The sequence below is a fragment of the Flavobacterium erciyesense genome (genome assembly GCF_018069925.1).
GTDB classification, from domain to species: Bacteria; Bacteroidota; Bacteroidia; order Flavobacteriales; family Flavobacteriaceae; genus Flavobacterium; species Flavobacterium erciyesense.
Genome location: NZ_JAGPXB010000018.1, coordinates 1 through 57,671 on the forward strand (window position 1 = coordinate 1; position 57,671 = coordinate 57,671).

A 57,671-nucleotide genomic window follows, 5' to 3' on the forward strand; every position below is an offset into this window, starting at 1 on the left:
TTAAAACCGGTTCCACGTCCGTCAACACAAGCTACAATATAACCTTGCTGTGACAACATCATGAACCAATAATCATCTGTGCCATTCCAATCATTGTTTACTTGTTGTGAACCTGGACCAGAGTACTGGTACATAAATACTGGATATTTTTTTGCAGGGTCAAAATCTTTTGGCTTAATCATCCACGCATTCAGCTCATTACCTTTAGCTGTTTTTAAAACAAAAAATTCTTTAGTTGGTAAGTTGTAAGCTTCTAGACGTTTTGAAAGTCCTTCGTTACTTTGAATTACTTGAATTTCTTTACCCACTTTTGACTCGTTCAAAGTGTATTTTGTTGGTACGGTTGCACTTGAAAAAGTACTGATGAAGTATTGAAAGTTCGGGCTAAAAGTAGCTCTTGTAGTACCTGTTGCTTGTGATAAACGCACTTTATTTTTCCCATCTAAACCTATGCGGTACACATCTCTGTTAATAGAACCATTCTCTACCGATTGGTAGAAAATAGTTTTTGTTTTTTCATCAAGACCATAGTAGCTGGTTACTTCCCACTTGCCTTTAGTCACTTGATTTTTTAACTTTCCGTTTTTATCGTACCAGTAAATATGATTGAAACCGTCTTTTTCTGAGGTCCAAATAAAACTGTTGTCTTTTAAGAAAGTTAAATTATCAGTTACATCAACATACGCCTTGTCTTTTTCGTTTAAAGCTACTTTTACGGCACCTGTATTTCCGTCAATAAAAAGTAAATCTAAATTATCTTGATGACGGTTTAAAACTTGTGCTGATAATACATTGGCATCTGTTGACCATTTTAAACGAGCAATATAAAAATCATTGTAATTTTTTAAGTCGATATCTTTTTTAGCTTTTGTGGCAACATCATACACGTGCAAAGATACAGTTGCATTTTTCTCTCCAGCTTTTGGATATTTGAAAGTTTGCATGAATGGATACAACTCTTTACCAAACATTGACATTGAAAATTCAGGAACTGCGCTTTCATCAAAACGAATAAACGCTACTTTTTTACTATCGGCGCTCCAATCAAAAGCTCTTACAAAAGCAAATTCTTCTTCGTAAACCCAGTCGGTAATACCATTGATAATACTATTTTTTACACCATCAGTAGTTATTGCTGTACTTGTCGCAGTCGCAACATCGTAAACAAATAAATTATTGTCACGAGCGTACGCTATTTTTTTTCCGTCAGGCGAAAAAGTAGGCTCTTGTAACTGAAAACCAAACAAAGTAGTTAACTTTTTAGTAGTTGTGTCATATAAATAATAATCTGCTGTGAATGAATGACGAAAAATTGCATTGCTATTACAAGCCAAAAGAATCAATTTTTCACTTGCGTCAAAAGTATAACTGTCAATACCATTTGCTAATTCTTTGTACCCTTTTGTATCAATAAGTGTAGATACTTTTTTGAGTGTTGCAAAATCATATAGATCAATTTGCATGCTTCGGCTAGCCCTATCTGCATTCAAAACGGTGTATTGATTGGTATTTTTTAGGGACTGCAATTCGTCCATTCCTTGCGTTCGAAAAGTTCCATTGTAAATTTCATCGATGGTAATTTTTTGCTGTGCAACAAGGTTCAAACACACGAACAAAAACAACACCATAATTTTTTTAGAATACATAATATATATTTAAAGATAAAAACCGTCAATTTTAGTGAAAAAATTACAAATATGAGCCATTTTATATGTTAAATGTAAAAAACAATCTCAAAAATAAAGCACGATTAGGATTCATTTAGATGCTTTTTAAAACAGTCAAAAATGTATCTTTGTGGACATCATATTATAATCAATTGAGAATGAACAAGGCCATAAGTGGATTTTCGAAATTATCCAAAGAAGAAAAAATAAAATGGATTGCCGACACCTATTTTTCAACACCAAACGAGGCCATCGCCTTGTTGAAAAATTACTGGAACACAGACGAAAAAGTACAACAACTGCATGATGAATTTATAGAAAACACCATTACCAATTTTTATATTCCGCTTGGTGTAGCACCAAATTTCCTCATAAACGATAAATACACCACTATTCCAATGGCTATTGAAGAAAGTTCAGTAGTAGCAGCAGCCTCAAAAGCGGCCAAATTTTGGGCAACTCGAGGCGGTTTTAAAACCACTATTATTGATACTGAAAAAATTGGCCAAGTTCACTTTTTGTACCAAGGCGAAGTATCTAAACTCAATTTGTTTTTCGCTCAAATCAAAGAACAATTTTATATTGCCACAGCTTCAATCACCGCCAACATGCAAAAACGTGGTGGTGGAATAACCGCTATTGAACTAAGAGACAAAACCGACTTGCTACCAAACTATTTTCAATTGCATGCCACCTTTGATACTAAAGACAGCATGGGCGCCAATTTTATTAATTCGTGTCTTGAACAATTTGCAAAAACTTTAAAATTAGAAGCCAAGAATTACAGCCTTTTTAATGAAACTGAGAGTGAAATTGAGGTTGTAATGAGCATCTTATCAAATTATGTACCCAATTGTTTGGTTCGTGCCGAAGTATCATGCCCGATTGAAGATTTGATGGATAAAGAAATACCGAATGCACAAGAATTCGCTACTAAGTTTGTACAAGCCGTGCAAATTGCGGAGGTTGAACCTTACCGCGCAGTTACGCACAACAAAGGAATTATGAACGGTATTGATGCCGTGGTCCTTGCAACAGGAAACGATTTTCGCGCTGTAGAAGCAGGTGTACACGCCTATGCTTCACGCAAAGGTCAATATAGTAGTTTATCGCACGCAAAAATAGAGAACGGTATATTCACTTTTTGGCTTGATGTACCTTTGGCATTAGGTACTGTGGGCGGACTTACCTCTTTGCATCCTGTGGTAAAATTATCACTAGAAATGCTCGAAAAACCATCAGCTCCTGAACTGATGCAAATTGTGGCCGTGGCAGGTTTAGCACAAAATTTTGCTGCCTTGCGCTCTTTAACCACAACAGGAATTCAAGAAGGACACATGAAAATGCATTTGAATAATATCTTGAATCAGCTAGAAGCCACGAAAGAAGAGCGTATTGTTATTCAAAAACATTTTGAAAACAACACCATATCACATAACGCCGTAGTAGCTTTCACCGAAAGTTTACGCCAATAAGCACACTATTCTGCAAGTAAAAAAAGCGGTAATATTAAGCACATGAAAAAGACATTTTATAGCAATGGCAAACTATTGATTACAGGAGAATACCTTGTTCTTGATGGCGCTCAAGCTTTTGCACTACCCACCAAACAAGGACAAAATTTAATCATCGAAGAAGGTAAAAAAGACCAAATTCAATGGAAAAGCTTTGACTTTGATGGAACGATTTGGTTTGAAGACACAGTATTATTTGAAGAAATAATATCTGGTAAAACATCCGATACTTCATCTGTAAAAAGCACATTGATTGAGATATTGCATGAAGGCTATAAAATGAATCCCAATTTTTTAAATACGGAGGAAGGATACAAAGTGAGTACTGAACTTACTTTTCCGAGAAACTGGGGCTTAGGCACTTCTTCCACCTTAATTAACAACATTGCGCAGTGGCTGCAAATTGATGCCTTCACACTCTTAAAAAACAGCTTTGGTGGCAGCGGTTATGATATTGGTTGCGCTCAAAACAATTGTCCAATTGTATTTGAAATAAAAGCAAGACAACCAACAGTGAAGCACATTGAATTTGATCCTGAATTCACCAAAGACCTTTATTTTGTATACCTGAATAAAAAGCAGAATAGCAAAACCGCTATTGAGGCCTATCAAAAAAACAAAAAAACGAACTTAGCAGAAATAATAACTGCCACAAACAATTTGACAAAAGCAGCTTATCAAGCCAAAACGCTAGCTGACTTTGAAACTGTTTTAAGAGAACACGAAAACAATTTGAGTGCCATATTAGAAACTCCAACCGTGCAAGCACAATTGTTTCCCGACTTTGAAGGAACAATAAAAAGTTTGGGCGCTTGGGGTGGCGATTTTGTTTTAGCGGCCTCTACAACAAACCCGACAGCTTATTTTAATGCCAAAGGATTTGATACAGTAATTCCCTTTGAAGAAATGATTTTAGACCAGCAATAGGCTACGCTGCGTTATTGTGTCTGATAAAAATATCCTTTGAAATAAGAAACATCAATACAAACTAACTTAAACAAAAAACCCGATACTCAAAACAGTATCGGGTTTTTTATATTCTGAAAGATTGAACTAGTAATTAAAGTCTAATCTGTTATCTTCAATTTTAGCATTAGCTTTTAAAGCAGGTACTACTCTGTTTGCATCTGCAGCACTTTGTGCTTTTAACTTTGTTACGTAAGCAGCATAGTTTTTAAGAGCTGGTGCTTTTACAGTACTCGTGTTTTTAACAACGTAAACACCAGTATTCGCTTCAATAGGAGCAGATACTTTATTTGCAGTTAGAGCAAATGCATTACCTACTACTTTTGGTTCTGGCCCTACGTTTGGTAACATCGCATTTTCCATTGTAATACCTGTAGCTTGTTGTACCGTTCCACCAACTGCTTTTGCGATAGCTTCAAGTGACGAACCTGTCATTTTAGCTTTGATTAACTCGGCTTTCTTTTTGTTTTTCAAGATTGTCTCAACGTATGGTCTAGCTACTGAAACAGCTATCAAACCAGAGTTGTCAATATTTTTCAATTTAGCAATTACGTGACCAACATTTGGAACTTCAAAACGTTTTACATCACCAACTTTTACTCCTTTTTCAAAAGCCCATCTTACGATAGATCTTTGGTTTCCTAACGGTCCAAAGTTTTCATCCATTGCTTTTACACTTGCAGCAGGTGCAACTGTAAGGCCTAATCCTTTAGCTACTTTAGCTAAATCTTGTCCTGCAGCATCCATTTCTAATTTAGTAGCTTGTGTGAAAACTTTATCAGATGTAGCTTCAGATGGCTCAATTTTTTGAGCTACTGTTGCCAAACGAATTCCGTCTTGCTTGTCAGTTACTTTGATGATATGAAAACCAAACTGCGTTTCTACCAAACCTATTTTTCCAATTGGATTTGCGAAAACAAAATCATTGAATGGTTTTACCATTTGGCCAGGACCAAAAGTTCCTAAATCACCACCTTGTTGTGCTGAAGAATCATCTGAGTTAGTAAAAGCCAACATCATGAAACTTTCAGGATTTGCTTGTACTTGAGCCAACAGCGCTTCTGCTTTTTCTTTTGCATCCTCTTTAGTTCTTTTTTCTTTTTGGCTAGGAGTTTGAGAACCTTCGTAACCAATTAAAATATGACTTGCTTTTGCATTTACTCCTGCTTTCATCCCTAAAGATTTAGAAATGCAATAGTATTTACCAAAAGTATAAGGTCCATAAACCGCACCTGGAGCAAGGTTGAATAATTTATCAGCATCTACTGCAGGTAAATCTTTTTTAGCAATATAAGTTGAGTCGTAAGGAACATCAGAATTTGCGTTTACAAAATCAACTACATTTTTAGTATTTCTGAACCCTGCAACAGTATCATTTTTACCAGTAGTTTGGTTGTACACTACGCTTCCTGATAACAACGCATTAATTCTAGATTTAACTTCTGCCTCATCAGCTGCAGATGGTTTGTCTTCAATTAATACATAATCTACTTCGCGAGACTCATCCGCTTTGTATTTCTTCTTGTTTTTCGCCATGAAATCTTGAATTTCAGCGTCGGTGATTTTTACATCACTATCTTTAATGGTAGAGTATAAACCTGCAACATATGCAAAGTTTACTTTATTTGACTCCATTTCGTATTTCAACTTTGCTTCGCTTTCAGTTGTATACACAGCAGCTTTAATCATTGTGTTGTACATTTGAAACTTAGCATTCAAATCAGCATCTTTTTCTCTATCTTTTAAAAATTGAGCTTGTTCTGGATTTGACTTGAAATATTGTTTGAATTTAGTAACATCGAAAGCTCCTGCTGCGTTCAAAAACAAAGGGTTTCCACCGATGTTTTGATCTGACTTTAAAACCTCTAACAAATGTTTTTCACCTACTCTTAAACCTAACTTTTCGAACTCAGAAGTCAATAAAGCAATAGATACTTCTTGCTCCCACACTTGGTTAGCTGCTTGAGTAGACGTAATACCTTGGCCGCTTTTTTCTACATTGCTTACTTTTACTCTAAAATCTTCGAATGAAATATCTTTTCCATCAATGCTTCCTACATCTTTTGATGTACTACTGAAACCACCACTATTGAATATATCACCTATGATAAATGCTAATAAACAAAACCCGATAACAAGTATCAAGAGAAGTGAACGTTGTCTAATTTTTTGTAAAACTGCCATTTTATTGTTGTTAATTTTTATATTCAGTTTGCGAAAATACAATTATCTAATTAATAATTATACTAGTAGCGTTTTATTTTACAAGAATTTTTGTTTTCCTAATAAAAATCAGTCTTGGGCATTCATTTTAACGATTTCTATTTTCTTATTTGATGCTGCAACAATGGTAAATTGAAACTTATCGATGGCAATAGCAGTGTTTTTCAAGGGTATTTCCTTTACAAAATCGACTAGATATCCGCCAAGGGTTTCGTAAGCGTCCGACTCAGGAATTTGCAATTTATACGTTTGATTCAAATAACTTACTTCTAATCTTGCCGAGAAGACATATTCTCCTTTTCCTAAATCTTGCTCTATTAGCAGTTCGTCGAGATCGTGTTCGTCTTCAATTTCACCAAAAAGCTCTTCTACAATATCCTCAATAGTAAGTACTCCTGCTGTTCCGCCGTATTCGTCAAGTACAACTGCCATACTTTTACGTTTTTTTGTCAATAAGCTCAGCACATCTTTAATCAACATCGTTTCAGGAACAAACTCCGCTTTAATCATTACCGATTCAACCGACTCTGGTTTTTTAAACATTTCAAAAGAATGTACGTAACCTAAGCAATTATCCAGAGAATCATCAAAAACCATGATTTTAGAATAGCCAGTTTTGATAAAAGTATCCAATAATTTAAACACATCATCTGTAATCTCCACCGCAACAATTTCTGTTCTTGGCGTCATGACTTCTCTTGCTTTGACCCCCGAGAACTCTAAAGCATTTTGAAAAATTACTATTTCAGTGTCAATTTCAGCAGCCTCATCAATCGAATTCATTTGCTCAGTTATATAGTCTCCTAATTCTATTTTGGTAAAAAGCAAAGGACCGCCATCGTGCGTATTTCTAAAAACCAACTTAGAAATAGCATCAGAAAAATAAATTAAAAGAAAAGCTATTGGCGAAAATAACAAGTAGAAAGCATAGGCAGGAACAGCAAAAAACTTGATCAATGCGTTGGCGTATATCTGAAAAAAGACCTTCGGCAACCAACCAGCGGTGCAACCGTAAACCAAAACAGCTAAAACAATTTGAAGCCCAAAAAGAACTACTGCTGGCAAATTAAATTGTTGCTCTTCACAATACAATCGAATTGCATGACTAAACTTAACACCAAAAATAACAATTGCAATGGCATTACCTGTTAGCATTGTTACGAGAAAACGAGATGGTTTTTCGGTAAGTTTATTTAGTATGGCAGAGAAGAAATTATCTTGCTTTTTTTCAATTTCAAGATAAATTTTGTTTGAGGAAACAAAAGCAGCTTCCATACCGGTAAAAAAAGCGCTTAGTATTAAACACGATATGATAATACCAAACTCCACTTATTTAGACTTTTTTATTTCTGTCCTCGAATTTACGAGCAAATTTTCTGCGAAAGAAAAACATGAACACTGCAAGAGCTGCAATCATAAAACTGAGCCATGGCGAGCCTAAAGAAGGATCATTTACTTTAGTAATACCATCATAAATTAAATAGGCAGCAAAAAAAAGATATACGTATTGAGTAAATTGTAAATATTTCATGATAGTTGGTTTTATTCGTTAGACTCTAATTCGCCAGTGATTTTTTGAGAGTTGATCACTTTAAAATCCTTACTGAAATCAATTCCTTGTCCGTTAGAAACGCCTTTAGGATCTGATAATTTAAATTTGCGTTCGGTAAAAAACCATTCGTTTTTCTGATCATAATACAACTGCTCTGTTTCAAGCATTTGTCCTAGCTCGGTATAAATTTTTACTTTACCTTGTAAATCAATGATGTTGGTTCGTTTATACGAAACCGCATAATCTGCCTTGATAAAGGTTTTCTTTTGATTTTTATCAAACAAAGTTACATCAATGCCTTTTGGGAATTCGGTAAAAGGAAAATCAACACTAGAATAATCTAACATTTTTTTACTTAGCAAAACAGCCGTTATTCGGCCCGAGTCAGTGTATTTTAAATCTACCGCATCGGCATCGCTATTAGGAACAAATTCTGAAAAGTTGATTTTTTGAACTTCTTTAAAATTGCTTTCACAACTAAAAATAACGAGCATAGCAGCACTCATCAACACCCATTTGCTACTATTTTTTAAAAATAAGTTCATAAGATATGCTGCACCATTGGGCACAGTAGTTTATTAGTCGAATTTACGTCTTTGGAACCAACGGTCGTTTAATGAAAAACCAATGCTAACATTAGCATAATTTTCTTGTACCAAGTTTGATTTGGTTGTACCACGCTGACCAAACTCTAAGCCAATATTAATATTAGAAAGCGTTCCGCTTAAAGGCATTCCTACCCCTAATGTTAAAGCAGCATCATTCACCGCTTGAGAATTGATTACCAAACCTGTATTTTCGTATCTAAAACCACCTCTGTACACAATACGTTTTGCGTAACTTGAAAACGAATTATAATTAGGAATATAGTAACCACCCACAGTATATTTCGAAGCTTTTTCGTAAGATACATTGGCAAGTGCATTGTAACTGTTAGCTAACGATCCCGCATCTTGCATAGTATATCCAACTCCAAAAAGCCATTTTCTAGCTTGACCAATACCAACTTGTGCAACGTACTTGCTTGGTATTTTTAGTTTTCGTTCTGAAACCTGTTCATCTAAAACATCAACAATCGCTATGTCAAAGTTAGAATTGTATAAGGCAGTTGCAATGTTTCGTGTATTTTGAGCTGTTAATGTGCTCTCTAAACTGTATGTTACACTACTAAAAAGAGACAATTTTTTATTTAACTTACGTTGATACATAAGCCCTGCATTAAAATTAACCCCTGACAAATCTGCGGTATTCAACTCTCGAGTCCCAATAGCAACATCATTTACGTACTCAAAATTATTGGATTCAATTTTCCCGAAATTATAGTTCACATCAGCACCAATGCTAAATGTTGGCGTAATTTTGTATGCTAAACCAAAAAAAACTTTATTCATTCCTCCTTTTCCATCAAAGCGACGGCTATTTACAGCTGGATCTGATGACTCCGAATTAATTTTATAACCCACAGAAGAGTACGGAATCAAACCAAAACCTACACCAAATTTACCCAAAGGCAAACCTACAGCTAAATAATCTAGTGCCGTTCTTCGGGCGCTTGCTGAGTTGCTATCCGACTTAAGTTTGGTTGTATATTGTGTACCACCTAATGCAAAAGTGGTTAATTTTAAGTGTGCATAACTTGCTGGATTTTGCAAATTCATATGAATACTGTCCTGCTCGACAGCAATTTCTCCCATAGAACGAAATTCTAAAGTTCCTCTAAATCGCACATCCCCTATTCCGTAAAACGAGTATGGAGAAGAAGTTCCCTCTTGAGCCAATGAAACTAGAGACACTAGCAGACAGAAACTAACTAAAATTTTTTTGATCATTTTTTGATTTTATAATGAAATTGTTGGTTCAGACTTTCCAGCAGGAAATATGAATTGGCAAATATGGTATTTTTTAATCGTTTAGCCAAAAAATCTGTATCGCCACCCGTTAAAATTATTATAAAATTGGAATACCGTTTTTTATATGCATCAATTGTACCATCAATTTCGGCAATCATACCATTAACCACACCCGAGTGAATGGCTTCCTGCGTTGACCCACCAATTAAATCTTTAGGCTCTTGGGTGGGCAACAAAGGCAACTTGGCTGTATAGTGATGTAAAGATTCGTAACGTAAACGCAGTCCGGGAGCAATTGCGCCTCCTAAATAACAATCAGCTGCATCAATAAAATCATAAGTAATGCAAGTACCCGCATCAATAACCAATCTATTTTGTGCAGGGTGCATCAACACTGCTCCTGTTGCTAAAACCATTCTGTCTAAGCCAAGAGTCTGAGGAGTTTCATAATTGTTTTGAAAAGGAAAACCGTCTTCGCGAGAAATATAGTGTACGTTTATTCGATCTTGAAAGGTCAAAAAAAACTCTTTTTCGAGATCTGCAACCGAAGAAACCACCAAATTTTGAAGTTTTTTGAATCTATTTAAAATTTTTTCAAAATTTATTTTTGCATCATTTTTCGAAAAGACAAAAAACTCTAAAATCGTAGCTTCCTCAAAAACAGCCGCTTTGATTCTCGAATTCCCCACATCAACCACTAGTATCATTTTGTGAAATTTAGAAAGCCAAAGGTACGAATAGATTTTTTTTAAAAAATGTTTTGGAGAAACTAAAAAAGCTTCTATATTTGCACCCGCAACAGCGAGGTACCTTAGCTCAGATGGTAGAGCAATGGACTGAAAATCCATGTGTCCCTGGTTCGATCCCTGGAGGTACCACAAAACCCGAATAGAAATATTCGGGTTTTTTGTTTTTAATACTTTTTTGAAAAACACTTTTGTAGAAACTTTCCTTTTCAAAGCATTCAATTTTTTATCGAAAAACGAAATATTAAATTGCAATTGCAATGAAATACACATTCAACAAGGATTAATCACTAATTGATCCCGAATACTTACTAATCCCCATTTTTTACTCATAACACAAGAAAAAACCAATAAAAATACAGTCTGTGTAAATTTTTAGAATAATTTTTAGATAATTCTAATTTACAATCGTGCTAATTTGCTATATTTATGCAAATTTTATATACATGGAATTACTAGCCTGTCCAAAATGTCAAGGAAATCAGATAACAAAGAGTGGAATTGTAAATCAAAAGCAACGCTATTTATGTAAAAAATGCGCTTATTTTTTTACCGTTAACAAGCTAGGTAAGAAAATTGACGATTATTATGTTACCAAGGCGCTTCAACTTTATTTAGAAGGATTAAGCTATAGAGAGATCGAGCGAATCATAGGTGTGTCACACGTTACCATAAGTAATTGGGTAAAATCCTTCAATATCAAAAAACCTTCACACGCTAATTATCACCCTACTTACAAAATTTTAAGCCACTTAGAACTAATTGAATACCTAAAAAACAAGGAGTTATTATCAGGCGCAGGAATGATTATTACTGAATTAGGAGATAAGTTCATGCTCATAAAATGGGAGCGTTTTAAAGATTAACTATACTACTTTACACGTATATATATTAAAATTTTTTTTAATGAGAAAAAATTAGAATTTGGTACTCAGTTAACAAACCATTTACTAACCAACCTTCTCATTATGAAAAAAATATTTTTTTCAGCCGCAGTACTCTTACTATCGCTAAAAGGTTTTTCTCAAGGCTCAACAGAATACGGAGGCGGTCTGAAATTCAATCTGAACGAAGACGGTTCTAAATTCATGCGAGTAATTGCTTGGAACCAAATTTGGATGCGCTCCTCTGAGATGAATCCGGGAACCATGATCAATGGCGAACCAACCTCAACTGCTACCGATATAGGAAATCGAAGACTTCGTTTTTTGGCTTACGCCCAAATCTCAAAACGCTACATGATTTTAACTCATTTTGGTATTAACAACCAAACTTTTACCAATGGTGGAGCAGCAGGTAGTTCTGGAACTGGAGCTTACGGCGCTGGTAAAAAACCAGGTCTGTTTTTTCATGATGCCTGGAATGAATACGCAGTTGTACTTCCTGAAAAAGATAAAAAATTCAGTATGTCATTAGGTGCTGGACTTCATTATTATATGGGCCTTTCTAGAATGACGATGGGATCTACACTGAACTTCCTTACCATCGATGCTCCTATTTTCAACTGGCCTTTGATTGAAAACTCAGATCAATTTGCACGACAAGTAGGTCTATTTGCCAAAGGTAAGTACGGAAAACTAGAGTACCGCTTAAGTTACAACAAACCTTATGCAACAAACCTTGCTCCTGTAAATACCACTAATGCTGCAAATGCGGTTGCGGTAGACAATAGCGGCATAACCAAATGGTCTAAAGCAGGATACTTAGAGTATCAATTTTTAGATCAAGAAGCTAATGTATTACCATTTAAAGTAGGAAGTTATTTGGGCACTAAAAAAGTATTTAATTTGGGTGCTGGTTTTTATACCGCTCCTGATGCTACAAGAACTTCTGTAAATAACAACATCAACAAGCACGACATTACGCTATTATCTGCGGATGCGTTTATGGATTTACCAGTTGGGAAAAAAGAAAAGAAAATGGCGGTTACTGCCTACAGCGTTTTATACGACTATGATTTTGGACCAAATTACCTTCGTAACGTAGGAATCATGAACATTGGAAGTGTTGATCCTAATTTTACAGGAAATAGAGCTATTGCTGGAGCTGGAACCGCGCAACCAACAATTGGATCTGGTACCATTTGGTACACACAAGCTGGTTTTTTATTACCAAACAAAGAGGTGAAACCTAAAGTAAGAATTCAACCTTTTGGGGCAGTTACCTATAAAGATTTTGACGCGTTGGCACAGTCAAGCACACAATTTGACATTGGATCTAACTTTTTCTTAGACGGACACCACGCCAAAATTACAGCTCAATATTCTACTAGACCTGTATATACTTCACTTACCAATCGATCAGGATCTTTAGGTGACTTTGTAGTACAACTTCAAATTTATTTATAAAACATCTTTAATACACATCATATGAGTACAAAATCAACAAAAGGAATCTGGAAAGTCATTTCTGCTTCTTCAATGGGAACCATGATCGAATGGTACGACTTTTACATTTTTGGGAGTTTAGCTGTAGTATTATCTACAAAATTCTTTCCATCGGATAATCCAACTGCAGCTTTCTTATCCACTTTAGCCACTTTTGCTGCTGGTTTTGTGGTGCGTCCTTTCGGAGCATTATTCTTCGGTAGATTAGGAGATTTAATCGGAAGGAAATATACCTTCATGGTCACGCTAATGTTAATGGGTGGCGCTACTTTTGTCATTGGTTGTATTCCGAGTTATGAAACTATTGGTTATGCCGCACCAATTTTAGTACTAATATTACGTTTATTACAAGGTTTAGCCTTGGGTGGTGAATATGGTGGAGCTGCAACTTATGTAGCAGAACATGCACCTGCTGGCGAAAAAGGCTATTGGACCTCTTGGATTCAAACCACTGCAACTGTAGGTTTATTCATTTCGTTAATGGTGATTTTAATTACAAAAAGTGCACTTTCGAAAGAAGCATTTGATGATTGGGGTTGGAGAGTACCATTTTGGGTTTCTATTTTAATGGTTTTCGTATCGTACTTGATTCGTAAAAACATGGACGAATCACCTGTTTTTGCTAAAACAAAAGCGGAAGGAAAAACATCAACAAACCCACTAAAAGAAAGCTTTGGCAATCGTTACAATTTGAAATTTGTTCTTCTTGCTTTATTTGGAGCCACTATGGGACAAGGGGTTGTTTGGTACACCGGTCAGTTTTATGCCATGAACTTCTTGAAAACAGTACAATTTATTGATTCTTCTCAAGTAGATATGTTGCTAGGAATTGCCTTAATTTTAGGAACTCCATTCTTCGTGTTCTTTGGTTGGTTGAGTGATAAAGTAGGTCGAAAATACATTATGATGGGAGGAATGTTAATTGCTCTTTTAGCTTACAGACCGATTTACAAGCAAATGTATACCACAACAGACTTAACTTTAAAAACAGAAGTTGTTGCTAATACAAAAGTAGTTCCATCTATTAAAGAAGTAGATGCTACTAAAATGGATTCTATTTATACGACTACCAAAACGTTCACAGATGGCACAGCGGTAGAAGAAATTAAAACCAAACACTTCGAGGCTGGAAAACTAATGGTAGACGATAAAGGGAAAGATAAAATCGAAACCAAAATCACCAAAACAATTAATGAAAGTGATAAATGGATGTTAGTTTTTCTAGTTTTCATTCAAGTTATCTTTGTTACGATGGTTTATGGACCGATTGCAGCTTTCCTTGTTGAAATGTTCCCAGTAAAAATTCGATACACTTCAATGTCATTGCCTTACCATGTTGGAAATGGTATTTTCGGTGGACTACTACCAGCCATTTCTACTTATTTTGTAACTTCCGCTAAAGATGGTGGTAATCCTGAATTTTATTTAGAAGGCTTATGGTATCCAATAGGCATTGCAGCAGTTTGTTTCGTAATTGGAATGATCTATATCGACAGAAAAAACAATACACTTCACGACTAAAATAGAGAACTATGAATTCAATTAAAAAAATATTAGGTTTCGTTTGGATATTATTAGCGTTGGCTACAGCATATTATTGTGTTGATATCTTTGGAGGAAAACTATCATCGGGTAAGCAAGACGATTTAGTTTTTGGAATTATCATCTTCTTTATTTTATTGCCTCTTATCGTTGCCGGATTAGTTACATTTGGGTATTACTCGATTATGGGTGATTATGACGATCAAAAAAATTAAATAAATTTTTTGCAAAAACTTGCAATCTCTACATCTTCATGTGGAGATTGCTTGTTTTATACTTTGAACGGTCAAGTTACCTTAGCAACACGGCAAATAAACCTTTCAAAACCAAAGCTATAACACCAAGTAAAAATGAAAAAAAGACACGAACAAAAATTGGTTATCCTTTCTATGCTGATATTAGCGGCATTGAATATTCCTTTGTTGTTATTGTTTGATAGCTCCAAAGCCTTATTTGGATTTCCTATTATCTACATTTACATTTTTTCGGTGTGGCTATTTTCTATTGCTATTTCATTTTTAATTATCAAAAGGTATTATGAATAGCATTGAACTTTTACTGATACTAGCGCTCTATTTGTCAATTCTTTTTTTTATTGCCTATTGGTCTGAAAAAAGGAACCATTCTAAATGGACCAATAATCCTTACGTTTACTCTTTTTCATTAGCTGTTTATTGTACCGCATGGACCTACTATGGCAGCATTGGCGTAGCAGCCGAATCAGGATTAGGTTATTTACCCATTTATGTAGGACCGATACTCGTGATTCCAACTTGGATTATTATCCTAAAAAAAATTATCCGCATATCCAGAGTCAATAAAATATCGAGTATTGCCGATTTTATCTCGTTGCGGTATGGCAACAGCCGCTTTTTAGGCGCGTTAGTAACTCTAATTTGTATCGTGGGCATTTTGCCTTACATCTCTTTACAGCTAAAATCTATTTCGGATACTTTTCATATTGTTACCCAAACCGATGCAACTGACAATATTTTTACAGACACCACGACCTACGTGTGCCTTGCCTTAGCCTTATTTGCTTCGTATTATGGAACAAAATATGTAGATGCATCTGAAAAAAGACGTGGTATGATTACTGCCGTTGCGATGGAATCAATTTTGAAACTCGTTTTTTTCTTAATCGTTGGTTTGTATGTAACTTATTTCGTGTTTGATGGCTTTGACGATATTTATACCAAAGCCGCAGTACTCAAAGACTTTGATAAAAAGAATACCATCGGCGGTATTACCAATGGTATCAATTGGTTTTTTCTGTGTACTTTATCCATGTTTGCTATCTTTTTATTACCGCGTCAATTTCACAGTGCGATTGTTGAAAACAACAAAGAAAGTCATGTTCGCACGGCCGTGTGGCTCTTTCCGCTGTACTTGTTACTTTTTAACATTTTTGTATTCCCGATAGCTTGGGGAGGCAACATACTTTTTGAAGGACAAGGCCTGAACTCTGACACGTATTCATTGTTAATTCCGCAATTTTTTGACAATACCACTTTAACCGTTATGGTTTTTTTAGGAGGTTTCTCAGCTGCAATATCCATGATTATTGTTTCGTCAATTGCCTTAGCTACGATGTTAAGTAACAATTTGTTAATTCCGTACGGTTTTATCGGTTCACTAGAAAATGCTTCGCAGCAAAAAAACAACAAACGCATCGTAAACAGCCGAAAAATAGGCATCTTTATGCTGATCATTTTGGCGTATGCCATTTATCGCATCTTCATTCTAGATTATTCATTGGTTTCCATCGGTCTTGTTGCTTTCGTAGTGATTGCGCAACTGGCACCTTCCTTTTTTGGAGCTATTTTCTGGAAAAGAGGATCTAAAAATGGTGCTGTAACAGGAATTGTATTAGGCTTTCTGACTTGTTTTTACACCTTACTTATTCCTTACGCAATTGGAATTACAAAATCGACTAGTCTTTTTATTCAAGCAGGTCCGTGGGGAATCACGCTTTTAAAACCATTTCAACTTTTTGGATTGGATTATTTAGACCCGATTCCGCATGCTTTTTTCTGGAGCTTACTAGTTAATATTTTGAGTTACGCCGCAGTTTCTGTAAGTTTTAAAGGCAATTACCGAGAACGCAATTATGCAGAAATGTTTGTAGATATTGACAAATACATTACCAATCACGAAAATGCATTTGTTTGGAAAGGAACCGCATACATCAGCGATATTCAAAAAGTGTTACAACGATTCCTTGGCGAAGACCGAACCAAACGTGCCTTAACCATTTTTAACTTAAAGTACAATATCGATAAAGATGTAACCACTGCCGATGCCCGTTTTATCAAATTTGCCGAAAATTTACTTACCGGACACATCGGGACAGCGTCTGCCAAAATACTAATTTCGAGTGTGGTGAAAGAAGATAAAATCAGTTTACCCGAAGTTTTACGCATCCTCGAAGAGTCAAAAGAAAACATCATTATCAATAAAAAACTAACTGACACATCCAATGAACTGAAAATCATTTCAGAACAACTTAAAACAGCCAATCAAGAACTCGTCAACAAAGACATTCAAAAAGATGAATTTTTAGACACCGTAACACACGAATTGCGTACGCCAATTACTGCCATTCGGGCTGCAAGCGAAATTTTGCATGACGATGACGAACTTCCAGAAGAATTACGCAAGCAATTTTTGCAAAATATCATCTCGGAGTCGGATAGATTAAACCGCTTAATTGATAAAATATTAGATTTAGAAAAGTTTGAAACGGGCAAGCAAAAAATCTATTTGTCAAAAAACAACTTATCAAAAACCATTTCAAAAACCATTAACTCAGTCAATCAATTACTTAAAAACAAAAACATTGCGATAGAATTTAATGCCGCTAACTCAGAGATTAAAGCTTTTTACGATGAAGAACGCATTGTGCAAGTGGTACATAATTTATTATCGAATGCCATTAAATTTTGTGCTACCACCAATGGTAAAATAACCATTTCGATAGAAGAAAAAGAGGAACATGTTGAAGTAAAAATGAACAACAATGGCAAATCGATTGCTGCTGAAGATGCCGATGCAATATTTGACAAATTTTATCAATCCCGAAATCAAAATATTAAAAAACCAATTGGTAGTGGATTAGGATTAGCTATTTGCAAACAAATTATCGAACACCATAAAGGAACTATTTGGGCCGAAAAGGAGCAGCAAGAAGGAGCGACTTTCGTTTTCACCCTGCCCAATTACCACACCACCGAAAAAAATTAAAAGATGAAAAAGATTTTAATTGTAGACGACGAACCCAACATTGTTATGGCCCTCGAATATACTTTCAAGAAGAATAATTTTGAAGTTTTTATTGCTCGAGATGGTCAAGAAGCATTGGATATTTTAAGCATTCAATTGCCAGATGTGATTATTTTAGATGTAATGATGCCCATGGTAGATGGTTTTGCTACGCTAGAACAAATTAAAAAAGACGAGCGACTCCAGAATTGCAAAGTCATATTCCTGTCGGCAAAAAACAAAGATAAAGATATCGAGAAAGGTCTTGCGCTTGGAGCCAATTTATATGTAGTAAAGCCTTTCTCTGTTAAAAAACTAGTAGAACAAGTTCATGAATTAATAGATTAATTACGCCTTATAAACCATGAAATACAACGAAATTTATAACCACAGCATAAGCGAACCAGAGGCATTTTGGGCTGCACAAGCCGAAAAAATTGATTGGTTCAAGAAACCACAAACTATTTTATCTCAGGACAAAAATGGTTATCCGCAATGGTATCAAGATGGCGAATTAAATATTTGCTATCTCGCATTAGACAAGCATATTGCCGATGGATTTGGTGATCAAACAGCATTCATCTATGACTCGCCAGTAACACAAACCATACAAAAATTCACTTATTCAGAAGTTCATTCAGAAGTAGCCTGTCTAGCAGGAGGATTGTTGTCTTTAGGATTAAAAAAAGGAGACACAGCCATTATTTACATGCCCATGATTCCGCAAACGGCCTTTGCCATGCTGGCTTGTGCTCGTATTGGCGTGATACATTCTGTTGTATTTGGCGGTTTCGCACCTCATGAATTGGCTATCAGAATAGACGATTGCAAACCTAGAGCCATCATTACAGCCTCATCGGGAATTGAAATCGACCGATTAATAGCCTACAAACCATTGGTGGACGAAGCCATTGAACTCGCCAACCACCGCCCTAAAAAAGTAATTGTTTTTAATCGAAAACTTGGAGCTAGAATTCCCTTCAAAAAGTACGATGTTGATTATGACGCCTTGGTGTATGGCTCTGACGAAACACCTTGCGTGGCCTTACCTTCTAACCATCCTTTATACATTTTGTATACTTCAGGAACAACTGGTAAACCTAAAGGAATTGTTCGCGACACAGGTGGTTATGCAGTGGCATTGACTTTTTCAATGAAACACATTTACAATGTGGAGCAGGATGAAACGTTTTGGGCAGCATCTGATATGGGTTGGGCCGTAGGACACAGTTATATTTTGTACGGACCTCTCTTAAACCGCAATACGACAATCATTTTTGAAGGAAAACCAATAAAAACTCCCGATGCCAGTACTTTTTGGCGCATTATTTCAGAGCATAAAGTAGGCACCATGTTTACGGCTCCAACTGCCATTAGAGCCATCAAAAAAGAAGATCCAGATGGAATATTTATCAAACAATACGATTTAAGCTGTCTTAAAAATCAGTTTTTAGCAGGTGAACGTTGCGACCAAGCTACGATTGAATGGTACCAAAAACACATCCCAATTCCTGTGATTGATCATTGGTGGCAAACAGAATCTGGTTGGCCAATGATCGCAAATTCAATAGGCATTGAAGCACTTCCTGTTAAACCGGGCTCAGCAACAAAAGCAGTTTGTGGATATGATATTAAAATTTTTGATGAAAGCGGAAAAGAATTAGAAGCTAACGAAGAAGGCCTTGTAGTAATCAAATTGCCTTTGCCACCCGGAAATTTACTAGGAATTTGGGAAAACGAGACCCGCTTTCAAGCCAGTTATTTTAGCAAATTTGACGGTTATTATTTGTCTGGTGACGGCGGTTACAAAGATGAAGATGGTTATCTGTTTATTACTGGAAGAACTGATGACGTAATTAACGTGGCTGGTCATCGCTTATCAACCGCAGAAATGGAAGAGGTTGTTGCCTCACATAACAATGTAGCCGAATGTGCTGTAATTGGCATTCATGACGACTTAAAAGGCCAAGTACCGCTAGCATTAATTGTAGCCAAATCGGGAAGTACTATCGAGCAATTTCAGTTAGAATATGAAATTGTAAATCTGGTTCGTAAGCAAATTGGTGCTGTTGCTTCATTGCGAAGAGTAGTACTTGTAGATCGATTGCCCAAAACAAGATCTGGTAAAATTTTACGCAAAATGATGCGCAGTATTGCTGACGGTGCTGAGTTTAGTACTCCATCTACCATCGATGACGAAGCCATAATTGACGAAATAAAAAACGCATTGCAACAACATAAAATAGGAATATACAACACATAAAATACTTTACTAATCATGAGTTACTATCAAATAAACAACTTAGAAGAATACTTTAAGCATTATAAAAAATCTATTCGTGAACCCAAAAAATTCTGGGACAAAATTGCTGCCGAAAATTTTACTTGGTACCAGCAATGGGACAAAGTAGTCGACTTTAACATGGCTGAAGCCGAAATTAAATGGTTTACCGGTGCTAAAGTAAACATAACCAAAAACTGTATTGACAGGCATCTTGCAAAAAAAGGTGACAAAACAGCTATCATTTTTGAACCAAACGATCCTAATGAAGAAGCCTTGCATATTTCGTACAACGAATTGTACGAGCGCGTAAGCAAAATGGCCAACGTGCTTCGTGATCAAGGCATTGAAAAAGGAGATCGTGTGTGTATTTATTTGCCAATGATTCCGGAATTAGCCATTGCAACTTTAGCATGTGCCCGTATCGGAGCGATTCACTCTGTAGTTTTTGCAGGTTTTTCGGCCTCGGCAGTAGCAGCGCGAATTAATGACAGTGCGTGTAAAATGGTAATCACTTCAGATGGTGGTTACCGCGGTAATAAAACAATAGACTTAAAAGGCATTGTTGACGAGGCTTTGACAACTTGCCCAAGTGTTGAAAAAGTTTTGGTTGCTAAGAGAATTCACAGCGAAATTGATATGAAAGATGGACGAGACCAATGGCTCCAACCTTTATTAGATGAAGCTATTGATAATAATGTAGCTGAAATCATGGATGCCGAAGATCCCTTATTTATTTTGTACACATCTGGCTCAACGGGAAAACCAAAAGGAATGGTACACACCACTGCAGGTTATATGGTCTACTCTGCCTATACATTCAAAAATGTTTTCAACTACCAAGACAACGATATTTTTTGGTGCACCGCTGATATCGGATGGATAACAGGTCATTCTTACATTTTGTATGGGCCTTTGTTAAACGGAGCTACCACAGTTATTTTCGAAGGCGTTCCCTCCTATCCTGATTTTAGTAGATTTTGGCAAACCATCGAAAAGCATAAAGTAACGCAGTTTTACACCGCTCCAACAGCTATTAGAGCTTTGGCTAAAGAGAGTATCGAATATGTTCAAAGATACCAATTGACCTCCTTAAAAGTAATAGGATCTGTAGGTGAGCCTATCAATGAAGAGGCTTGGCATTGGTACAACAACCACGTGGGTGATAAAAAATGTCCTGTTGTTGATACGTGGTGGCAAACCGAAACTGGTGGTATTATGATTTCGCCACTTGCTTTTGTCACTCCAACCAAACCAACTTACGCCTCTTTACCATTACCGGGAATTCAACCTGTATTAATGGATCCAAAGCGAAATGAAATCGAAGGCAATCAAGTAACAGGTAGCTTGTGTATTAAATTTCCGTGGCCGGGAATTGCACGCACCATTTGGGGTGATCATCAAAGGTATAAAGAAACCTATTTTTCAACCTTTCCAGGAAAATATTTTACGGGTGATGGCGCTTTGCGTGACGAGGTTGGGTATTACAGAATCACTGGCCGCGTAGATGATGTTGTCATTGTTTCAGGACATAATTTGGGAACCGCTCCAATTGAAGATGCAATTAATGAACACCCTGCAGTTGCTGAATCAGCTATCGTTGGTTTCCCGCACGATATTAAAGGAAATGCTTTGTATGGTTTTGTGATTTTAAAGGAAACCGGAGAATATCGCGATAGAGATAACCTAAGCAAAGAGATTAACCAACACATATCCGATCATATTGGACCTATTGCTAAATTAGATAAAATTCAGTTTGTATCTGGGTTACCAAAAACCCGTTCTGGAAAAATCATGCGTCGAATTTTGCGCAAAATTGCCGAAGGAGATGATACCAATTTTGGTGACATTACCACTTTGCTAAATCCTGAAATCGTAGACGAAATCAGGCAAGGAAAACTTTAACAGAAAACAAAAAAAGGCTGCTTTACAATTAAAGCAGCCTTTTTAAATTATAGCAAATAGGTTTAGTTTTTAAGTAACTTCAACACTTTTTCTGCATTGTTTTCATTTGTAGCCTTTACGATATAAAGCCCTTGATTCAAATCGCTTACTGAAAAGGATTGTCCTACATTTCCAGTTCCTTTGAAGCTTTTAACCAATTGACCCGTAATCGAATAAACCTCTACTTTTACAATTGGTTCATTCAACGTAAAATACGAAGCTGCTGGATTAGGATACAAAACCAAAGTTTCTGCTTTTTCATAGTCAGCAATAGCTAAAGTAGCCGTTTTGTTACCATAAATTCTGAATTCTCCTGGTTGCAAAGTAATGGTTTGCGAAGTACTAATTACTGTTAGTGGTGTATTGTCCATTAAATTATACCATGTTCCAGTATAAGGAAAACCAGAAGGTACATTTTGAGCAATTACATTAAAGTTTGCCACAATCAACACGTCTTTTAATTGAGTTGACGCAAGATCGTTATTAGTAATTTTAATATTTGGGAATAATGAACTACTGTTGTTAATAGTCGCCGTTCCTAAAAACACAGGCTCCATGGTTTTCAAAGTAATCATTTTAGCCCAATCATCGTAAATTTTACTTCTGTTAGTATCACCTAACCAATTGCCTGTCCATTGTGGTTGTGGTTTAGTGTCTAGTTTACAATCTCCAGAAGTAGCATCTGACGGAGAGTTTACAGTACCATTGTTACAAGAAAAGATCGATTTTTCCCATCCTAATTCGCCAAACTGCCAAATCATTTTTGGTCCCGGAACCAAAAGAGAAACCGCACCTAGCGCCGACATTCTTGACAAGGCCACATTCAAATTCTTTACATCATGGTTTGCATTACTTGAGTTACCTGATTGCAGATTGTTGTACATCAAGCGTTCCTCATCGTGACTTTCAGCATAACCCATCAAACGGTGTGCGTTAAAACCACGGCTGGAAGCATTCATTCTAAAGATGTTTCCAGAATTCCCTTTTGAAAGATTGTTGTAATCAAAAGTCATAATTCCCCACATCATTACACCTTTGCTAGGAGTTTCATTCAAACGATAATTAGCCCATTGTTGCTCTTCATCATTACCTCCTAAATGTTCGAAAATCACGTAATGTGTAGGATCCAAATTCCAAGAATAATCAGCATACTTACGCAATACATCTACACGATCTTGTTGTCTACTACCAGTACAATTTTCTTGACCGCCCGGCACATTTGCAGGACAATTTTGTGTAAAACCTTTGGTTAAATCCCAACGGAAACCATCAATTTTATATTCTTCTACCCATTGTTTAATAACGCGTTGCACATAATTTTGAGTTCTTGGTTGTTGGTGATTAAAATCTTCACCTACACTATAACTATGCATTGCTGTAGTATTAAAATAGGGATTCTCAGTAGATGGAGAACCCCAACCATCACCATCGGGATCATTCATCCACATACGAAGCATCGGGTTTCTACCAAAAGCGTGATTCAAAGCCACATCTAAAATAACAGCAATTCCGTTTTGATGGCACAGATCGATAAATTCTTTCAACTTATCTGATGTTCCATAAAATTTATCCAATGCCATATGGAAGGAAGTATTGTAGCCCCAGCTTTCGTTACCTTCATACTCCATTACGGGCATTAATTCGATTGCATTAATTTTTAAATTCTTGAAATAATCGATTTTATTAATCAAATCTTGATAACTGCGGTTGGCATCAAAATCACGAACTAACAATTCATAAACCACCAATTTTTCTTTAGCGGGTTTAACAAAATTGGTTGTTGCAGCACTCCAAGCATATGGCGCTTTACCTGTCTGTAGGACGGTTACCTCACGCTCCTGACCCGCAGGATAAACCGGCATATTAGGATATTTTGCAGCAGGAATACCACCATCATCAAAAGGAGATAAAACTAAGGTAGAGTAAGGATCAGCCGTTTTTACTAAAGATGGTGTTCCTGCAATTGGAGTTTGATCAACTACCCAATACTGATAGGTATAATTCACACCAGATGTTAAACCTGTCAATTCTAACCAAAATTTAGTAGAACTTGGATCTTTTTTCATGGCATACGCTGCGGTGGGTTGCCAATTATTAAAACTTCCTGCTACATACACAAAGTCTTTAAAAGGAGCATCTAAAACCAATGTCGCTTTAGTTGCATCACTTGATTTGTAATTAATACCATCAACTAAACCAGCAGGAATTGCTTCGCTAACCGCATTTGGATTTACAATAGCACTGAATTTTTTAATGATTACAGTACTTCCTTGCGTTACTTGAAGTTCGTAATTTTGATTAGCTGTGATGTTGCTATGACTAAAACTATAATTAGCAGTAGCAGCATTAGTATTAAGTGTTACTCCATTTGCTTTAAGCACATAACTCGCAGTGCCTCCACTATTGTTGGCTGCAATATTTAGACTCCCAGCAGAGGCAATGATAGTAGCACTATTTTCAGCAGGACTAGTTAAGTTAACCTGAAAAACACCTACATCAACTAAGTGATCTTGCGATTTTTTGTCGCCCGTTCCGTCTTTGGCCTTTACCAAAAACCCAATTCTACCAATTGATGCTCTGTTATAAAAAACGGTTGGCGTAAAAGTTTTAGTGTAGGTATCAGTTGCTGAGTTGTAGGTAAATCGGTTGGCTTCGTTAGAGGAGGTCCAAGAACCATTGGTAGGACAATCTTGCAAATTAGCTCTATTGATATCGAAAGACCAAGACCAAAGATACAAGGCATTACCTGTAACACCCCATAAAGCCTCATTTACAGAAGAACCGTTTATGGTAATGGTTATAGAAGTAGTCGCCTCAAAAGTAGGTGGACTAATTGAATAAGGTATGTTTTGTTGTTGTGCTGAAACAGTAACTCCTAAGCACAAAAACAAAAAGAGTAGTATTTTTTTCATAGTTATAAATATTTGTGTAAGAAAGAAAAGGGCTATCAATTGACAGCCCTTTCTTAATAACGATTTATTTTTGATTTGGAATCATCAAGTAACTACCGTCTAAATCATTGAAGAAAATTTTATATTTAGACTTGGCAACTGGAATATCTCCTCCACTTGTGCCATTATTTGGGAAAGCTGAAAAAGCAGTATTACCACCCCAGTTTACATCCCAAGCATTGTTAGCTCTAAATTTAGCTTTTCCATCAACTAGTGCCAATACATCTATAGTCCAAATATGAGGATCAAATGTTGATTTCGTCATTGGAGTTGAAGCATCCCATCCTAATGGTGTACTGTTTCCAATAATACCAACTGTTGGGAAAGTTGCTGCTGTAGCAGCGTTGTAAGCAACTAAAGTATATTTAAGAGTTTCAATATTAACAGAGAAAGTATAGTAACCATCAGCAGCGATATCAAAAGTTGATGGATCTGCATCAGCCTCAGTTGGTCTTGCTACAATAGCACCATTATCTCCTCTACCATACATTGGAGCCCATTGTCCTGGCGTTGAAATCAATTTAAATGCACCAGCTTTAAAGAAACCTGTAAATTGGTATACGTTTGCATTTGTTCCACTTCTAAAAAGAGGTTGGTTTTTGTTATTGTTATTCCATCCTGAAGTCGTTGCATCACCAACCAAATACCAATCAGTAAAAGCGTATGGTACTAAACCTGTATAAGCATTTACTAAAATTGTTAATGGTTTTGCAGACATCATTTTCTCGATACCAGCAATACTTGAAACTACTTTAACATCATAAGACCCTAATTGCTCAGGAATACCCCCTAATTGAATTACAGCTTGGTTTAATGTTTTGACAGTTACTTCTGCTTGTGTAGCACCTGAAGTACCACCAATTTCTACAGCTTTTGAAAAATCACCACCTTTTACATCAATTAAAAGTTTGTATCCAATTTCAACTGCACCATCATAGTTTGCCTTTGTCCAAACGAAACGCTCTGCAACATTATTGGCATTAGTTTCTTGTAAAACGTATGATTTATCATTTTCTGGAGCTACCATTTCTGGGGTATCAATCCCCTGAATTACTGGTCTGTCCTCTACATCTTCTACGTTACATGACAAAGCAAGTACCGCAAATAAAGCAATTACTGATTTAGTTATATTTTTCATTTTGTTATAATTAATTGATTATTAGTATCCTTGGTTTTGTTTTAATTTTGGGTTAGATGCCAACGCAGTAGCAGGAATAGGAAATAAGTTTCTAAACGCTTGTGTTGGAGCACCACCAGCTACATTTCCTTTCCAAGGCCATACATACGTACCACCTGTAAATCTTCCGAAACGAATTAAATCGGTACGTCTGTGACCTTCCCAGTGTAATTCTCTTGCTCTTTCATCTAAAATTAAGTTAGCGCCAGCAGCATCTGCATTTAATGACGCAACTGTACTAGCATTAGCTCTAGTACGTAATGCATTCACATAACCTCTAGCGGTTGCCAAATCACCTACTCTACCAACAACGGCACATTCTGCATACATTAAATAAGCATCTGCCAAACGGAACATCGGGAAATCCTGATCAGTGAATTCTCCTGACTTATCAGAACCTTGAACTCCATTTACATCGATATTTCTAAATTTTTGAACTGCATATCCATCTGTAAAATTGCCAATATCAGCAATCTCTTTTGTTTGACCATCAGTATAAAACTGACCTCTCGCATCAGTAGTATTTGGTTCAAACTTGTCAACAAATGCTGAAGTGGTTCTAATACCAGCCCATCCACCATTTACACCGAATTCTGATGCTTTCATTGAACCTCCAACTGGTGCGTGTGTCAAGAAAGTTGTTCCTCCGTAAGTTTGTGTTTTTAAACCATCAAAAGCTATTGCAAAAATGAATTCGTTTTGAGCACCATTTTTGTCATTGTCAGCATAAAACAATTGGTTGTAATTGTTATGTAATCTATATCCTGAAGCAATTACTTTATTAATTAAAGGTAATGCTCCCGCATAATTATCTGTACCAACATACACTTTTGCGTTCATGTACAATTTAGCTTGCAACATCCAAGCTGCTGCTTGATCCACACGATAAGCCTCGTTTGACTTAGGTGCTTTTAGTTCTGGTGTAATGGCTGTTAACTCTTCGTCAACAAATTTGTACAATTCGGCTCTTGTGGCATACTCAGGGTAGTAAAAATTGGTTGGCGAATTCTCAGTTACTAATGACCCACCACCAAACATATCAATTAAATGCCAGTAAGTCATGGCTCTTAAAAAACGTGCCTCTGCTCGAAATGTTTTAATCTCTGCTAATAAAGCAGGATCAGTAACACCTCTGGCTGCTAATTTTTCATCTGTCGTTTGTCTTAAAAACTCATTACAGTTTACTACTTGAAAAGAGAAACGCGCAAAAGTTGCTGTAATAAAACGGTCTAATGAAGTCCAAGTTTGCGAATGTAAGTCTTTGATAGTTCCATCATTCCAAGCAATTACAGCCTCGTCAGTAGTTAACTCTTGCATTAACCAAAAACCTCTGATGTATTGGCTCTCTCCTTCATCAATTCCAGAAATATCTGGAGAGCCAGCAGCAGTTTGACCTGAGGTAGCAAATCCGGCATACAATTTTGCTAAAAATTGCTTGTAGGATTGTGGCGTATTAAAAAACTCATTACCAGGAATGGCTGTATTACCTTCTGGAGACTGTTCAAGATCATTGGTACATGATGGGAATAACATCACCATCAGCAACAAAGAAACACCCAATAATTTGATTTGTATCTTTTTCATTGTTCTTATTTTTTGTATTAGAAATTAACGTTTAAACCTAACGTAAAAGTAATTGGTCTTGGATAAAGATTACTATCAATTCCTCCGCCAATCTCTGGATCTAAACCTTCGTATTTAGTAAGTACTAAAACATTTTGTGCAGATAAAGTCATTTTTACCAAAGAAGTTGATCTTTTGTTTTGATTAAAAGTATAACCAACACTCACGTTATCCAAACGAATGAAAGATGCATCTTGAATGTAATAATCTGATTCGAAACGCTTAGTATCATTCGATCTAAAATCTGTTTCTAACAAGTTTTCAACTCCGTTTGCTAAATCCGTATTACGTATGAGGATATTACTTGAAACTCCTTTACTTGAGTCTACGTTGTTGTAATTGTAGTTACCCCAAGATCCTCTCCAAGTCATACCAAAATCAATGTTTTTGTAGGTCACGCTAGTATTGAAACCATAAAACACATCAGCTGCTGGTTTTTGAAAACGGTATTTATCTTGCTCGTTTACAATTCCATCTTCATTGCGATCAATAAATACACCGTCTAAAGGTTTACCATCAGCACCATAAGCTTGCTCGTATACGAAGAAAGAACTTGGCGCAAAGCCCACTTGGTGGTTTTGAATAGTATTTCCTGTTGCTCCTTCATATCCACCTGTATTGATACCCGGAGTGTTTGGCAATGTAGTGCTTAATTTAGTGATTTTTGAATTTTGGAAGGTTATGTTTCCTCCAACTCTCCACTCCCAATTGTCATTACGTACCGGAATAACTTCTGCCATAACCTCTAACCCTTTATTGTCTATAGACCCAACATTGTAGTTGTCGAAATTAGAAAACCCGAAGAAAGAGGGGTTTTGAGTATACAAAAGTAAATCATTTGTTGTTCTCTGATATGCATCTACGCTACCAGTGATTCTATTATTGAATAAACCAAAATCAATACCTGCATTTAATGTAGTCGTTTCCTCCCACTTTAGGTTGCTGTTATATGGCAGAGGTCTATATGTAGTATAAAAATCGCTACCAAATTGGTACTGAGCAGCAGAATTCGAAGCCAAGTATAATGGAATAGATGGATAAACACCACCAATTTCCTGTTGACCAGTTATTCCCCAACCTCCACGAAGTTTTAATGTTGAAATTGTCTCTACATTTTTCAAGAAGTTTTCATCATTTAATTTCCACGCTACTGCCACAGCAGGGAAATTTGCAGTACGGAAATTTTCTCTAAATCTTGAAGAACGATCGCTTCTAATTGATAAAGTAACAAGGTATTTATCTGCTATAGATAGGTTCGTTCTAGCAAATAAAGACTGCAAATTAAGTATTGAAGGGAAATTTGGCGGATTTGTAGTGTTGTTACTTTGAAAATTAAAGTTTGTTGAAAAATAATTCTCTCTAAATTCTTGGTAATTATAACCACCCGTAACATCTACTTGCGTATTAATTGATTCGAATTTTTTATTGTAGTTCAAGTACAAATCCATTACTTTATTAAAACGAGACTGAGTTCTCAAATAAGTATTGTTATACCCTGATCCTGGAAGTCCGTTTAAATAATTAGCATCAGTATTCCCAAATGATCTTCCTGATAATTGATCGTAACCAAAGTTAGCAACGGCTTTCAATTCAGGTAAAAAATGCAATTTATACTCTGCTTGAATGTTACCAATACTTCGGTATGAACGACCGTAATTATTCTGTTGCTCAATTAATGAAAGTGGATTTCTACCAGCTAATTGGTTAATTGTAGTTGGATTTGTATACCACTGAAAAAAGCTTCCGTCAGCATTTCTAACTGATTGAGTTGGGTCAAAGCGAATAGCCGCACCAATTGCGCCACGGTTACTATAGTCACTCTCTGTAGCAGAAGTGTTGTTGTTTAGCTCTACCTTCAAATGATTATCAAAAAAGTTACCAGTTATTCCCGCAGACAAAGTAGTACGTTGTAAATTATCTCTCTTTAAAATACCATTTAAGTTAGCATATCCTAATGAAGCTCTATATACGATATTATCTGTTCCACCACTTACAGCCACGTTATGATCAGTACCAACTGCCGTTCTGTAAATTTCTTTCTGCCAATCCGTATCGGCTGTACCCATCAAAGCGATTTGAGTTGCTGATCCGTTTGCGTTTACATAATCTCTAAATTGAGTTGCTGACAAAGCATCAACTTGGTTTGTTACTTCAGACACTTGTAAATTAGCACTGTAGTTTACTTGTAAATCACCTGCTTTACCTTTTTTAGTGGTAATAATGATTACACCATTAGAAGCACGTGAACCATAAATAGCGGTTGCCGAAGCATCTTTTAAAACCGTAACCGACTCAATATTATTTTGGTTGATTGTTGCTAATGGATTTCTACCTCCTTCAACACCACTGTTTGAAACAGGAACTCCATCTATAACAAATAATGGATCATTGCTCGCAGATAACGAAGACCCACTTCTAATACGAATACTTGCGCCCTCACCTGGTGAACCTCCACCATTAGTAATTTGCAAACCAGCTACTTTTCCTTGAATCATTTGATCTGCAGAGGTCACTGGTCCTTTGTTAAAATCTTTGCTCGAAATTACCGTTACAGCACCTGTTGCATCTTTTTTCTTAACAGTACCGTAACCTACTTGTACAACTACTTCTTTTAACTGATTAGCATCCTCTTGTAAAGTTACATTAACCACTTTTTGAGCAACATAATCAATTACTGTGTTGGCATATCCGATGTATGAAAAGACAAGTTTATCGCCTTTTTTTACATTCCCGATTTGATATTTACCATCAAAATCGGTCGAAACACCATTGGCAGCACCCTGCACATTTACGTTTACTCCTGGAATAGGCTGTCCGGAAACTTTGTCCAAAACAGTCCCACTTACAGTACTCTGTGCAAGAACACTAAAAGGGAGTAGCAGTACTAAAATTAACAACTTTTTATAAATTGTTTTCATACTTTTTGTCTAATTTAATTTAATTTTTTGGTTGAGTTTTCACCCTTAACTATTACTTCGAATGTTAAATCTATGTAAATTTTGCGACTCACAATAGCCTCGCATTTTATTACAGTTACGAAAACGTAATAGTGTTGAAAACTTTCTGATTTATTGAAATTTTCAATGCTTTATTTACCATTTGTAAAATTAAATTTTACCTTTATTACGAATTAAATTATTACACAACACAAAGCATGAAAAGGAAGATAACGCTTAAACAAATCGCAAAGGAATTAGACGTATCTATTTCGACCGTTTCTAAGTCATTAAGAAACAGTCTCGAAATAGGCGAAGAAACCCGACTAAAAGTGCAAGCTTTCGCTAAATTTTACAATTACAAACCAAACAATATTGCTTTAAGCCTGAAAAACAGGAAAACCAAGGCAATTGGAATTATTATTCCTGAAATCGTACACTATTTTTTTTCTACCGTAATTAATGGTATCGAACAAGTCGCTAATGAGCATGGCTATAGTGTTATCATTTGCCTTTCGGATGATTCGTTTGACAAAGAAGTCCTTAATATGGAGATGCTTGCCAATGGTAGCATTGACGGTTTTATCATGTCATTATCAAAAGAAACACAATTTAGAGGCGACTTCCATCACATTACCGAAGTAATCAATCAAGGAATGCCAGTCGTAATGTTTGACCGTGTGACTAACGACATTTTGTGTGACAAAGTAATTATTGATGATCAATCAGCAGCCTATGAAGCCGTTCAAAGTTTAATAGACAAAGGCCGAAAAAAAATCGCTCTTGTTACCACCGTAGACTATGTTAGTGTCGGCAAGCTCCGTACCGATGGCTACACAAAAGCATTGCTCGACAACGACATCCCTTTTGATGAAAATCTAATTATCAAAATTGAAGATGTAGATACCTGCGAAATCACGATTGGTAAGCTTCTAGAAGACAAAGCTATTGATGCCGTTTTTGCCGTTAACGAATTATTCGCAGTTACTATCATCAAAACAGCAAGTAAAATCGGTCTGAATGTACCTCGAGATTTAGCCGTGATTGCATTTACTGATGGAATCATTTCGAAATACTCCACTCCTACTATAACAACTGTAAGTCAGAGTGGTATAAAAATGGGAAACAAAGCTGCAAAAATGTTAATTGATCGCCTTGAAGCGGATGAAGATGAAGAAGACGAAAACTACAAAACCGAAGTAATTGAGACTCATTTGATAGAAAGAGAATCAACTAATTAGCTTTTAAATGTTAAATTTTACGCAACTACAACCTTGTAGTTAAAAAAGTTCGCTGGTATTGGATTCTGAAAAATAAAAGTTTCAATTATCTTTCTATATTTACGCCTCAAAACTTTAACTTTTACTTCGAAAATTAAGATAAGTTTTGATAAGCATAGCGCTTATCGTATTAATATTTAAATTACGATAATGGAAAAGCGTAGATTAAGTTTCTGGCAAATTTGGAACATGAGTTTCGGATTTCTGGGAATTCAAATGGGTTTTGCTCTGCAAAATTCAAATGTTAGCAGGATATTTCAAACTCTCGGCGCTAACATTGATGACATTCCTATTTTATGGGTTGCCGCTCCAATGACTGGATTAATAATTCAGCCAATTATCGGATATTTCTCTGATAAAACTTGGACTAAATTGGGAAGAAGAAAACCTTATTTTCTTGCTGGTGCCATTTTAGCCTCGGGCGCTTTATTCATAATGCCAAATTCTCCTCTGTTGTGGTTTGCTGCAGGTATGCTATGGATTATGGATGCTTCTATTAATGTTTCAATGGAACCTTTTCGTGCATTTGTAGGTGATAATCTACCTGATTCACAAAGAACCACAGGTTTTGCCATGCAAAGCTTTTTTATTGGAATTGGAGCTTACTTTGCCTCTAAACTACCTTTAATTTTTACGCATTTTGGAGTAAGCAATACCGCTCCACTAGGTGTAATTCCTGATTCTGTTAAATATTCATTTTACCTTGGCGGAATAGCTTTCCTGCTAACAGTATTATGGACAGTTTTAACTTCTAAAGAATATTCACCAGCAGAATTAGAAGCTTTTGAAAACCATAACAAAGAAACTTATCAAAAAGAAACACATTCGAAAGAATGGTTTTTAGCAAATGGTAAATCTCATTTAAGTAAAGGATTATTATTTTTAGTTGTAAGTGCTGTATTCTCATTTGCAATTTATAATTATGACTTGAAAAAGGATTTATACGTTCTTTCTATCGGATTAATTGGTCTTGGTGGAATAGCAATGCTGATTTCTGGTTTACTGCAAAAAGCAAATAATACAGAAAATGGTTTTGTAACGATAATGAATGATTTTCAGTTCATGCCCAAAATAATGAAACAATTGGCTTGGGTACAATTCTTTTCATGGTTTGCACTTTTTTCAATGTGGATTTACACCACGCTTGCGGTTACACAACACATTTACAAAACAACAGACACAACCTCTGAAGCCTACAATATTGGCGCAAATCAAGTGGGTGAAATGTTTGCCAACTACAATTTAATTGCAGCGATAGCAGCATTCCTTTTACCGATATTGGCTAAATACACGAGCAGAAAATTTACTCATTTCGTAGCGTTAGTTTGTGGAGGATTAGGTTTAATTTCTGTTTATTTTATTTCTGAACCAACGGTTTTCACAATGGAATGGCTTCCGATGATTGGAGTTGGAATTGCATGGGCGAGTATTTTATCAATCCCTTATGCAATGCTTTCAGGTTCATTACCATCTAGCAAAATGGGGTATTACATGGGAGTTTTTAACTTTTTTATAGTAATTCCTCAGTTAGTAGCAGCTTCTATTTTAGGGTTTTTAGTTTCTCAATTTTTTAACAGTGAACCTATTTATGCTTTACTTATTGGTGGAGCATCTATGATTCTTGCCGGACTAATAGCTTTAACCATTAATGACAAATCGAAAATTAATTTAAATGAATAACATTAAAGCATTTATATTCGACCTTGACGGCGTAATTGTAGATACCGCTAAATACCATTATTTGGCTTGGAAAAAAATTGCCAATTCACTTGACATCGATTTTACACACGAGCACAATGAATTATTGAAAGGAGTAAGCCGCGTGCGCTCTTTGGATATCATTTTAGATTTAGGAAAAGTAGATGCTTCGCAAGAACAAAAAGACCAATGGCTTTTTCAAAAAAACGAAGACTACCTATCCTATTTAGTTGACATGGATTCCAGCGAAATTTTACCGGGAGTAGTTCCTGTTTTAGAATTTTTAAAAGAAAAAGGTCAAAAAATTGCCTTAGGATCAGCCAGTAAAAATGCAAGACCCATTTTAGAAAAAACCGGAATTGCCTCTTTTTTTGATGCCATCGTTGACGGAAATGATGTGAGTAATGCCAAACCTGATCCCGAAGTATTTTTAACCGCAGCCCGACTTGTAAACGCAACACCTGAAAACGCTATTGTTTTTGAAGATTCAGTAGCAGGAATTCAAGCCGCAAACATTGCCAACATGACTAGCGTTGGAATTGGTGATGCTGCAACCTTGCACGAGGCAAAATACATTTTTACCGATTTTACAGCAATGGATGAAAATTTCCTTGCCCAATTAATACAATAAATAGAAAAAAAATTTTAAAGTTTTCGAGACTACTTGAAACCTTAGCCGAGGCGAAACCAAATTCTAGGTAATGCAGCGGAACAAAACTTTAAACAACAATTACAATGAATCAAGATTATATAAAAGCAGACAATTGGTCCATCATTGAAGAAGGATTTGATGTAGAGCGCGTAAAGTCATCCGAAAGCTTATTCAGCATCGGTAATGGCGCGATGGGACAAAGAGCTAACTTTGAAGAGCAGTATTCAGGCCACAGTTTTCAAGGAAGCTATATTGCCGGAATTTATTATCCTGATAAAACAAAAGTGGGTTGGTGGAAAAACGGCTACCCAGAATATTTTGCAAAAGTATTAAACGCTCCTAACTGGATTGGAATTGATATCGAAATCAATGACGAGAAACTAGACTTGAACACTTGTACATCAGTGAGCAACTTTCGTCGTGAATTGAACATGAAAGAAGGCTGGTACCACCGCTCTTTTGAAGCTACATTGAAAAATGGAACTCAAATTGCAGTTGAAGTTCGTCGTTTTTTATCGTTAACATTAGACGAAGTTGGAGTTATTAATTACCAAATTACTCCCTTAAATAAAGATGCTAAAATCATTTACAAACCTTATGTAGATGCTGGCGTAACCAATGAAGATGCCAACTGGGAAGAGAAATTCTGGGAAGTTTTAGATGTGAAAAAATCTGCTAATGATGCCTTTGTAACGGCTCAAACCTTTAAAACGCACTTTAAAGCTACCACCTTCATGCACAACACCATTTTAACCAATGGTGAAAAAACAGCTATTTCACCGTCGCACATTGATGCTACTGCCGAAAAAATTCAGTTCAGCTACGATGTAATTGTTGGTCAAGGTCAAAAATCATCTATTCAAAAAATTGGTGGCTACACGGTTTCTTTAAACCATGAAAACACTATTACTGCTGCCGAAAAAGCTATCCAAGCTGCCTTAGCATTGGGCTACGAGCAATTATTACAAGATCAAATTACTGCTTGGGCAAAAATTTGGGAAATGTCAGACATCACAATTGATGGCGATGTAAAGGCACAACAAGGAATTCGTTTCAATATTTTTCAATTGAACCAAACCTACCTTGGTAAAGATTCTCGTTTAAATATTGGACCAAAAGGATTTACCGGTGAAAAATACGGCGGATCAACCTATTGGGATACCGAGGCGTATTGCATTCCGTTTTACATGGCAACCAAAGATCAAGAAGTAGCGCGCAACTTATTGACGTACCGCTACAATCAGCTGGACAAAGCCATTGAAAACGCTGCTAAACTAGGATTTACAAACGGTGCTGCTTTGTATCCGATGGTAACTATGAACGGTGAAGAGTGCCACAACGAATGGGAAATTACTTTTGAAGAAATTCATAGAAATGGAGCTATCGCTTTTGCTATTTATAATTTTTACCGCTACACAGGCGATTACAGCTACATTCCCGAAAAAGGATTGGAAGTCTTGATCGGAATTGCACGTTTCTGGCACCAAAGAGCTAATTTCTCTACCAAATTAAACCAATACGTAATTCTTGGCGTTACCGGTCCTAATGAATACGAGAACAACGTAAACAATAATTTCTACACCAACTATATTGCTAAATGGTGTTTGGATTATACCTACGAGCAAATTCAAAAAGTATCACTTGAATATCCTGGAGACCACAAACGTGTCACTGAAAAAGTAAATATTACTGATACCGAATTACAAGCTTGGAAAAAAGTGGCCGACAATATGTACTTTCCATTTTCAGAAGAGCATAATGTTTACTTGCAGCAAGATGGTTTCTTAGATAAGGAATTGGTGCGCGTAGCAGATTTAGATAAAAGTCAAAGACCGATCAATCAAAAATGGTCTTGGGATCGTATTTTGCGCTCGCCTTACATCAAGCAAGCCGATGTTTTACAGTGTTTTTATTTCTTTGAGGATCATTTTACAACCGAGCAATTAAAGAACAATTTCGAGTTTTACGAGTCATTTACCGTTCATGAAAGTTCACTTTCGCCATGCGTACACTCTATTCAAGCAGCGGTTTTGGATAAAATGGACATGGCTTACACTTTCTATTTAAGAACATCTCGTTTGGATCTTGACGATTATAACAAAGAAGTTGAGGAAGGTTGTCATATTACCTCAATGGCTGGAACTTGGATGAGCATTGTGGAAGGTTTTGGAGGGATGCGCGTGAAAGAAAACGTGCTTCATTTTTCTCCAAAAATTCCAAAAGAATGGACGGCTTATTCTTTTAAAATAAATTTCAGAAATCAAATTTTGACTGTGAATATCAACCACGATCAAACCACTTTCTCAGTTGATGGCGACACGACTTTGGAAATTATGGTAAATGGTAATCCTGTTACTGTACAAAATTCAAACTTGACAACTGCGTAGTAGAATAATTCTATTTTACAGCAAGAGTCAAAATGCTATACTTACAATCCCAATTTTTATTGGGATTGTTTACTTAAAACAGTTTTGAAAAGTGAATAAATTTCAAAACTAACGCTTACTAACTACTCGTTTCATTGAATAACTAGGTTTCAAGTACATTTTCAAAATAAAAGCTTAATGAAAAAATTAATCGTATTCCTTCTATTTATGACTAGTATCGCAAATGCACAAATTGAAAAAGTTGAACCGCCATTTTGGTATGCCGGTATGCAACATAGTGCGGTACAAATTTTATTTTACGGAAAAGACATCAATCAATATCAAGTTTCAGCCTCGAACAATATTGCGATTTCGGATATTAAAAAAACTGAAAATCCAAACTACTTATTTGTCACCATCGACACCAAACAAGTAGCTGCCACTGACTTTGTTTTTACTTTCAAACAAAAGGGCAAAAAAACATTACAACAACCCTACAGTTTAAAAAACAGAAAAGCACAATCAGCAGAGCGCAAAGGTTTCGACTCTTCGGATGTGATGTATTTATTGATGCCAGACCGTTTTGCAAATGGCAATAAAAACAATGACAGTACATCAGATACCAAAGAAAAGTATAACAGAGATTTACCTGGCGGAAGACACGGTGGCGATATCGAAGGAATTATTAAAAACCTAGATTACATTGCTGCAATAGGCGCCACAACCGTATGGAGCACGCCGCTTTGCGAAGACAATGATGCTAAATTCTCATACCACACTTACGGACAATCTGATGTGTATAAAATTGATCCGCGTTATGGCACAAATCAAGATTATGCTCGTCTAGCAGCGGAACTGCACAAACGCAAAATGAAATTGGTGATGGATTACGTCACCAACCATTGGGGAATTGAACACTGGATGATCAAAGATTTACCGACCAAAGATTGGATTAACCAATTTGAAAAATACACCCAAACCAATCACAAACGCACCGTTATTCATGACATCAATGCATCTGAAATTGATAAAAAAGTAGCTATTGATGGATGGTTTGTTCCATCGATGCCAGATTTGAATTTGAAAAATCCGCTTACTTTAAATTATTTGATTCAAAATGCAATTTGGTGGATAGAATTTGCTGATTTGGATGGATTTCGCGTAGACACGTACAACTATTCTGACCCAGCAGGAATTGCCACTTGGACAAAAGCCATTACCAACGAATACCCAAATTTTAACATTGTTGGCGAAGTTTGGATGCAAAGTCAAGCTCAAATGGCCTTTTGGCAAAAAGACAGTAAAGTGGCAGCAATTCAAAACTACAATTCAAACTTGCCAAGTGTGATGGATTTTACACTTTACGAAGCCACGACCAAAGCATTCAATGAAGAGGATGCAGGATGGGACAAAGGAATGATGCGATTTTATGACAATTTCGCAAATGATTTCTTGTATCCAAACCCAAATAATATTTTAGTATTTGCTGAAAATCACGATACCAATCGCATCAACGAAACCTACAAAAACGACCTAGGCAAATACAAAATGGCCATGAGTATTTTAGCAACTGTACGCGGTATTCCCCAAATTTACTACGGAAGCGAAATTGGTATGGCAGGTAACAAAGATAAAGGCGATGCAGCCATTCGTCAAGATTTTCCCGGCGGATGGGAAGGCGATACCAACAATGCTTTTACAAATTCGGGACGAACTGCAGAACAAAAGCAATATTTCGATTTTACTTCTAAATTGTTTAATTGGAGGAAATCAAAATCAGCCATTCATACTGGAAATATGACGCATTACATTCCCGAAAATAACGTGTACGTTTACTTCAGATACAATGCGGACGATACGGTGATGGTGATCATGAACAACAGCAATGACAAAAAAACAGTTGCAACCGATCGTTTCAAGGAAAACATTAAAAACTTTACATCTGGTCGAGAAGTTATTTCAGAACAGATTTTTGACATCACCAAAGAGGTAACGCTTGAACCAAAATCAGTTTTAATTCTGGAGCTTAACTAAAATATTTGCAGTTACATCGTTTTACGAAATCAATTCTCATTTAAACTATGAAAAAATATTCTATACCATTACTACTTTTAGGTCTGAGCCTTTTTAGTAGTTGCAACAGTGCTAAATCTGTAGTCCAAAACAACCAAACACCTTTTGTTTGGGAAGGAGCTAATGTGTACTTTTTGATGACGGATCGTTTTAATAATGGCGATAAATCCAACGACTTAAACTTTAACAGAAATAAAACCACGGGAAAACTGCGCGGATTTGAAGGTGGCGACATCAAAGGAATCTCTCAAAAAATTGATGAAGGCTATTTTGACAAACTCGGCATCAATGCTATTTGGTTTACGCCGGTAGTGGAACAAATTCACAATGGCGTTGACGAAGGCACGGGTTTGAGTTATGGCTTTCACGGCTATTGGGCCAAAGATTGGACGGCTTTGGACCCAAACTTTGGAACCAAAGAAGATTTAGCGGCATTGGTTCAAAAGGCTCATGCACACGGCATCCGAATTATTCTTGACGGGGTTATCAATCACACCGGGCCAGTTACTCCTATTGATACGGTTTGGCCGCAAGATTGGGTTCGAACAGGACCAACTTGCGATTATAAATCCTTTGAAAACACAACTGCATGCACGCTCGTAGCCAACTTGCCTGATGTTAAAACAGAAAGCAATCAAGCAGTAGCTTTACCTCCTTTTTTAATCGAAAAATGGAAAAAAGAAGGCCGTTACGAACAGGAAATAAAGGAACTCGATGCGTTTTTTGCCCGCACCGGATATCCAAGAGTACCTAAATACTATATAATCAAATGGCTGACGGATTATATTACGGAATACGGAATTGACGGATACCGCGGCGACACCGTAAAACATACTGATGAAACCGTTTGGGCCGATTTCAAAACACAATGTGATTACGCATTTGAAACTTGGAAGAAAAATAATCCAACAAAAGTACTAGACAACAATTCCTTTTACACCATTGCCGAAGTCTACAATTACGGCATCAGCGGCGGTCAAGATTTTGATTTTGGCGACAAAAAAGTGAACTATTTCAAGAATGGTTTCAACAACATGATCAATTTCGAATTCAAATGGGATGCTCAAAAAGATTATGAATTCATTTTCTCTAAATATTCGACTAAACTGAACAATGACTTGAAAGGCTTAAGTGTCTTGAATTATATGTCATCGCACGATGACGGCGCACCCTTTGATGCCAAACGTACTAAAAATAAGGAAACGGGAACCAAATTATTGCTTTCGCCAGGTATATCGCAAGTGTATTATGGTGACGAAAGCGCTCGCTCATTAGTAATCGAGGGAACACAAGGTGATGCTACCTTACGATCTTTCATGAATTGGGATGCCATAAAATCGAATCCTGAAACTCAAGAAACGTTGTTGCATTGGCAAAAATTAGGTCAATTTAGAAAAAATCATCCATCAGTTGGAGCAGGAATTCACAAACAAATTTCAGCTCAACCTTATACTTTTTCTAGAACTTTCTCAAAAGGAAATTATACAGATAAAGTAGTTGTTGGCTTAGATTTAAAAAGTGGATCTAAAGAACTTTCAGTGGGAACAATTTTCGCTGACGGAACCAAAGTGAAAGATGCGTATTCAGGAAAAGAATCGGTAGTGGCTAATGGAAAAGTGACAATCGATACTGAATTTGACATTGTTTTATTAGAATTAAAAAAATAAGTCTAAAAATAATAACACCAGAACGCCTTTAGAAATGAAGGCGTTTTTTTTATGTTTACCTTTGCCTCAAAACCGAAAATAATGCTCAAAATTGGACATCGTGGCGCAAAAGGATACGAACCCGAAAATACTTTGGTTTCGTTTCAAAAAGCATTAGACCTGCGCGTAAATGGCATTGAACTCGATGTGCATTTGAGCGCTGATGGCGAAATAATCGTGATTCACGATGAAACTATTGATAGAACAACTAACGGAAAAGGTTTTGTAAACGGATTACCTTTGCAGGAATTAAAGGCTTTTTTAATAGAAGAAAAATACGAAATCCCCACGCTAGAGGAAGTCTTTGATTTGGTGAACCAAAAGTGCTTCATCAATATCGAACTCAAAAGTCATGATGCAACTGATAAAGTGGTGGCGCTAATTGAAAAATACGTAAAAAAAAAAGGCTGGAAATACGACCATTTTTTAGTTTCTAGTTTTGATTGGAACGCGTTGCAACAAGTAGCTTTACTAAATAGCAAAATTGGCATCGGGGTTTTAACCGAAACTGATTTAGACATGGCTTTGGCTTTCGCCGAAACGATACAAGCAAAATCCATTCATCCGTATTTTCATTTATTGACAAAAGAAAACACGGCGAATATCCAGAAAAAAGGTTTTCAGATTTTCCCTTGGACCATCAATGAAGTCGAAGACATTCAAAAAATAAAAAAATACAACGTAAACGGAATCATAACCGATTTCCCTGATAGAATATGAATCAAAATTTCGATATAATAATTGTAGGTGGTGGCGCAGCAGGATTTTTTACAGCGATTAATATCGTCGAAAAAAATCCAAAACTGAAAGTCGCAATTTTAGAACGCGGTGCTGAAGTATTGCAAAAAGTTCGTATTTCCGGTGGTGGACGTTGTAACGTAACACATGCTTGTTTTGAACCAAACGAATTGGTGAAATTTTACCCTCGTGGAGAAAAAGAACTACGCGGACCTTTTCATCAATTTTGCTCTGGTGATACGATTGAATGGTTCGAAAAACATGGCGTAGAATTAAAAATCGAAGCTGACGGACGCATGTTCCCCGTTTCGAATTCCTCACAAACTATTATTGATTGTTTCTTGAAAGCCACACAGAAACTCGGTATTGCAGTACTTACGGGACAAAGTGTACAATCTATTTACAAAAAAGAACACGTTTGGAAGATCGAAACACAAACCGAGAATTACCTTGTCGAAAAGTTAATTTTGGCTACAGGCAGCAATCCTAAAGTTTGGGAAATGCTACAAAATTTTGGTCACGCAGTTGTCAGCCCAGTTCCTTCTCTATTCACATTCAACATCAAAGATTCCAGAATAAAAGAATTACCTGGCGTTGCCGCACAAGTTACTGTAACCGTAAAAGACACCAAACTTACATCAACAGGTCCTTTATTAATTACACATTGGGGAATGAGTGGCCCAGCAATTTTGAAGCTCTCTGCTTGGGGAGCCCGAATCTTGCATGACAAAAATTATCAGTTTACCATTTTCGTAAATTGGTTGAATGATGAAGACACCGCAGATGTTGAAAAAAAGTTAAAAGACTTAAAACAAGAACATGCTAAAAAATCAGTTTCAAAAAAATCACCTTTTGAACTGACCAACAGGTTATGGGAAAGTTTGGTACTCGCTTCCGGAATTGAAGTGGAGACAAAATGGGCTGATTTATCGAAAACACAACTGCAAAATCTAGCGAATCAATTGACAAAAGCAACTTTTCAAGTTAACGGAAAAAGTACTTTTAAAGAAGAATTTGTAACAGCTGGCGGAATCGATTTAAAAGAAATTAATTTTAAAACCATGGAAAGTAAGTTACATGAAAACCTATATTTTGCTGGTGAAATTGTTAATATTGATGCTATCACTGGAGGTTTCAATTTTCAAAATGCGTGGACAAGTGGGTTTATTGTGGCGAACTCCATTTGATTTTAATTAACAAGAGTTTAGAACTTCAGTAAGTTTTATTTAAGATGATTCTGATACCTTTACCAGTCTATTATCAGAACTTTATGAAAACAAAACTACTCGCTTTACTTCTATTTGTGCTTTATCAAACTGGATTTTCGCAAGTTACAGAGCGCATTCAAGGGAAAGTTGTTTTTGATAAAACTGTAGCAAACAAAGTCGAGGTTATCAATGCTACAAGTAAAAATGTGGCCTTGACAGATACTGAAGGTAAATTTACCATTACAGTTGAAGCCAACGATCAATTGGTTTTTGTAGCCAAAAATCATGAAATAAAAGAATTGAAAGTTACAGCTGCAATTTTAAAACAAGGTTTCATCAGCATGACTTTGGTCGCTAAAGTGGAAGAACTAAAAGAAGTAGTGGTACAAAACACTCCTTCAATCAAATTAAGCAAAGATGCCAAATGGGAACAAGCCAAACTAGATCAATACACATTAGAGAAAAATGCTAGCAAACTAAAAAATCCAGGGGTTTACGATGGTACCATTGAAAACGGCATGGATATAATGAGGATTGGCGGAATGATTGCCAAGCTGTTCAAAAAGAAAACTACCGACATTGAGACAAAAGGCCCTGTATTACCGTTCACAGAGGCAGCAAAAACACAAATCGAAACCGAATTTTATACCGACACTTTGCAACTTCGTCAAGAAGAAATTGCAACTTTTCTTGACTTTTGCAACAAAGACCCAAAGTCGAAAATAATTGCTGCGCAGCAAAATATACTTTCACTGCAAGAATATATGAGTAGCAAAATATTGCATTTCAAAAGCTTATAAACTTTAAGTTATTAAGCAGACTGCTAACTAAGACTGACAACCGTAAACTATCTATTCAACCACCAAATACTTCCGTTTAAAACCGCAGCAAAACTCACCCAAGCCAAATAAGGAATAAACAAATACCCAGCAATCTTGTTAATCTTTGAAAACTGAACATAGGTTTCGTAAATCATTAACCACAGCACAATAATTTCTAATCCCGCGAGCATTGGGTTATGCAAACCAAAAAACAAGTACGACCACAAAGCATTTAGACCGAGTTGTATCAAAAAGAAAATTAAGGCTTTTTTCACGACCTCTTCATTGCTTTTAATTTCGTTCCACACCAATCCTGCAGCAACACCCATCATGGCATACAAGGTACTCCAGACCGGTGCAAAAATCCAATTGGGTGGATTAAAACTAGGTTTGATCAAAGTAGGATACCAAGTTGTAATGGAAGAGCGAGTCACCATTCCTGATGTATATCCAATAGCAAGACAAGCTGCGACCGCTATGATTATTTTGAGAAATTTGTTCATGAGACTTTTATTTTAACATCCAAAAGTACTCAAAACTTTGCAACTAATTGCGTACTAAACCAAGAAACAAATACAGTAAAAAAAGTATCTTTGCGTAAATTTTTAATTTTATGATTGCAGCAAACGATTTTATTCCATCATCATATACCAATACTGTTGAAAGCGGGAATTTTCAATGGAGCGCACCCAGTAATATTGCACTTGTAAAATACTGGGGGAAAAAAGAAAATCAGATTCCAGCTAATCCATCGGTGAGTTTTACGTTGAATAATTGCAAAACGATTACCAAATTGGCATTCGCCAAAAAAAACATTTCGACTGCGGTACATGTGACGGATAATAATTTCTCTTTTGATTTACTTTTTGAAGGGCAACCTAAAGAAGATTTCAAACCGAAAATTCAAAAGTTTTTGGAGCGAATAGAAATCTATTTGCCGTTTTTAAAAGACTATCATTTTACAATTGATACCGAAAATACGTTTCCGCACAGTTCCGGAATTGCGTCATCAGCATCAGGAATGGCTGCTTTGGCCATGAACTTGATGAGTTTAGAAAAAGCGTTAAACCCAGCCATGTCTGAAGATTATTTTTATCAAAAAGCGTCTTTACTTGCCCGTTTGGGTTCCGGAAGTGCTTGTCGAAGTGTAAAAGGACAAGTCGTGGTTTGGGGCAATCAGGCGAACATTCCTAGAAGTTCAGACTTATTTGGAGTGGAATTTCCGCATGCGATCCATACTAATTTTAAAAATTTTCAAGATACAATTTTACTGGTTGATAAAGGTGAAAAACAAGTCTCGAGCACCGTTGGTCATGACTTGATGCACAACCATCCATTTGCCGAAAGGCGATTTGCACAAGCGCATGAAAATTTAGATGCATTGATTACTATTTTTGAAAGTGGCGATTTAGACGCGTTTATCAAAATTGTAGAAAGTGAAGCCTTGACATTACACGCCATGATGATGACTTCTATGCCGTATTTTATCTTGATGAAACCAAACACATTACAAATCATTAATGCTATTTGGAAATTCAGAAATGAAACGCAAATCCCGGTTTGTTTCACACTAGATGCTGGTGCCAATGTACATGTTTTGTATCCCGAAAACGTTAGCGAAAAAGTTTTGCAATTTATTAAAGACGAATTAGTTGGCTATTGTCAAAATGGGCAGTACATTTGTGATCAAATAGGAAACGGAGCAGCGCTTGTTTAATCTTTTTTTGTGTATCTTTAAACATTCTTAAAAAGAACGTGATGGATATTCAATCAGAAAAAATAGAATTGATAAAAATGTTACTTGCAACTACTGATGCATCTTTATTAGTAGCAGTTAGAAACGTTTTTGAAAAACAACAACAAACTGTTTGGACGGAACTATCAGCCGAAGAACAAGAGCAAATTGAAATTAAAATCCAAGAAGACAATCGAGGTGATCAATTGGAGATATAAAAAATAAATACGTTATAATTACCAACCCCAAATTGTTAATTTAAAAATACATATGAAAGGACCATTATTTTATTCAAAAATATTACTCTTTGGAGAATACGGAATCATTCGTGACTCAAAAGGGCTTTCTATTCCTTATAATTTTTATAACGGTGCTTTAAAAAGAGATGAAAATCCATCTGATGAAGCAATTAAATCAAACGGTCATTTAAAACGATTTGTAAGTTATCTTGAAACTTTGCAAACAGATCAACCGGATTTGGTTACGTTTGACATTGACTTATTAAAAGAAGATGTTAATACGGGAATGTATTTTGACTCTAGCATTCCACAAGGATATGGCGTAGGAAGTAGTGGCGCTTTAGTTGCAGCTATTTACGATAAATATGCACACAATAAGATCACGGTTTTAGAAAACCTAACGCGTGAAAAATTATTGCAGTTAAAAAATATCTTTTCTCAAATGGAGAGTTTTTTCCACGGGAAAAGTTCTGGTTTAGACCCTTTGAATAGCTACTTGAGTATTCCAATTTTGATCAATTCGAAAGATAATATCGAAGCAACTGGAATTCCTACTCAAAGTTTTGATGGCAAAGGTGCTGTATTTTTGTTGGATTCTGGCATAGTGGGCGAAACCGCTCCGATGGTAAATATCTTTATGGAAAACCTGAAAGACAAAGGTTTTAGAACCATGTTGAAAAATCAATTTGTAAAATACACCGACGCTTGCGTTGAAAATTTCTTAGGAGGAGACATGAAATCACTATTCATGAACACAAAGAAACTTTCAAAAGTAGTTTTAAACAATTTTAAACCTATGATTCCTGAGCAATTTCATGGAATCTGGCAACAAGGTATTGACAGTAACGATTACTACTTAAAACTTTGCGGATCAGGCGGTGGTGGCTACATTCTGGGCTTTACCGAGGACTTAGAAAAAGCAAAAGCTTCTCTAAAAGATTACAAACTAGAAGTAGTTTATCAGTTTTAACAATTGAATTGTAACAAACTATTAGTTACTCGATACTAAGAATCGGAATCAAAACTTTATTAATAAGAAAGTTTTGATTCCGATTTGTGTTTTTATAGCCCTCGATCAAATATCGACTGTTACTAATTATCTGTTGGTTAATTCCACGAAAAGTGTTTTGTTTAAAAAAAAGACATAAGAATTAAACAATTTTATCGTCATTTATACCTAGTTTTACATATCTTTAACATTGAATATATTTAACTATGCTTATCATTACAGATATTTATCATTACAGATATTTATCATTATATATATAAATTATTATATATCTATAACTTAACTCTGATCTAATTACCATATTCAATATGCTAAAGAAAAAGAATGATACAACCACTCAGTTTCATACTGTCTTCATTCCACTAGCAATAGTTGTATTATCTTGTTCCTTATTAATTTTAGTCAACCTTCTTACTATTAAAATTCTCTATTCCTCCCGTGCATACGTTAACGGTGAATCTCATTATTCAAAGGCACAAAAAGAAAGCACAAGACACCTAACAACCTATCTTTTTACCAAAGAGAAAAAACATTGGCTTGCTTACAATACAGAGATTAAAGTACCTATGGGTGATCGAGCTGCGAGGATTGCATTGCTTAATAATAGATCCACTACAGAGGTAAAAAAAGGCTTAAGCGCGGGTAGAAATGACAAAGAAGATTTAGACACTATGATTTGGCTTTTTGAAAACTTTAAAAATGTTCCCTTCTTCAATAAAGCAATAATCAAATGGGGTGAAGCTGACGCTTCAATCGAGAAACTTGTTGTATTAGCTAATGAAATACACCAGAAAATAACCAAAAACCAAATAAATCTAGCGGAAAAACAAATTATTTTAAGCCAAATAAATAGTATCGCTACAAAAATAAGTATTAGTCAAAGTCAATTTTCCGATACTCTTGGGGATGGCACTCGTACTATCAAAAATTATTTATTAATAATTAATATCGTACTAACACTTATCATCATCGGGAGTGTGAGTACCTACTATAACATATTACTAAATAAATTAAAACGCTTAACGAAAGAGACCAGACAAAAAAACAAGAAACTAATCATAGCAAATAAAGAACTAGACAAGTTTGTTTATAGTGCGTCTCATGACCTACGAGCACCTATATCCTCTTTGCAAGGACTAATTGAGGTTATGAAACTAGAGGACGACATAACTGAATGTAAAAAATACTTGAGTCTTATGCATGAAAGCCTAGACAAACAAGATAAATACATTCGAGACATCATTGATTATTCTAGAAACACAAGAAAACAAACAAACATTACTGAAGTTAACCTAAGTACTCTCATTAATGAGGCTATTTCTCAACATCAGTTCGCAAAAGATTCTGATAAAATTAAAATAACAACTGACCTCGAAGTAGAAAAAATGAAAAGTGATGAGCTAAAACTCAAAATAATTATTAATAATTTTTTATCGAATGCTTTAAAATACGCAGACCCCAAAAAAGACAATCAATTCTTTTCAATCAAATCATACCGCAATGAAAATTGTTGTTACATTGAATTCAAAGATAATGGCATTGGTATAGAGTTAGAATACCAAGATAAAATTTTTGAAATGTTTTTTGTCACAAACAATAACAATAACGGAACTGGATTAGGACTTTATATCGTGAAAGAAGCTGTAGAAAACCTGCAAGGTAAAATAACTGTACTTTCACAAGTAAATATTGGAACCACTTTTACAGTAATAATACCCGAACAATATGAAGCAAAATTATAAAATCTTAATTATCGACGATAACGTCATTGATCAGATTGTTACAAGACAACTATTAAAAAAGCACCTAAATTTATCCGAGATACATGTTGTGAGTAGTGGTCAACAAGGACTAGATTGGCTCCGAAACTTTAAAAACGAAGTGCACAAACCACTTGTGATTCTATTAGACATCAAAATGCCACAAATGGATGGCTTTGAATTCCTTGAGGTATATAAAAAACTTGATAAAGAACTTACCAGCCAAATAATTATTTTCATGCTATCGTCTACATTAGATCCTCTTGATAAAAAAAGAGCAAAAACTAATATCTATGTCAAAAAACTTCTCTGTAAACCGCTAGCAATAGACGAACTTTGTTCATTACTAGAAAATGAATCCAAAAAACTATAATGCACTTTTTTAGAGCTTACAGTAAATTATCATCGCTAAAATTCAAAAGATATGTTTTAAAGATTATTTAAGGTAATATTAAAAACAAAAACTTAATTTTGACAATGAATTAAGGCGTTCCTTGACCTTCCTAATCCTTAAACTAATTCACAGAATGTTTAACAGAAAAGAGAAACTTTTACTAATGAAAATTGCAAGTTTGTTCTCTGTAGTGCGAGGATATAACATTCCCATTATCATTATCGCGCAATACCTATCGGCGATTTTTATATTGGCGCCAGAGAAAAGAGCACTCGATATTATTCTAAACTTCAATCTTTTTATACTGGTTTTTGCCTCAGCCTTAACGATTGCTTCGGGTTACATCATCAATAATTTTTACGACAGTCAAAAGGATTTAATCAACAGACCTACCAAGTCAATGTTGGATCGATTAGTGAGTCAAAAAACAAAATTACAAGTCTATTTTACACTAAACTTTATCGTAGCCTTAATGGCCCTTTTTGTCTCGTGGCGCGTGTTTTTATTCTTTTCAGGTTATATTTTTTTCATTTGGTTGTACTCTCACAAACTAAAAAAACAGACCGTTATTGGCAATATAACCGCAGCTGTTTTGGCGGTGATGCCGTTTTTTGCTATCCTGCTATATTTTTACACACGAATCCCTTTTGAAGATATCGAAAATTACAAACAACAATTGGGCGTTATTTTTGCGCATGCTTCCTTTTTATTTTTGCTGTTATTGGTTCGCGAAATGATCAAAGATTTAGAAAACCTACAAGGAGATTTAGCCAACGACTACCCTACTATTCCTGTGGTTTACGGTGAAAAAGCAGCCAAAAAAGTAATTAGTTTTTTGACAATTTTATCTATTCTGCCCGTTTACATTTTAGTTGATGTTTATGATGTGGGCTACATGGCGATATACTTTTACAGCAGCTATATTGTCCTCATCTTTTTTGTGTTGTACTTATGGAAATCATCTGTAAAAAAAGACTATTTGGCCTTGCATAACGTATTGAAATTTTTAATTGTTGCAGGCGTATTCTGTATCGTCTTAATTAATCCTGCCATTTTGTGGAATGGGAAAAAACTATTAATGACGATTTAAATTCTTTCTTCTTTTAATATTTCAAAATATAAGCAACTATGCAAGCAGACTTCCAATTGTCTAAATAGATATAACCGTAATTACTTCTTTCAGCAGATTTTGGAGAACTTTGTTAGTATTGGATTTTTTTCTACCAAAAAGTAAAAGATGGAACCGATAGCAGGATAACGAAGATACAGTACAGCCAAACAGCTTCTAAAAAAACAACCCACTGATAGCAAGAACGCTAGCAATGAGTCGCTTGGTGTTTTTATAATTATCGGTTATTGATTGTCAAGTATATAAATAGTATCTTTGCACGCACTAGGTCGCAAAGATGGGACTGAAGAAGTAAATTATTGGAATATTATGAATAACAAGGAAGGCAATAATAAGAAAAGTGGTGGAAGAGCAAACAGCTCAAGACCCAATTCAAATAAGCCAAAACCTGCCATGCAGAAGCGCGCTCAAGGGCCTAAAAAAGTAAAAGTAACCACTAAAGTTGCTGATATTGCTGCTGAAAAAGTAGAGAAAAAACCAAATCAAGCGCCTAAAAGACCGAAAGTTAAAGACGAAATTCGTTTGAACAAATACATTGCAAACTCTGGAGCTTGTTCTAGACGTGATGCAGATATTTACATCCAATCTGGGACGGTAAAAGTAAACGGAATTCCGGTAACCGAAATGGGCTACATGGTAAAACCCGGCGATGTTGTAAATTTTGATGGAGCTACTTTAACTCCAGAGAAAAAAGTATACATCTTGCTGAACAAACCGAAAAACTTTACGACAGCCTTAGACGAAGGTCAAGAATTTCGTAATGTTTTAGAATTAGTAAAAGGTTCAACAACCGCCAAAATTGGTCCAGTAGGACGAATGGATAAAAACACAACAGGTTTGTTGTTGTTTACGAATGATACTGATATGATTCGTAAGTTTACCTTACCAAGTCAAAAATCATCTAAAATTTATCAGGTTTCTTTAGATAAAAATTTAAAGTTTGAAGATTTAGAAAAAATCCAAAAAGGATTAACACTAGATGGTCACCGTGTTTTTGTTGAAGAAGTAAGCTACATTGAAGGTGAAGCAAAAAGTGAAATCGGATTGAAATTACGTTCTTCAAATGTAAAAGTAGTTCGTTCTATTTTCGAAAATTTTGATTACGATGTATTGCGTATTGACCGTGTGGCTTTTGCTGGATTGACTAAAAAGAATTTACCAAGAGGAAACTGGAGGTTGCTTACTGAACAAGAAATCATCAACTTGAAAAACGTTTAATTTTTTAAAGTTCCTTAAAATACAAAGCCCTCCAAAACTAATTTTGGAGGGCTTTTTGTTTAGAGTCTGTTTTATACTATCCTCTTATCTTTTTAACCGGCTCTTGTTTGTTGTCCAGACCACGTTTTCTCAATAAAGGTTCAATGCTAGGCTCGGCACCTCTAAATCTTTTGTACAAAACCATCGGATCTTCGGTACCGCCTTTTTCAAGTACATGAGTACGGAATAATTTAGCTTTTTCTGGATTGAATAATGAAGTCGACTTAAACGCTTCGAAAGCATCTGTATCTAAAACGCCCGACCAAATATAACTGTAATACCCAGAAGAATAGCCACCAGAAAAAATATGACTAAAATAGGTACTGCGGTATCTAGGAATAATCGATGGGATTAAACCAATTTTTACCATGGCTGCTTTTTCGAAAGTGTTAGCATCAACCGTGATGTCTTTGGTTTGCGAGTGGTATTCTAAATCCAATAAAGAGGCTGCCAAGTATTCAGTAGTAGTAAAACCTTGATCAAAAGTTCCCGCTTTCTTCAATTTATTAACTAGCGTTTCCGGAATCACCTCGCCCGTTTTGAAGTGCTTCGCGTAAATTTTCAAAACCTCAGGCTCTGCAGCCCAGTTCTCCATAATTTGTGATGGAAGCTCAACAAAATCTCTTGGCACACTCGTTCCTGCCAAACTTCTGTAAATTACATTAGATAATAAACCGTGTAAAGCATGACCGAATTCATGAAAAAAGGTAGATACTTCATCAAAAGTTAACAAGGCAGGAGTGGCAGCAGTAGGTTTTGTAAAATTACAAACGATAGAAACTACAGGAGCAACACGCTTGCCATCAACAGTTTTTTGACTGCGGTAGGATGTCATCCAAGCCCCACCACGTTTCGACTCACGCGGGTGAAAATCCATGTACATAACCCCTAAGTGCGTTCCGTCTTGCTCAGTTACTTCCCAAGCCGTCACATCCTCATGGTACGTTGGCACGTTACTTAATGGTTTAATTTGAATACCGTATAAATTTTCAGTAACCTGAAAAACACCTTTGCGCACTTGGTCTAAACTAAAATAAGGTTTTAGTTCTTCCTCATCAAGATCAAAACGCTCTTTTCTGATTTTTTCAGTGTAAAAACGCCAATCGTATGGTTGAACTGCACCTTTAATTCCATCTTTAGCCATCATTTTTTGAATGTCGGCCGCTTCATTTTTAGCCATTTCAAGAGCTGGTTTCCACAAATCATTTAATAATTTGTTTACGTTTTCAGGTTTTTTAGCCATCGATTCTTCTAACACATAAGTTGCGTGCGAAGTATACCCCAACAAGCGCGCTTTTTGACCTCTTAAATTAGCCAATTCTACCGCGTTTTTTTTGTTATCGGCTGCATCGTCATGATTCGCTCTAGTTTGGTAGGCATTCCAAATCTGTTTGCGCAATTCTCTGTTGCTGCTGTATTGTAAAAATGGCATTACACTTGAATTAGAAAGTGTAAAAACCCATTTACCGTCTTTGCCCTTTGCTTTTGCATCTGCGGCAGCGGCATCAACAATTCCTTTTGGCAAACCTGCTAAATCTTTTTTATCTGCAATAACCAGTTCATAACCGTTGGTTTCAGAAAGGATATTTTGTCCGTACTTTAAACTTGTCAAGGACAAATCACCGTTGATTTTGCGTAGTATTTCTTTATCTGAATTAGACAAATTAGCACCACTTCGAACAAAATCTTTGTAGGCATTGTCTAAAATTTTAGCTTGCTCTAAATTCAAACCCAAACTTTCTTTTTGGTTCCAAAGCGACTTTACTCTTGCAAATAATTTTTCGTTCAAGTAAATGTTATCGCGGTGCGCCGATAAATTAGGAGCTGTTTCTTTGGCGATATTTTGAATCTCCTTGTTGGTATTAGCAGAGTTCAAATTTGAAAAAACCGTATTCACATTGGCTAACAATTCGCCTGCATTTTCCATTGCTAAAATGGTATTATCAAAAGTAGTTGGTTGCGTATTATTTGCAATAGCATCAATTTCCGCTTGATGTTTCGCGATACCTTCTAAAATGGCAGGTTTAAAATGCTCGTTCTTGATTTTGTCAAACGGCGGAACATTGAAAGGCGTGTTGTAAGCCTGAAAAAATGGATTCATAGTCGTGTTTTCTTGTTTGTCTTGTGCTTGGATGGTGAGTATATTTCCGATTACCAGCATTAGAAAAAGGGATTTCTTTCTCATTTCAATTTGTTAATTAGTAACGTAAATTTAACCCAAATCCTCTTCATAAGCCAATCAAGACTTTGCCTTAACTTAATTTTATGATTAGGACATCGTACAAAGGATTTTACAATCTAATTTAAGTATTGAAATAAAATCAATACATTAGCTATTTAAATCACAAACCGAAATTATGAAAAAAATAACCGTTCTACTTTTTACAGTAACAACTACTCTGCTATTGGTAAACTGTAAATCTGAAGATAAAAAGCAAGATTTTACTAGCTTAACCAAAAGCTATTTTGATGATAAAAATGCGCTAGATCCATTGAGCGCAACCCAAAGTGGTCAAAACCAGTACAACGATCAGCTGCAATTTGAAATGACCGATAGTTATAGAAAAACGCAAGCTGCTTTTTTTGACAAATACCAAACTGCATTGCAAAATTTTGACGTAACCGATTTATCTGAAGAAGAAAAAAACAGTTATGAGATCATTAAATGGGAAATTGAAGTTGGAAAAGAAGTGTTAGAACAGCCAACTAATTTAATTCCGGTACATCAATTTTGGGGAACACACTTGACCATGGGGCAGTTTGCGGGTGGAACTGGTGCCCAGCCTTTTAAAACAGAACAAGATTATACCAACTTTTTAAAACGAATGGACAAATATGCCGTTTGGATTGATTCGGCGATGGTGTACATGAAAAAAGGATTAGACAAAGGAGTGGTTTTACCAAAAGCGTTGACCGTAAAATTGATTCCGCAGTTCGCAGAGATGGAAACTCCAAATATCGAAGACAATTTATTTTATTCTTCGATAAAATTAATGCCAGCATCGTTTCCTGAAAGCATCAAGAAAGACTTAACGGCAAAATACACGGCTACAATCACCACTAAATTGATTCCGCAGTACAAGAAAATGGCTGATTTTCTTAACAAAGAATACTTGCCAGCATCAAGAGCAACGAGCGGGATAGGCGGTTTACCTTTTGGAAAAAAACTATATGCGGCTTATGTAAAACAATGGACTACGACCAATAAAACTCCAGAGGAAATTCATGAGCTGGGATTGAAAGAAGTAGCACGACTGACTGCTGAAATGGAAAAAGTAAAAGCCCAAGTAGGTTTCAAAGGTACTTTGATTGAGTTTTTTGAAGAAGTACGTAACAAGAAAGAATTAAAACCTTTTACCAAACCAGAAGAGGTTATTGCTAACTTTAACAGTATTTACACCCGCATTAAACCTAATGTTGACAAGCTATTTGCTTTGCAACCAAAAACAAAATTTGAGGTAAGACGCACCGAAGCTTTTAGAGAACAAACTGCCAGTGCCGAGTACAATCAAGGCACGGCTGATGGAACGCGTCCTGGCATTTTTTATGTTCCGATTCCGAATGTAAAAGAATACAACATGTACGGTGACGAAGATTTGTTTTTGCATGAAGCCATTCCGGGACATCATTTTCAAATTTCATTACAGCAAGAAAACCAAAGTCTTCCAGATTTTAGAAAATTCAATTGGTTTGGTGCTTATGGTGAAGGTTGGGCTTTATACACCGAAAGTTTAGGTAAAGAGCTAGGTTTGTACCAAGATCCGTATCAATATTTTGGGATGTTGGGTAACGAAATGCACCGCGCGGTACGTTTAGTAGTTGATACTGGTTTACATTCAAAAGGCTGGACGAGAGAACAAGCTATTAAATATTCCTTAGCAAACGAGGCCGAAAGTGAAGCAAGTATTATTCCTGAAATAGAGCGCTACATGGCTATTCCAGGACAAGCTTTGTCTTATAAAATTGGACAATTGAAAATAATGGAGCTTCGCAAAAAAGCCGAAACTAAAATGGGTACAAAATTTGATATTAAAAAGTTCCATGAAAAAGTATTGGAGTCAGGAGTGATGCCTTTGGCTTTATTGGAACAAAAAATTAATGAGTGGGTTGAAGGAAAATAAAAACAATCAAACTAAAAAGCTTCTCGATTTGAGAAGCTTTTTTTTGAGCCTTGCTGAACCACAATTCACTGATGAAATCGTAATATACTAAGGTAAAAGCACCTAAGCTTTTTAATTTGAAAATCATTTTTAACACACTTAAGAATATCTCTCACATCGCTCTTAAGTATATTTAGCTATTTATAAGTAAAATATCACTAAAAGTGGGTATTGTACAAGCTATCTAAAATCAGTTACTTCGCTTCATACCTTCTTCCGTAAAAACTTAACGCAAATTATTTTTAATTGGATTTAAAAGGTTTAAAATAACCGATACTAAAAAATAATAAAACTACAAAAGGAAATGAAAAAAGTAATTCGAATATTCGTGTTTGGCTTTTTGGGCCTATGGTTCGTTTATGTATGTAATGAAATATTTAATTCTTGCTCAAAACCAGAAAAATTAGATGATATCGAACTACCAATTGCAATTGACTCATCAGCAACATACGTAACACCACAACAAAATTTAATAAATACAGAACAAAACAAGTGGCAATATGATTCAAGTATTGACAAAATGACTTCAAAAACTTCAAAATTTGCAACCATTACATCAAACGAAAGTTTAGATTTAGATTTTCCTTATGATGGAGTTAATTTTGGATATTTAATAATTCGAAAAATGAATGACCGTTTAGGAATTTTAATTAGAGTTGACAAAGGTCAAATTTCAGGAGGATATGAAAACAATTATATAAAGGTTCGCTTTGATGATGAAACCCCAATTACTTTTAGCTATTCTGAACCTGCTGATAATAGTAGTGATTTAATTTTTATCGAAAACAAAACTAAATTTTTATCAAAACTAAAAAAATCTAAAAAAACACTTATTGAAATCCCTTTTTATCAAAATGGAAATCAAATATTAGAATTTAACACCCAAAATTTAGAATGGTAAATACAACAGGAAAATGAAAAAAATATTATTAGCAGCCTTCGTATTATTACTTTGGAATTGTTCTGATGATACCAAAGCACAACAAGATGATTCTTTAAACGGAACACTCCTTAAAAAAATTGTTTATATTGATAATGCAGGAAATAAAGATGAGTATAATTTTGCATACGAGGAGAACAAGTTGCTCAACATTACCCTAATTAGCAATAACCAATCTAATATCAGTAATCTATTTTTCACCTATGAAAATAATGTAATAACAAAAATTACCACATTAAGGAGTAAAGCAGTATACGCAATTGAAGATTATGATTATGTAAACGGTAAAGTTAATACCTATTCACTTGACTATGTAAATGACCCTTTCAGAGTAAAAACAACTTACACTTACAATAGTGATTTAAGCGTTACTTTTAACGAACTCTCAACATATAAACCAACAAATCAAGAGAGTCAAGGTGAAACAGGGAAATTATTTTATCGAAATGGTAACACTATTAAAGTAGAAAAAATTGAAAATGTAGAAATAGAATATGATAACAATTTAAACCCCTTGAAAAACATAATTGGTTTTAATTTACTACTAGACAAATTACCATATTATTTTGGAGCAGGCGGCGTAAATAACTGTACAAAAATATCCGAAATTGACCTTTTACCAACTCCATCTACTATAATCACAGAGTTTGAATATTCGTATGATGAAAGAGGTTATCCTAAATCAGCAAAAGTTAAACACACGGAAAACAAAATAACATCTACCTCCACAATACAATACTTTTATTAGTTTATCTTTTGATTTATGAAAAAATTAGGACATATCTTATGACTGTCCTCATTTGTTTCTTAAACTTATGACTAAGTAGATAAAAAAATTATAATCTGTTGGGCAATGGTTCGGCAGGTTTTAAAATAAAAAAGCCCAAACTTTCGTTTGGGCTTTTCGTGCGGATAATAGTCCTTCCCGATAAATCGGGATAAACTTCTCGTCCTAAATCCACAAAAAAAGCCCAAACTTTCGTTTGGGCTTTTTGTGCGGATAATAGGACTCGAACCTACACGCCTTGCGGCACCAGATCCTAAGTCTGGCATGTCTACCAATTTCACCATATCCGCGGTTTATTGTGGGTGCAAAGATACACTTAACTTCGAATATTCAAAACAATTTTGACAAAAAATATTCATACTCTTTTTTGTACTTTTGAAAATATAAACAAAATTCAACTAATGGAAAACATAAAAGCATACGTTCAAGAACACAAAGAACGCTTTATCAATGAGTTAATCGAATTATTAAAAATTCCGTCCGTAAGTGCTGATACCGCCTATTCGCACGATGTTTTTGAAACTGCCGATGCCGTAAAAGCCAGTTTAGAGAAAGCCGGCTGTGATTTTGTCGAAATTTGCGACACTCCAGGCTACCCAATCGTATATGGCGAGAAAATCATCGACCCTAATTTACCCACCGTTTTAGTATACGGACATTATGATGTGCAGCCGCCAGACCCAATGGAGTTGTGGACGTCTCCCCCATTTGAACCCGTAATTAAAAAAACCGATATCCATCCTGAAGGCGCCATTTTTGCCCGTGGAGCCTGTGATGACAAAGGCCAAATGTACATGCACGTAAAAGCGCTGGAATACATGGTACAATCAAACACTTTGCCTTGCAACGTCAAGTTTATGATTGAGGGTGAAGAAGAAATTGGTTCCAAAAGCTTAAGCTGGTTTGTAGAACGCAACCAAGAAAAACTTAAAAACGATGTGATTTTAATTTCTGATACCGGAATGATCTCTAACCAGCAACCGTCTATCACAACAGGATTACGCGGTTTGAGTTATGTAGAAGTGGAAGTTACAGGTCCTAACCGCGACTTACATTCTGGCTTGTACGGTGGTGCTGTGGCAAACCCAATCAACGTGTT

Annotated in this window: 44 protein-coding genes and 2 tRNA genes (1 of these 46 running past the window's edge); 32 read left to right on the forward strand and 14 right to left on the reverse strand. The window is 35.8% G+C overall.

Features of this window, described 5'->3' with window-relative positions:
* On the reverse strand, positions 1-1,646 hold a 1,646-nt coding region (locus KBJ98_RS14115; protein WP_210791604.1), incomplete at its 3' end, for a S9 family peptidase.
* Between the two features lie 179 nt (positions 1,647-1,825).
* On the opposite strand from KBJ98_RS14115, the gene KBJ98_RS14120 reads away from it, so the two are divergent.
* Positions 1,826-3,142 (forward strand): hydroxymethylglutaryl-CoA reductase, degradative, encoded by a 1,317-nt coding sequence (locus tag KBJ98_RS14120; RefSeq protein ID WP_210791606.1) that lies wholly within the window; start codon positions 1,826-1,828, stop codon positions 3,140-3,142.
* Between the two features lie 42 nt (positions 3,143-3,184).
* Positions 3,185-4,108, forward strand: coding sequence for a GYDIA family GHMP kinase (locus tag KBJ98_RS14125; protein WP_210791608.1), 924 nt, complete (start codon positions 3,185-3,187; stop codon positions 4,106-4,108).
* Positions 4,109-4,234: 126 nt separating this feature from the next.
* On the opposite strand, the gene KBJ98_RS14130 is transcribed toward KBJ98_RS14125, so the two are convergent.
* The 6 genes from KBJ98_RS14130 to KBJ98_RS14155 all read right to left on the reverse strand — a co-directional run bounded on the left by KBJ98_RS14130 (position 4,235) and on the right by KBJ98_RS14155 (position 10,479).
* Positions 4,235-6,331 carry a peptidylprolyl isomerase gene (locus KBJ98_RS14130; protein ID WP_210791610.1) on the reverse strand — a complete coding sequence of 699 codons (2,097 nt, stop codon included), beginning with the start codon at positions 6,329-6,331 and terminating at the stop codon, positions 4,235-4,237.
* 108 nt (positions 6,332-6,439) lie between these two features.
* Positions 6,440-7,699, reverse strand: coding sequence for a hemolysin family protein (locus KBJ98_RS14135; RefSeq protein WP_210791612.1), 1,260 nt, complete (start codon positions 7,697-7,699; stop codon positions 6,440-6,442).
* A gap of 4 nt (positions 7,700-7,703) precedes the next feature.
* A complete protein-coding gene (locus tag KBJ98_RS14140) occupies positions 7,704-7,901 on the reverse strand; it encodes a hypothetical protein (protein WP_210791615.1) in 198 nt (65 codons plus the stop codon).
* An 11-nt stretch (positions 7,902-7,912) separates the two neighbouring features.
* Entirely contained in the window at positions 7,913-8,428 is a 516-nt protein-coding gene (gene lptC, locus KBJ98_RS14145; RefSeq protein ID WP_394369383.1) for an LPS export ABC transporter periplasmic protein LptC, read from the reverse strand.
* Positions 8,429-8,500: 72 nt separating this feature from the next.
* Complete coding sequence (locus KBJ98_RS14150; RefSeq protein WP_210791618.1) at positions 8,501-9,751, reverse strand: porin family protein; 1,251 nt, start codon at positions 9,749-9,751, stop codon at positions 8,501-8,503.
* Entirely contained in the window at positions 9,748-10,479 is a 732-nt protein-coding gene (locus KBJ98_RS14155) for a type III pantothenate kinase (protein ID WP_210791620.1), read from the reverse strand. Before KBJ98_RS14155 ends, KBJ98_RS14150 begins: the two co-directional genes overlap by 4 nt.
* 98 nt (positions 10,480-10,577) lie before the next feature.
* On the opposite strand from KBJ98_RS14155, the gene KBJ98_RS14160 reads away from it, so the two are divergent.
* The 10 genes from KBJ98_RS14160 (at position 10,578) to acs (ending at position 21,894) form a co-directional block, all read left to right on the forward strand.
* Positions 10,578-10,650 (forward strand) — tRNA-Phe (locus KBJ98_RS14160).
* Between the two features lie 314 nt (positions 10,651-10,964).
* Entirely contained in the window at positions 10,965-11,384 is a 420-nt protein-coding gene (locus KBJ98_RS14165) for a transposase-like zinc-binding domain-containing protein (RefSeq protein ID WP_166135918.1), read from the forward strand.
* A gap of 102 nt (positions 11,385-11,486) precedes the next feature.
* On the forward strand, positions 11,487-12,866 hold the full coding sequence (locus KBJ98_RS14170) for a porin (RefSeq protein WP_210791621.1): 1,380 nt from the start codon (positions 11,487-11,489) through the stop codon (positions 12,864-12,866).
* A 21-nt stretch (positions 12,867-12,887) separates the two neighbouring features.
* Entirely contained in the window at positions 12,888-14,426 is a 1,539-nt protein-coding gene (locus KBJ98_RS14175) for an MFS transporter (protein ID WP_210791622.1), read from the forward strand.
* A gap of 11 nt (positions 14,427-14,437) precedes the next feature.
* On the forward strand, positions 14,438-14,662 hold the full coding sequence (locus KBJ98_RS14180; RefSeq protein ID WP_166135909.1) for a DUF6814 family protein: 225 nt from the start codon (positions 14,438-14,440) through the stop codon (positions 14,660-14,662).
* Between the two features lie 135 nt (positions 14,663-14,797).
* Positions 14,798-14,992 (forward strand): hypothetical protein, encoded by a 195-nt coding sequence (locus KBJ98_RS14185; RefSeq protein ID WP_166135906.1) that lies wholly within the window; start codon positions 14,798-14,800, stop codon positions 14,990-14,992.
* Complete coding sequence (locus KBJ98_RS14190; RefSeq protein WP_210791623.1) at positions 14,985-17,690, forward strand: sensor histidine kinase; 2,706 nt, start codon at positions 14,985-14,987, stop codon at positions 17,688-17,690. The genes KBJ98_RS14185 and KBJ98_RS14190 overlap by 8 nt, the downstream gene beginning before the upstream one ends.
* Positions 17,691-17,693: 3 nt before the next feature.
* A complete protein-coding gene (locus KBJ98_RS14195; RefSeq protein ID WP_166135900.1) occupies positions 17,694-18,056 on the forward strand; it encodes a response regulator transcription factor in 363 nt (120 codons plus the stop codon).
* Between the two features lie 16 nt (positions 18,057-18,072).
* Positions 18,073-19,971, forward strand: a complete 1,899-nt coding sequence (locus KBJ98_RS14200; protein WP_210791624.1) for an acetate--CoA ligase — start codon at positions 18,073-18,075, stop codon at positions 19,969-19,971.
* A gap of 15 nt (positions 19,972-19,986) precedes the next feature.
* Positions 19,987-21,894 carry an acetate--CoA ligase gene (gene acs, locus KBJ98_RS14205; RefSeq protein ID WP_210791625.1) on the forward strand — a complete coding sequence of 636 codons (1,908 nt, stop codon included), beginning with the start codon at positions 19,987-19,989 and terminating at the stop codon, positions 21,892-21,894.
* A gap of 62 nt (positions 21,895-21,956) precedes the next feature.
* Here acs and KBJ98_RS14210 read toward each other — a convergent pair whose 3' ends face one another.
* The 4 genes from KBJ98_RS14210 to KBJ98_RS14225 form a co-directional block, all read right to left on the reverse strand.
* On the reverse strand, positions 21,957-24,845 hold the full coding sequence (locus KBJ98_RS14210; protein ID WP_210791626.1) for an alpha-amylase family glycosyl hydrolase: 2,889 nt from the start codon (positions 24,843-24,845) through the stop codon (positions 21,957-21,959).
* A gap of 64 nt (positions 24,846-24,909) precedes the next feature.
* Entirely contained in the window at positions 24,910-26,022 is a 1,113-nt protein-coding gene (locus KBJ98_RS14215; RefSeq protein WP_210791628.1) for a SusE domain-containing protein, read from the reverse strand.
* A gap of 21 nt (positions 26,023-26,043) precedes the next feature.
* Complete coding sequence (locus KBJ98_RS14220) at positions 26,044-27,645, reverse strand: RagB/SusD family nutrient uptake outer membrane protein (RefSeq protein ID WP_210791630.1); 1,602 nt, start codon at positions 27,643-27,645, stop codon at positions 26,044-26,046.
* 17 nt (positions 27,646-27,662) lie between these two features.
* Positions 27,663-30,602, reverse strand: coding sequence for a SusC/RagA family TonB-linked outer membrane protein (locus KBJ98_RS14225; RefSeq protein ID WP_210791633.1), 2,940 nt, complete (start codon positions 30,600-30,602; stop codon positions 27,663-27,665).
* 236 nt (positions 30,603-30,838) lie between these two features.
* On the opposite strand from KBJ98_RS14225, the gene KBJ98_RS14230 reads away from it, so the two are divergent.
* The 9 genes from KBJ98_RS14230 (at position 30,839) to KBJ98_RS14270 (ending at position 43,141) form a co-directional block, all read left to right on the forward strand.
* Entirely contained in the window at positions 30,839-31,861 is a 1,023-nt protein-coding gene (locus KBJ98_RS14230) for a LacI family DNA-binding transcriptional regulator (RefSeq protein WP_166135879.1), read from the forward strand.
* A gap of 189 nt (positions 31,862-32,050) precedes the next feature.
* Positions 32,051-33,580, forward strand: coding sequence for an MFS transporter (locus KBJ98_RS14235; RefSeq protein ID WP_210791635.1), 1,530 nt, complete (start codon positions 32,051-32,053; stop codon positions 33,578-33,580).
* Positions 33,573-34,229: a beta-phosphoglucomutase gene (gene pgmB, locus KBJ98_RS14240; RefSeq protein WP_210791637.1), complete on the forward strand. Its 657-nt coding sequence runs from the start codon at positions 33,573-33,575 to the stop codon at positions 34,227-34,229. Before KBJ98_RS14235 ends, pgmB begins: the two co-directional genes overlap by 8 nt.
* Positions 34,230-34,333: 104 nt before the next feature.
* A complete protein-coding gene (locus KBJ98_RS14245) occupies positions 34,334-36,637 on the forward strand; it encodes a glycoside hydrolase family 65 protein (protein WP_210791638.1) in 2,304 nt (767 codons plus the stop codon).
* A gap of 177 nt (positions 36,638-36,814) precedes the next feature.
* Positions 36,815-38,650 carry a glycoside hydrolase family 13 protein gene (locus tag KBJ98_RS14250; protein WP_210791639.1) on the forward strand — a complete coding sequence of 612 codons (1,836 nt, stop codon included), beginning with the start codon at positions 36,815-36,817 and terminating at the stop codon, positions 38,648-38,650.
* A gap of 47 nt (positions 38,651-38,697) precedes the next feature.
* Positions 38,698-40,356 carry an alpha-amylase family glycosyl hydrolase gene (locus KBJ98_RS14255; protein WP_210791640.1) on the forward strand — a complete coding sequence of 553 codons (1,659 nt, stop codon included), beginning with the start codon at positions 38,698-38,700 and terminating at the stop codon, positions 40,354-40,356.
* 81 nt (positions 40,357-40,437) lie between these two features.
* The gene (locus tag KBJ98_RS14260; RefSeq protein ID WP_210791641.1) at positions 40,438-41,115 is read left to right on the forward strand and encodes a glycerophosphodiester phosphodiesterase; all 678 of its coding nucleotides are present in this window, start codon (positions 40,438-40,440) and stop codon (positions 41,113-41,115) included.
* Positions 41,112-42,320, forward strand: coding sequence for a BaiN/RdsA family NAD(P)/FAD-dependent oxidoreductase (locus KBJ98_RS14265; protein ID WP_210791642.1), 1,209 nt, complete (start codon positions 41,112-41,114; stop codon positions 42,318-42,320). Before KBJ98_RS14260 ends, KBJ98_RS14265 begins: the two co-directional genes overlap by 4 nt.
* Positions 42,321-42,403: 83 nt before the next feature.
* Positions 42,404-43,141 carry a hypothetical protein gene (locus tag KBJ98_RS14270; protein ID WP_210791643.1) on the forward strand — a complete coding sequence of 246 codons (738 nt, stop codon included), beginning with the start codon at positions 42,404-42,406 and terminating at the stop codon, positions 43,139-43,141.
* Between the two features lie 47 nt (positions 43,142-43,188).
* Here KBJ98_RS14270 and KBJ98_RS14275 read toward each other — a convergent pair whose 3' ends face one another.
* Positions 43,189-43,665: a TspO/MBR family protein gene (locus tag KBJ98_RS14275; protein WP_210791645.1), complete on the reverse strand. Its 477-nt coding sequence runs from the start codon at positions 43,663-43,665 to the stop codon at positions 43,189-43,191.
* Between the two features lie 110 nt (positions 43,666-43,775).
* Between KBJ98_RS14275 and KBJ98_RS14280 the strand changes: the two genes are divergently transcribed.
* The 7 genes from KBJ98_RS14280 (at position 43,776) to KBJ98_RS14310 (ending at position 50,646) form a co-directional block, all read left to right on the forward strand.
* A complete protein-coding gene (locus KBJ98_RS14280; protein ID WP_210791647.1) occupies positions 43,776-44,879 on the forward strand; it encodes a diphosphomevalonate/mevalonate 3,5-bisphosphate decarboxylase family protein in 1,104 nt (367 codons plus the stop codon).
* A gap of 41 nt (positions 44,880-44,920) precedes the next feature.
* Complete coding sequence (locus KBJ98_RS14285; RefSeq protein ID WP_210791649.1) at positions 44,921-45,115, forward strand: hypothetical protein; 195 nt, start codon at positions 44,921-44,923, stop codon at positions 45,113-45,115.
* A 52-nt stretch (positions 45,116-45,167) separates the two neighbouring features.
* Positions 45,168-46,106 (forward strand): mevalonate kinase family protein, encoded by a 939-nt coding sequence (locus KBJ98_RS14290; protein ID WP_210791651.1) that lies wholly within the window; start codon positions 45,168-45,170, stop codon positions 46,104-46,106.
* A gap of 347 nt (positions 46,107-46,453) precedes the next feature.
* Positions 46,454-47,887 carry a sensor histidine kinase gene (locus KBJ98_RS14295; RefSeq protein ID WP_210791653.1) on the forward strand — a complete coding sequence of 478 codons (1,434 nt, stop codon included), beginning with the start codon at positions 46,454-46,456 and terminating at the stop codon, positions 47,885-47,887.
* Positions 47,871-48,278 (forward strand): response regulator, encoded by a 408-nt coding sequence (locus KBJ98_RS14300; protein ID WP_210791655.1) that lies wholly within the window; start codon positions 47,871-47,873, stop codon positions 48,276-48,278. Before KBJ98_RS14295 ends, KBJ98_RS14300 begins: the two co-directional genes overlap by 17 nt.
* 154 nt (positions 48,279-48,432) lie before the next feature.
* Entirely contained in the window at positions 48,433-49,389 is a 957-nt protein-coding gene (locus KBJ98_RS14305) for a geranylgeranylglycerol-phosphate geranylgeranyltransferase (RefSeq protein WP_210791657.1), read from the forward strand.
* Positions 49,390-49,737: 348 nt separating this feature from the next.
* Complete coding sequence (locus KBJ98_RS14310; protein WP_210791673.1) at positions 49,738-50,646, forward strand: pseudouridine synthase; 909 nt, start codon at positions 49,738-49,740, stop codon at positions 50,644-50,646.
* Positions 50,647-50,722: 76 nt separating this feature from the next.
* Here the strand turns inward: KBJ98_RS14310 and KBJ98_RS14315 are convergent, their stop codons facing one another.
* Complete coding sequence (locus KBJ98_RS14315) at positions 50,723-52,870, reverse strand: M3 family metallopeptidase (RefSeq protein ID WP_210791659.1); 2,148 nt, start codon at positions 52,868-52,870, stop codon at positions 50,723-50,725.
* 172 nt (positions 52,871-53,042) lie between these two features.
* On the opposite strand from KBJ98_RS14315, the gene KBJ98_RS14320 reads away from it, so the two are divergent.
* The 3 genes from KBJ98_RS14320 to KBJ98_RS14330 all read left to right on the forward strand — a co-directional run bounded on the left by KBJ98_RS14320 (position 53,043) and on the right by KBJ98_RS14330 (position 56,533).
* Complete coding sequence (locus tag KBJ98_RS14320) at positions 53,043-54,806, forward strand: DUF885 domain-containing protein (protein ID WP_210791661.1); 1,764 nt, start codon at positions 53,043-53,045, stop codon at positions 54,804-54,806.
* Between the two features lie 343 nt (positions 54,807-55,149).
* The gene (locus KBJ98_RS14325; protein WP_210791663.1) at positions 55,150-55,746 is read left to right on the forward strand and encodes a hypothetical protein; all 597 of its coding nucleotides are present in this window, start codon (positions 55,150-55,152) and stop codon (positions 55,744-55,746) included.
* A 13-nt stretch (positions 55,747-55,759) separates the two neighbouring features.
* Complete coding sequence (locus tag KBJ98_RS14330; protein WP_210791665.1) at positions 55,760-56,533, forward strand: hypothetical protein; 774 nt, start codon at positions 55,760-55,762, stop codon at positions 56,531-56,533.
* Positions 56,534-56,780: 247 nt separating this feature from the next.
* Here KBJ98_RS14330 and KBJ98_RS14335 read toward each other — a convergent pair.
* Positions 56,781-56,862: transfer RNA gene (locus KBJ98_RS14335), tRNA-Leu, on the reverse strand.
* Between the two features lie 111 nt (positions 56,863-56,973).
* Here KBJ98_RS14335 and KBJ98_RS14340 point away from each other — a divergent pair.
* Positions 56,974-57,671, forward strand: the 5' portion of a protein-coding gene (locus tag KBJ98_RS14340; RefSeq protein ID WP_210791667.1) for a dipeptidase. The gene runs 691 nt beyond the window's last position; the window shows 698 of its 1,389 coding nt (coding positions 1-698); its start codon is at positions 56,974-56,976; its stop codon lies off the right edge, out of view.

Coding starts and splice junctions, on each gene's coding strand:
- KBJ98_RS14120 (WP_210791606.1), top strand. CDS start 1,826: ATGAACAAGGCCATAAGTGGATTTTCGAAATTATCCAAAGAAGAAAAA.
- KBJ98_RS14125 (WP_210791608.1), top strand. CDS start 3,185: ATGAAAAAGACATTTTATAGCAATGGCAAACTATTGATTACAGGAGAA.
- KBJ98_RS14130 (WP_210791610.1), bottom strand. CDS start 6,331: ATGGCAGTTTTACAAAAAATTAGACAACGTTCACTTCTCTTGATACTT.
- KBJ98_RS14140 (WP_210791615.1), bottom strand. CDS start 7,901: ATGAAATATTTACAATTTACTCAATACGTATATCTTTTTTTTGCTGCC.
- lptC (WP_394369383.1), bottom strand. CDS start 8,428: ATGAGTGCTGCTATGCTCGTTATTTTTAGTTGTGAAAGCAATTTTAAA.
- KBJ98_RS14150 (WP_210791618.1), bottom strand. CDS start 9,751: ATGATCAAAAAAATTTTAGTTAGTTTCTGTCTGCTAGTGTCTCTAGTT.
- KBJ98_RS14155 (WP_210791620.1), bottom strand. CDS start 10,479: ATGATACTAGTGGTTGATGTGGGGAATTCGAGAATCAAAGCGGCTGTT.
- KBJ98_RS14165 (WP_166135918.1), top strand. CDS start 10,965: ATGGAATTACTAGCCTGTCCAAAATGTCAAGGAAATCAGATAACAAAG.
- KBJ98_RS14170 (WP_210791621.1), top strand. CDS start 11,487: ATGAAAAAAATATTTTTTTCAGCCGCAGTACTCTTACTATCGCTAAAA.
- KBJ98_RS14175 (WP_210791622.1), top strand. CDS start 12,888: ATGAGTACAAAATCAACAAAAGGAATCTGGAAAGTCATTTCTGCTTCT.
- KBJ98_RS14180 (WP_166135909.1), top strand. CDS start 14,438: ATGAATTCAATTAAAAAAATATTAGGTTTCGTTTGGATATTATTAGCG.
- KBJ98_RS14185 (WP_166135906.1), top strand. CDS start 14,798: ATGAAAAAAAGACACGAACAAAAATTGGTTATCCTTTCTATGCTGATA.
- KBJ98_RS14190 (WP_210791623.1), top strand. CDS start 14,985: ATGAATAGCATTGAACTTTTACTGATACTAGCGCTCTATTTGTCAATT.
- KBJ98_RS14195 (WP_166135900.1), top strand. CDS start 17,694: ATGAAAAAGATTTTAATTGTAGACGACGAACCCAACATTGTTATGGCC.
- KBJ98_RS14200 (WP_210791624.1), top strand. CDS start 18,073: ATGAAATACAACGAAATTTATAACCACAGCATAAGCGAACCAGAGGCA.
- acs (WP_210791625.1), top strand. CDS start 19,987: ATGAGTTACTATCAAATAAACAACTTAGAAGAATACTTTAAGCATTAT.
- KBJ98_RS14210 (WP_210791626.1), bottom strand. CDS start 24,845: ATGAAAAAAATACTACTCTTTTTGTTTTTGTGCTTAGGAGTTACTGTT.
- KBJ98_RS14215 (WP_210791628.1), bottom strand. CDS start 26,022: ATGAAAAATATAACTAAATCAGTAATTGCTTTATTTGCGGTACTTGCT.
- KBJ98_RS14220 (WP_210791630.1), bottom strand. CDS start 27,645: ATGAAAAAGATACAAATCAAATTATTGGGTGTTTCTTTGTTGCTGATG.
- KBJ98_RS14225 (WP_210791633.1), bottom strand. CDS start 30,602: ATGAAAACAATTTATAAAAAGTTGTTAATTTTAGTACTGCTACTCCCT.
- KBJ98_RS14230 (WP_166135879.1), top strand. CDS start 30,839: ATGAAAAGGAAGATAACGCTTAAACAAATCGCAAAGGAATTAGACGTA.
- KBJ98_RS14235 (WP_210791635.1), top strand. CDS start 32,051: ATGGAAAAGCGTAGATTAAGTTTCTGGCAAATTTGGAACATGAGTTTC.
- pgmB (WP_210791637.1), top strand. CDS start 33,573: ATGAATAACATTAAAGCATTTATATTCGACCTTGACGGCGTAATTGTA.
- KBJ98_RS14245 (WP_210791638.1), top strand. CDS start 34,334: ATGAATCAAGATTATATAAAAGCAGACAATTGGTCCATCATTGAAGAA.
- KBJ98_RS14250 (WP_210791639.1), top strand. CDS start 36,815: ATGAAAAAATTAATCGTATTCCTTCTATTTATGACTAGTATCGCAAAT.
- KBJ98_RS14255 (WP_210791640.1), top strand. CDS start 38,698: ATGAAAAAATATTCTATACCATTACTACTTTTAGGTCTGAGCCTTTTT.
- KBJ98_RS14260 (WP_210791641.1), top strand. CDS start 40,438: ATGCTCAAAATTGGACATCGTGGCGCAAAAGGATACGAACCCGAAAAT.
- KBJ98_RS14265 (WP_210791642.1), top strand. CDS start 41,112: ATGAATCAAAATTTCGATATAATAATTGTAGGTGGTGGCGCAGCAGGA.
- KBJ98_RS14270 (WP_210791643.1), top strand. CDS start 42,404: ATGAAAACAAAACTACTCGCTTTACTTCTATTTGTGCTTTATCAAACT.
- KBJ98_RS14275 (WP_210791645.1), bottom strand. CDS start 43,665: ATGAACAAATTTCTCAAAATAATCATAGCGGTCGCAGCTTGTCTTGCT.
- KBJ98_RS14280 (WP_210791647.1), top strand. CDS start 43,776: ATGATTGCAGCAAACGATTTTATTCCATCATCATATACCAATACTGTT.
- KBJ98_RS14285 (WP_210791649.1), top strand. CDS start 44,921: ATGGATATTCAATCAGAAAAAATAGAATTGATAAAAATGTTACTTGCA.
- KBJ98_RS14290 (WP_210791651.1), top strand. CDS start 45,168: ATGAAAGGACCATTATTTTATTCAAAAATATTACTCTTTGGAGAATAC.
- KBJ98_RS14295 (WP_210791653.1), top strand. CDS start 46,454: ATGCTAAAGAAAAAGAATGATACAACCACTCAGTTTCATACTGTCTTC.
- KBJ98_RS14300 (WP_210791655.1), top strand. CDS start 47,871: ATGAAGCAAAATTATAAAATCTTAATTATCGACGATAACGTCATTGAT.
- KBJ98_RS14305 (WP_210791657.1), top strand. CDS start 48,433: ATGTTTAACAGAAAAGAGAAACTTTTACTAATGAAAATTGCAAGTTTG.
- KBJ98_RS14310 (WP_210791673.1), top strand. CDS start 49,738: ATGAATAACAAGGAAGGCAATAATAAGAAAAGTGGTGGAAGAGCAAAC.
- KBJ98_RS14315 (WP_210791659.1), bottom strand. CDS start 52,870: ATGAGAAAGAAATCCCTTTTTCTAATGCTGGTAATCGGAAATATACTC.
- KBJ98_RS14320 (WP_210791661.1), top strand. CDS start 53,043: ATGAAAAAAATAACCGTTCTACTTTTTACAGTAACAACTACTCTGCTA.
- KBJ98_RS14325 (WP_210791663.1), top strand. CDS start 55,150: ATGAAAAAAGTAATTCGAATATTCGTGTTTGGCTTTTTGGGCCTATGG.
- KBJ98_RS14330 (WP_210791665.1), top strand. CDS start 55,760: ATGAAAAAAATATTATTAGCAGCCTTCGTATTATTACTTTGGAATTGT.